66 protein-coding genes, 1 pseudogene and 1 riboswitch (1 of these 68 only partly in view) are annotated in these 55,974 nt (G+C 43.2%); of the genes and pseudogenes, 52 read left to right on the forward strand and 15 right to left on the reverse strand.

Features of this window, described 5'->3' with window-relative positions; translation table 11 throughout:
- Positions 1-197: 197 nt before the first annotated feature.
- The 3 genes from ERX55_RS07655 to ERX55_RS07665 all read left to right on the forward strand — a co-directional run bounded on the left by ERX55_RS07655 (position 198) and on the right by ERX55_RS07665 (position 2,872).
- Positions 198-974 carry an alpha/beta fold hydrolase gene (locus ERX55_RS07655; protein WP_133451986.1) on the forward strand — a complete coding sequence of 259 codons (777 nt, stop codon included), beginning with the start codon at positions 198-200 and terminating at the stop codon, positions 972-974.
- Between the two features lie 16 nt (positions 975-990).
- Positions 991-1,734, forward strand: coding sequence for a class I SAM-dependent methyltransferase (locus ERX55_RS07660; protein WP_133451987.1), 744 nt, complete (start codon positions 991-993; stop codon positions 1,732-1,734).
- A gap of 97 nt (positions 1,735-1,831) precedes the next feature.
- Positions 1,832-2,872 carry a globin family protein gene (locus ERX55_RS07665; protein ID WP_165983746.1) on the forward strand — a complete coding sequence of 347 codons (1,041 nt, stop codon included), beginning with the start codon at positions 1,832-1,834 and terminating at the stop codon, positions 2,870-2,872.
- A gap of 19 nt (positions 2,873-2,891) precedes the next feature.
- On the opposite strand, the gene ERX55_RS07670 is transcribed toward ERX55_RS07665, so the two are convergent.
- Positions 2,892-3,392 carry a helix-turn-helix domain-containing protein gene (locus ERX55_RS07670; RefSeq protein ID WP_165983747.1) on the reverse strand — a complete coding sequence of 167 codons (501 nt, stop codon included), beginning with the start codon at positions 3,390-3,392 and terminating at the stop codon, positions 2,892-2,894.
- Positions 3,393-3,580: 188 nt separating this feature from the next.
- On the opposite strand from ERX55_RS07670, the gene ERX55_RS07675 reads away from it, so the two are divergent.
- Both ERX55_RS07675 and ERX55_RS07680 read left to right on the forward strand, forming a co-directional pair.
- The gene (locus ERX55_RS07675; RefSeq protein WP_133451990.1) at positions 3,581-4,054 is read left to right on the forward strand and encodes a glutathione peroxidase; all 474 of its coding nucleotides are present in this window, start codon (positions 3,581-3,583) and stop codon (positions 4,052-4,054) included.
- Positions 4,055-4,090: 36 nt separating this feature from the next.
- The gene (locus ERX55_RS07680; RefSeq protein WP_133451991.1) at positions 4,091-4,342 is read left to right on the forward strand and encodes a hypothetical protein; all 252 of its coding nucleotides are present in this window, start codon (positions 4,091-4,093) and stop codon (positions 4,340-4,342) included.
- 35 nt (positions 4,343-4,377) lie between these two features.
- Here the strand turns inward: ERX55_RS07680 and ERX55_RS07685 are convergent, their stop codons facing one another.
- Entirely contained in the window at positions 4,378-4,659 is a 282-nt protein-coding gene (locus tag ERX55_RS07685; protein WP_133451992.1) for a hypothetical protein, read from the reverse strand.
- A gap of 151 nt (positions 4,660-4,810) precedes the next feature.
- Here ERX55_RS07685 and ERX55_RS07690 point away from each other — a divergent pair, with 151 nt between their 5' ends.
- The 3 genes from ERX55_RS07690 (at position 4,811) to ERX55_RS07700 (ending at position 7,833) form a co-directional block, all read left to right on the forward strand.
- Positions 4,811-5,815 carry an aldose epimerase family protein gene (locus tag ERX55_RS07690; RefSeq protein ID WP_133451993.1) on the forward strand — a complete coding sequence of 335 codons (1,005 nt, stop codon included), beginning with the start codon at positions 4,811-4,813 and terminating at the stop codon, positions 5,813-5,815.
- A 66-nt stretch (positions 5,816-5,881) separates the two neighbouring features.
- Positions 5,882-6,889, forward strand: a complete 1,008-nt coding sequence (locus tag ERX55_RS07695; RefSeq protein ID WP_133451994.1) for a hypothetical protein — start codon at positions 5,882-5,884, stop codon at positions 6,887-6,889.
- Positions 6,890-6,903: 14 nt separating this feature from the next.
- Positions 6,904-7,833 carry a TcaA NTF2-like domain-containing protein gene (locus tag ERX55_RS07700; RefSeq protein ID WP_133451995.1) on the forward strand — a complete coding sequence of 310 codons (930 nt, stop codon included), beginning with the start codon at positions 6,904-6,906 and terminating at the stop codon, positions 7,831-7,833.
- A 32-nt stretch (positions 7,834-7,865) separates the two neighbouring features.
- Here the strand turns inward: ERX55_RS07700 and ERX55_RS07705 are convergent, their stop codons facing one another.
- From ERX55_RS07705 to ERX55_RS07715, 3 genes are read right to left on the reverse strand one after another with little or no spacing between them, the layout of a single operon-like run.
- The gene (locus ERX55_RS07705) at positions 7,866-8,057 is read right to left on the reverse strand and encodes a hypothetical protein (RefSeq protein ID WP_133451996.1); all 192 of its coding nucleotides are present in this window, start codon (positions 8,055-8,057) and stop codon (positions 7,866-7,868) included.
- Entirely contained in the window at positions 8,057-8,251 is a 195-nt protein-coding gene (locus tag ERX55_RS07710) for a hypothetical protein (protein WP_133451997.1), read from the reverse strand. The genes ERX55_RS07705 and ERX55_RS07710 overlap by 1 nt, the downstream gene beginning before the upstream one ends.
- Entirely contained in the window at positions 8,251-8,430 is a 180-nt protein-coding gene (locus tag ERX55_RS07715) for a hypothetical protein (protein ID WP_133451998.1), read from the reverse strand. The genes ERX55_RS07710 and ERX55_RS07715 overlap by 1 nt, the downstream gene beginning before the upstream one ends.
- A gap of 190 nt (positions 8,431-8,620) precedes the next feature.
- Between ERX55_RS07715 and ERX55_RS07720 the strand changes: the two genes are divergently transcribed.
- Positions 8,621-9,676, forward strand: a complete 1,056-nt coding sequence (locus tag ERX55_RS07720; RefSeq protein WP_133451999.1) for a LysM peptidoglycan-binding domain-containing protein — start codon at positions 8,621-8,623, stop codon at positions 9,674-9,676.
- Between the two features lie 36 nt (positions 9,677-9,712).
- On the opposite strand, the gene ERX55_RS07725 is transcribed toward ERX55_RS07720, so the two are convergent.
- Positions 9,713-10,324 carry a thermonuclease family protein gene (locus tag ERX55_RS07725; RefSeq protein WP_165983748.1) on the reverse strand — a complete coding sequence of 204 codons (612 nt, stop codon included), beginning with the start codon at positions 10,322-10,324 and terminating at the stop codon, positions 9,713-9,715.
- Positions 10,325-10,390: 66 nt separating this feature from the next.
- Here ERX55_RS07725 and ERX55_RS07730 point away from each other — a divergent pair, with 66 nt between their 5' ends.
- Entirely contained in the window at positions 10,391-11,332 is a 942-nt protein-coding gene (locus ERX55_RS07730) for a YeiH family protein (RefSeq protein WP_133452001.1), read from the forward strand.
- 98 nt (positions 11,333-11,430) lie between these two features.
- On the forward strand, positions 11,431-12,801 hold the full coding sequence (locus tag ERX55_RS07735; RefSeq protein WP_133452002.1) for a hypothetical protein: 1,371 nt from the start codon (positions 11,431-11,433) through the stop codon (positions 12,799-12,801).
- A gap of 340 nt (positions 12,802-13,141) precedes the next feature.
- On the opposite strand, the pseudogene ERX55_RS11685 reads toward ERX55_RS07735, so the two are convergent.
- Positions 13,142-14,245, reverse strand: a pseudogene (locus ERX55_RS11685) (IS30 family transposase).
- Positions 14,246-14,473: 228 nt separating this feature from the next.
- On the opposite strand from ERX55_RS11685, the gene ERX55_RS07750 reads away from it, so the two are divergent.
- Together ERX55_RS07750 and nhaC are read left to right on the forward strand one after the other, a co-directional pair.
- Positions 14,474-14,845 (forward strand): transcriptional regulator, SarA/Rot family, encoded by a 372-nt coding sequence (locus ERX55_RS07750; RefSeq protein ID WP_133452005.1) that lies wholly within the window; start codon positions 14,474-14,476, stop codon positions 14,843-14,845.
- Between the two features lie 98 nt (positions 14,846-14,943).
- A complete protein-coding gene (gene nhaC, locus ERX55_RS07755; RefSeq protein ID WP_133452006.1) occupies positions 14,944-16,365 on the forward strand; it encodes a Na+/H+ antiporter NhaC in 1,422 nt (473 codons plus the stop codon).
- Positions 16,366-16,386: 21 nt separating this feature from the next.
- On the opposite strand, the gene ERX55_RS11450 is transcribed toward nhaC, so the two are convergent.
- Positions 16,387-16,545, reverse strand: a complete 159-nt coding sequence (locus ERX55_RS11450; RefSeq protein WP_165983750.1) for a hypothetical protein — start codon at positions 16,543-16,545, stop codon at positions 16,387-16,389.
- A gap of 102 nt (positions 16,546-16,647) precedes the next feature.
- Between ERX55_RS11450 and ERX55_RS07760 the strand changes: the two genes are divergently transcribed.
- Positions 16,648-17,580, forward strand: a complete 933-nt coding sequence (locus ERX55_RS07760) for an LCP family glycopolymer transferase (protein WP_133452007.1) — start codon at positions 16,648-16,650, stop codon at positions 17,578-17,580.
- 27 nt (positions 17,581-17,607) lie between these two features.
- Here ERX55_RS07760 and ERX55_RS07765 read toward each other — a convergent pair whose 3' ends face one another.
- A complete protein-coding gene (locus ERX55_RS07765) occupies positions 17,608-18,288 on the reverse strand; it encodes a DUF3169 family protein (protein WP_133452008.1) in 681 nt (226 codons plus the stop codon).
- Positions 18,289-18,368: 80 nt separating this feature from the next.
- Between ERX55_RS07765 and ERX55_RS07770 the strand changes: the two genes are divergently transcribed.
- The 5 genes from ERX55_RS07770 to ERX55_RS07790 all read left to right on the forward strand — a co-directional run bounded on the left by ERX55_RS07770 (position 18,369) and on the right by ERX55_RS07790 (position 22,431).
- Entirely contained in the window at positions 18,369-18,833 is a 465-nt protein-coding gene (locus ERX55_RS07770) for a Dps family protein (RefSeq protein WP_133452009.1), read from the forward strand.
- Between the two features lie 95 nt (positions 18,834-18,928).
- The gene (gene deoC, locus ERX55_RS07775) at positions 18,929-19,591 is read left to right on the forward strand and encodes a deoxyribose-phosphate aldolase (RefSeq protein ID WP_133452010.1); all 663 of its coding nucleotides are present in this window, start codon (positions 18,929-18,931) and stop codon (positions 19,589-19,591) included.
- A 15-nt stretch (positions 19,592-19,606) separates the two neighbouring features.
- Positions 19,607-20,908 (forward strand): pyrimidine-nucleoside phosphorylase, encoded by a 1,302-nt coding sequence (locus tag ERX55_RS07780; protein WP_133452011.1) that lies wholly within the window; start codon positions 19,607-19,609, stop codon positions 20,906-20,908.
- A gap of 10 nt (positions 20,909-20,918) precedes the next feature.
- Entirely contained in the window at positions 20,919-22,091 is a 1,173-nt protein-coding gene (deoB, locus tag ERX55_RS07785; RefSeq protein WP_133452012.1) for a phosphopentomutase, read from the forward strand.
- Positions 22,084-22,431, forward strand: a complete 348-nt coding sequence (locus tag ERX55_RS07790) for a DoxX family protein (protein ID WP_133452013.1) — start codon at positions 22,084-22,086, stop codon at positions 22,429-22,431. Before deoB ends, ERX55_RS07790 begins: the two co-directional genes overlap by 8 nt.
- Positions 22,432-22,469: 38 nt before the next feature.
- Here ERX55_RS07790 and ERX55_RS07795 read toward each other — a convergent pair whose 3' ends face one another.
- Positions 22,470-22,742, reverse strand: coding sequence for a hypothetical protein (locus tag ERX55_RS07795; RefSeq protein ID WP_165983751.1), 273 nt, complete (start codon positions 22,740-22,742; stop codon positions 22,470-22,472).
- Positions 22,743-22,870: 128 nt separating this feature from the next.
- Between ERX55_RS07795 and ERX55_RS07800 the strand changes: the two genes are divergently transcribed.
- Complete coding sequence (locus tag ERX55_RS07800) at positions 22,871-23,431, forward strand: hypothetical protein (protein WP_133452015.1); 561 nt, start codon at positions 22,871-22,873, stop codon at positions 23,429-23,431.
- 36 nt (positions 23,432-23,467) lie between these two features.
- On the opposite strand, the gene ERX55_RS07805 is transcribed toward ERX55_RS07800, so the two are convergent.
- The 3 genes from ERX55_RS07805 to ERX55_RS11660 are packed head-to-tail and all read right to left on the reverse strand — an operon-like array spanning position 23,468 to position 26,628.
- Positions 23,468-23,941 (reverse strand): S-ribosylhomocysteine lyase, encoded by a 474-nt coding sequence (locus ERX55_RS07805; RefSeq protein ID WP_133452016.1) that lies wholly within the window; start codon positions 23,939-23,941, stop codon positions 23,468-23,470.
- Between the two features lie 12 nt (positions 23,942-23,953).
- Positions 23,954-25,108: a bifunctional cystathionine gamma-lyase/homocysteine desulfhydrase gene (locus tag ERX55_RS07810; RefSeq protein WP_133452017.1), complete on the reverse strand. Its 1,155-nt coding sequence runs from the start codon at positions 25,106-25,108 to the stop codon at positions 23,954-23,956.
- Positions 25,108-26,628 carry a pyridoxal-phosphate dependent enzyme gene (locus ERX55_RS11660; RefSeq protein ID WP_133452018.1) on the reverse strand — a complete coding sequence of 507 codons (1,521 nt, stop codon included), beginning with the start codon at positions 26,626-26,628 and terminating at the stop codon, positions 25,108-25,110. The genes ERX55_RS07810 and ERX55_RS11660 overlap by 1 nt, the downstream gene beginning before the upstream one ends.
- A 157-nt stretch (positions 26,629-26,785) precedes the next feature.
- Between ERX55_RS11660 and ERX55_RS07820 the strand changes: the two genes are divergently transcribed.
- From ERX55_RS07820 to ldmS, 5 genes are all read left to right on the forward strand, one after another.
- Positions 26,786-27,316, forward strand: coding sequence for a GrpB family protein (locus tag ERX55_RS07820; RefSeq protein ID WP_133452019.1), 531 nt, complete (start codon positions 26,786-26,788; stop codon positions 27,314-27,316).
- 74 nt (positions 27,317-27,390) lie between these two features.
- Positions 27,391-28,053, forward strand: a complete 663-nt coding sequence (locus tag ERX55_RS07825) for a response regulator transcription factor (protein WP_133452020.1) — start codon at positions 27,391-27,393, stop codon at positions 28,051-28,053.
- Positions 28,050-29,711 carry a sensor histidine kinase gene (locus ERX55_RS07830; RefSeq protein WP_133452021.1) on the forward strand — a complete coding sequence of 554 codons (1,662 nt, stop codon included), beginning with the start codon at positions 28,050-28,052 and terminating at the stop codon, positions 29,709-29,711. Before ERX55_RS07825 ends, ERX55_RS07830 begins: the two co-directional genes overlap by 4 nt.
- Before the next feature lie 43 nt (positions 29,712-29,754).
- A riboswitch (SAM riboswitch) is annotated at positions 29,755-29,851 on the forward strand.
- A gap of 66 nt (positions 29,852-29,917) precedes the next feature.
- The gene (locus tag ERX55_RS07835) at positions 29,918-31,087 is read left to right on the forward strand and encodes a M20 family metallopeptidase (RefSeq protein ID WP_133452022.1); all 1,170 of its coding nucleotides are present in this window, start codon (positions 29,918-29,920) and stop codon (positions 31,085-31,087) included.
- Between the two features lie 3 nt (positions 31,088-31,090).
- Positions 31,091-32,269, forward strand: coding sequence for an L-aspartate--L-methionine ligase LdmS (gene ldmS, locus ERX55_RS07840; RefSeq protein WP_133452023.1), 1,179 nt, complete (start codon positions 31,091-31,093; stop codon positions 32,267-32,269).
- Positions 32,270-32,298: 29 nt separating this feature from the next.
- Here ldmS and coaW read toward each other — a convergent pair whose 3' ends face one another.
- Positions 32,299-33,111 carry a type II pantothenate kinase gene (coaW, locus tag ERX55_RS07845; RefSeq protein WP_133452024.1) on the reverse strand — a complete coding sequence of 271 codons (813 nt, stop codon included), beginning with the start codon at positions 33,109-33,111 and terminating at the stop codon, positions 32,299-32,301.
- A 140-nt stretch (positions 33,112-33,251) separates the two neighbouring features.
- On the opposite strand from coaW, the gene ERX55_RS07850 reads away from it, so the two are divergent.
- The 3 genes from ERX55_RS07850 to ERX55_RS07860 all read left to right on the forward strand — a co-directional run bounded on the left by ERX55_RS07850 (position 33,252) and on the right by ERX55_RS07860 (position 36,430).
- The gene (locus ERX55_RS07850; protein WP_133452025.1) at positions 33,252-34,055 is read left to right on the forward strand and encodes a GNAT family N-acetyltransferase; all 804 of its coding nucleotides are present in this window, start codon (positions 33,252-33,254) and stop codon (positions 34,053-34,055) included.
- Positions 34,056-34,146: 91 nt separating this feature from the next.
- Positions 34,147-34,692: a DNA-directed RNA polymerase subunit delta gene (rpoE, locus tag ERX55_RS07855; protein ID WP_133452026.1), complete on the forward strand. Its 546-nt coding sequence runs from the start codon at positions 34,147-34,149 to the stop codon at positions 34,690-34,692.
- Between the two features lie 142 nt (positions 34,693-34,834).
- Positions 34,835-36,430: a CTP synthase gene (locus tag ERX55_RS07860; protein ID WP_133452027.1), complete on the forward strand. Its 1,596-nt coding sequence runs from the start codon at positions 34,835-34,837 to the stop codon at positions 36,428-36,430.
- A gap of 36 nt (positions 36,431-36,466) precedes the next feature.
- On the opposite strand, the gene ERX55_RS07865 is transcribed toward ERX55_RS07860, so the two are convergent.
- Positions 36,467-36,967 (reverse strand): DUF2529 family protein, encoded by a 501-nt coding sequence (locus tag ERX55_RS07865; protein ID WP_133452028.1) that lies wholly within the window; start codon positions 36,965-36,967, stop codon positions 36,467-36,469.
- Positions 36,968-37,057: 90 nt separating this feature from the next.
- On the opposite strand from ERX55_RS07865, the gene ERX55_RS07870 reads away from it, so the two are divergent.
- The 24 genes from ERX55_RS07870 to atpG form a co-directional block, all read left to right on the forward strand.
- Entirely contained in the window at positions 37,058-37,399 is a 342-nt protein-coding gene (locus ERX55_RS07870; RefSeq protein WP_243721481.1) for a response regulator, read from the forward strand.
- A gap of 76 nt (positions 37,400-37,475) precedes the next feature.
- On the forward strand, positions 37,476-38,333 hold the full coding sequence (fdaB, locus tag ERX55_RS07875; protein ID WP_133452030.1) for a class IIb fructose-bisphosphate aldolase FdaB: 858 nt from the start codon (positions 37,476-37,478) through the stop codon (positions 38,331-38,333).
- A gap of 175 nt (positions 38,334-38,508) precedes the next feature.
- Positions 38,509-39,765, forward strand: a complete 1,257-nt coding sequence (locus ERX55_RS07880; RefSeq protein ID WP_133452031.1) for a UDP-N-acetylglucosamine 1-carboxyvinyltransferase — start codon at positions 38,509-38,511, stop codon at positions 39,763-39,765.
- 96 nt (positions 39,766-39,861) lie between these two features.
- Complete coding sequence (locus ERX55_RS07885; RefSeq protein WP_133452032.1) at positions 39,862-40,194, forward strand: winged helix-turn-helix transcriptional regulator; 333 nt, start codon at positions 39,862-39,864, stop codon at positions 40,192-40,194.
- 112 nt (positions 40,195-40,306) lie between these two features.
- Positions 40,307-41,284: a class II fructose-bisphosphatase gene (glpX, locus tag ERX55_RS07890; RefSeq protein WP_133452033.1), complete on the forward strand. Its 978-nt coding sequence runs from the start codon at positions 40,307-40,309 to the stop codon at positions 41,282-41,284.
- Positions 41,285-41,430: 146 nt separating this feature from the next.
- Complete coding sequence (gene rho, locus ERX55_RS07895; protein ID WP_133452034.1) at positions 41,431-42,747, forward strand: transcription termination factor Rho; 1,317 nt, start codon at positions 41,431-41,433, stop codon at positions 42,745-42,747.
- Between the two features lie 103 nt (positions 42,748-42,850).
- Positions 42,851-43,108: a type B 50S ribosomal protein L31 gene (locus ERX55_RS07900; RefSeq protein ID WP_133418455.1), complete on the forward strand. Its 258-nt coding sequence runs from the start codon at positions 42,851-42,853 to the stop codon at positions 43,106-43,108.
- Between the two features lie 133 nt (positions 43,109-43,241).
- On the forward strand, positions 43,242-43,829 hold the full coding sequence (locus ERX55_RS07905; RefSeq protein ID WP_133452035.1) for a thymidine kinase: 588 nt from the start codon (positions 43,242-43,244) through the stop codon (positions 43,827-43,829).
- Between the two features lies 1 nt (position 43,830).
- Positions 43,831-44,907, forward strand: a complete 1,077-nt coding sequence (gene prfA / locus ERX55_RS07910) for a peptide chain release factor 1 (protein WP_133452036.1) — start codon at positions 43,831-43,833, stop codon at positions 44,905-44,907.
- Complete coding sequence (gene prmC, locus ERX55_RS07915) at positions 44,897-45,730, forward strand: peptide chain release factor N(5)-glutamine methyltransferase (RefSeq protein ID WP_133452037.1); 834 nt, start codon at positions 44,897-44,899, stop codon at positions 45,728-45,730. Before prfA ends, prmC begins: the two co-directional genes overlap by 11 nt.
- An 87-nt stretch (positions 45,731-45,817) precedes the next feature.
- Positions 45,818-46,828, forward strand: a complete 1,011-nt coding sequence (locus ERX55_RS07920; RefSeq protein ID WP_133452038.1) for an L-threonylcarbamoyladenylate synthase — start codon at positions 45,818-45,820, stop codon at positions 46,826-46,828.
- A gap of 7 nt (positions 46,829-46,835) precedes the next feature.
- Entirely contained in the window at positions 46,836-47,261 is a 426-nt protein-coding gene (locus tag ERX55_RS07925) for a low molecular weight protein arginine phosphatase (protein WP_133452039.1), read from the forward strand.
- A 65-nt stretch (positions 47,262-47,326) separates the two neighbouring features.
- The gene (gene rpiB / locus ERX55_RS07930; protein ID WP_133452040.1) at positions 47,327-47,779 is read left to right on the forward strand and encodes a ribose 5-phosphate isomerase B; all 453 of its coding nucleotides are present in this window, start codon (positions 47,327-47,329) and stop codon (positions 47,777-47,779) included.
- Complete coding sequence (locus tag ERX55_RS07935) at positions 47,766-48,296, forward strand: TIGR01440 family protein (protein WP_133452041.1); 531 nt, start codon at positions 47,766-47,768, stop codon at positions 48,294-48,296. The genes rpiB and ERX55_RS07935 overlap by 14 nt, the downstream gene beginning before the upstream one ends.
- 12 nt (positions 48,297-48,308) lie before the next feature.
- Positions 48,309-49,538: a serine hydroxymethyltransferase gene (locus ERX55_RS07940; RefSeq protein ID WP_133452042.1), complete on the forward strand. Its 1,230-nt coding sequence runs from the start codon at positions 48,309-48,311 to the stop codon at positions 49,536-49,538.
- A 15-nt stretch (positions 49,539-49,553) separates the two neighbouring features.
- Positions 49,554-50,183, forward strand: coding sequence for a uracil phosphoribosyltransferase (gene upp / locus ERX55_RS07945; protein WP_133452043.1), 630 nt, complete (start codon positions 49,554-49,556; stop codon positions 50,181-50,183).
- Positions 50,184-50,198: 15 nt separating this feature from the next.
- Entirely contained in the window at positions 50,199-51,338 is a 1,140-nt protein-coding gene (gene wecB / locus ERX55_RS07950) for a non-hydrolyzing UDP-N-acetylglucosamine 2-epimerase (RefSeq protein ID WP_133452044.1), read from the forward strand.
- A 178-nt stretch (positions 51,339-51,516) separates the two neighbouring features.
- On the forward strand, positions 51,517-51,870 hold the full coding sequence (locus ERX55_RS07955; protein ID WP_133452045.1) for an ATP synthase subunit I: 354 nt from the start codon (positions 51,517-51,519) through the stop codon (positions 51,868-51,870).
- A gap of 24 nt (positions 51,871-51,894) precedes the next feature.
- A complete protein-coding gene (gene atpB / locus ERX55_RS07960) occupies positions 51,895-52,617 on the forward strand; it encodes a F0F1 ATP synthase subunit A (RefSeq protein ID WP_133452046.1) in 723 nt (240 codons plus the stop codon).
- A 44-nt stretch (positions 52,618-52,661) separates the two neighbouring features.
- Positions 52,662-52,874 (forward strand): F0F1 ATP synthase subunit C, encoded by a 213-nt coding sequence (atpE, locus tag ERX55_RS07965; protein WP_041636195.1) that lies wholly within the window; start codon positions 52,662-52,664, stop codon positions 52,872-52,874.
- Between the two features lie 67 nt (positions 52,875-52,941).
- Entirely contained in the window at positions 52,942-53,478 is a 537-nt protein-coding gene (locus ERX55_RS07970; protein ID WP_133452047.1) for a F0F1 ATP synthase subunit B, read from the forward strand.
- Entirely contained in the window at positions 53,478-54,008 is a 531-nt protein-coding gene (locus ERX55_RS07975) for a F0F1 ATP synthase subunit delta (RefSeq protein ID WP_243721482.1), read from the forward strand. The genes ERX55_RS07970 and ERX55_RS07975 overlap by 1 nt, the downstream gene beginning before the upstream one ends.
- 19 nt (positions 54,009-54,027) lie before the next feature.
- The gene (gene atpA / locus ERX55_RS07980; protein ID WP_133452049.1) at positions 54,028-55,536 is read left to right on the forward strand and encodes a F0F1 ATP synthase subunit alpha; all 1,509 of its coding nucleotides are present in this window, start codon (positions 54,028-54,030) and stop codon (positions 55,534-55,536) included.
- Positions 55,537-55,570: 34 nt separating this feature from the next.
- Positions 55,571-55,974, forward strand: the start of a protein-coding gene (gene atpG, locus ERX55_RS07985) for an ATP synthase F1 subunit gamma (RefSeq protein WP_133452050.1). The gene runs 457 nt beyond the window's last position; 404 of the gene's 861 nt are visible here — the first part of the coding sequence; it begins with the start codon at positions 55,571-55,573; the stop codon falls past the right edge of the window.

Genomic DNA, 55,974 nt, shown 5'->3' on the forward strand with positions numbered 1-55,974 from the left:
TGGTGACTACATTATATAAGAGAGCTTCTTTTTTTGCACTTAAAAACGGAAATTCCTCAATGGAATTTCCGTTTTTCTTTCGAGTCATTATATAAATCGTAGATTTAGTTATTTATGTCCCAGACTCTTTTTATTTTATCTATAATTCTTTACAACCTTAAAAATCGGGTAATACACTAGAAAGGAGGAGCTTGATTATGAGTGAATTTAAATCGATGGACGGTACAATGATTAATTATGAAACAACAGGCTCCGGGGACCCCCTTATTATGATCCATGGGTTAAATGGTAACCTGAAGATGTTTGAAGGAATTAAAGAAGCTCTCGGAGAAAATTATCGCGTTATTACATATGATGTCAGAGGCCATGGCCATTCTGATCGGCCTCAAGATTATGCACTGGATGATCATATCGATGATTGTTTGGAGCTTTTCACACATTTAGATATCAAGAAGGCGCATATTTTAGGCTATTCAATGGGCGCCTATATTGCGCTCGGCTTAGTGACGCGTTATCCGCGAAAAGTAGATAAGCTGATTTTAGTAGGCGCGAAATCGAATGCGGCCGTCAGTTCGTTCGCACGTCTCATGATGGAACATCGCAGTGAAATCAAAAATAAATCTAAAAAAGAAGCGCTCGAAATTCTGAATGATTACATGTTTTATAATAAAGAAAAAGTGAAGGCCTGGCAGAATGCGGTTAATCAATATAGTACGTTGGATGCAAATGAAGAAGCCGTCGCTTCCAGAAGCATCAGCGGTTTTGATTATCGTAAAGAATTACATAAGGTGCCCAATACAACACTCTTGATCACCGGTGAATACGACCGGCTGAATCCGTCAGAAGAGAGTGAACTGATTGCGCGTTATATACCGAACAGTCAACTCGTGAAATTCAAGTATTCTGGTCATGCTCCTCTCGCAGAGGAACCTGAGCGATTTGTCGAGGAAGTACAATCATTTTTGAAACAATAGAATAGAGGGATGATTGATGGCTCATAACTTTTATGATGACAGATTTTTCTTTGAGCAATACAGTCAGATACCACGTTCATTAAAAGGATTGGACGCGGCAGGCGAATGGGCAACATTCCGTGATATGCTGCCATCGCTTGAGAATACGAATGTCCTGGATCTGGGCTGCGGTTATGGCTGGCACTGTGAATATGCAGTGGCGCAGCATGCAGCAAAGGTGGTAGGTATAGATATATCAGAGAAAATGCTGCAGAGAGCGCGGCAGCAGCCCCATGCTGATCAGATTACTTTTATAAAAGGCTCGGTAGATGACCTTGAAGAGATGGGCTTTGAATCGCATGAGTTTGATGTAGTGATGAGTTCATTAGCCTTTCATTATCTGCCTGACTTTGAAACGGTCGTAGAACAAGTAAAAGAAGTTCTGACTTTCAACGGGACTTTTATTTTTAGTATTGAACATCCTATCTACACCGCTCATCATTCACAGGATTGGGTTTATGATGCAGCAGGGAAGCCGGCTCACTGGCCGGTGGATGATTATCAGTATGAAGGTGAAAGACAGGTCGAATTTCTGGAAACGAGAGTGACCAAGTATCACCGGACACTCAGTCATTATCTGAATGTCCTGATAGATCATCACTTTGTTATCGATGGGCTTGCAGAGCCAGTACCTTCTGAAAAAATGCTTGAAGAAAGTCCTCATATGAAAGAGGAACTGAGAAGACCGATGATGTTAATTATATCTGCCAGAAGAAAATAACTTCGACTGATGTCGAAGTTATTTTCAGATGACCTATACAGATGTAAGAGGAGTCCGCTATAATACACATAAGTGAAAAAGATTGTTGAGGTGTATTATGAGCAAGTTTAGTTTGAAGCACATGACAGAAGAGGAAATCAAGCATTATGAGCAGCCGCTTGCTTTTTATCTTCAGCATGAAAAAATAGAGACATTAAAAAACATCTGCAAATACTATCAGATTAAAGGCTATTCCAATAAAAAGAAGGACGAGCAGATTGACTTAATTGTTTCCCATGTATTTAAGGATTTTACGGCAGCTGACCGTATGTTTGAGAACATGTCTGTAGAAGACTATAATGTGTTGAACCATTTACTGATTGCAGATACATTCTCTACAGAAGCAGAGAGGGAAATGCCTGCGCAGAACTTCATGTTTGTTAAGGAAGGCCGGGTATTTATTCCGGCGGATATCAAAGAATATTTACGGCGCTATGTGGTTGAAAAAAGTCAGTCACAGCAGCAAAGTGATGAAGTCAAGCTGCTTGTCAGTGCCGTTAACTTGTACGGTTATTTCTCGCTTGCTCATTATAGATTGCTCGCTGAACGCTTTACGGGGAGTCAGCAGACAGAAGAACAACTGGCTGAAGAACTGCAGGGGATTGCTACCGTAAAGGATGGCTTTGTGCTGAACCCGTTAATTGAAGCAGCCCATTTCAGCGGTATGGGCATAGAATCTAAACGCCAGTATTATATACCAGATACCTGGGAACAGTTCCAGCATTACTTTGCGTTCGAATACTATGAAGATTCACCTGAAATTCAGGCACTCTTGCGCTTCCTTGATTCTTATATCATCGATACCGAACAGCAGAAAGATGTTCAGGATACCATTATCGTGATGATGAAAATGATTGATAATCCGGCGAATTTAACGGCTATTCTGCAGGATATGATTGACCAGAACGTGTTGAGGGCGCTCGACATGAACCAGGCCTCCGTGCTGATGCTGAATGCTTATCAGACCGTTCGTAACTGGCATCTTGGTGGCTATAAGATGATAGAGATGAAACAACCCGTGCCACGCGTGATCAACAAACGTGTAGAGAAAAAAAGCAAAAAAAAGAAAAAGAAAAATATTAGCCGAATTAAAAAATAAGCTGCCAGTGGCAGCTTATTTAAGTTTCATTGACGACAAGGAACGTGACGATCTCCTGAGTATGATTATACCAGTAATGTGGCTCAGTTGCTTTATACATATAGGATTGATGAGGGGACAGATTATAGCTTTCATCTCCGACAACGAGTGTCAATGTCCCCTCGAGGCAATAAACAAATTCCGTCCCTTTATGGGAAATATGTTTTGAAATCTGAGAATTAGGCTGAATCGTAATCTTTAAGGGTTTGAAAATACTGTTGACATGATTACTGAGATCACGATAGTCAAAATTGTTTTGATTGACGACTGCAGTCTCTGTCAGTTCATTATAATCGAAGAAAGCACTTGGGTGGACGCCTAAAACATCCGCTATATTACGCAATGATCCCATAGTCGCGCTGCACTTATCTCTCTCCAGCTGAGATAAAAAAGGAATAGAGAGTTCTGTTTTTTCTGCGATTTGTTTTAAAGTCATCTTCTTTAATAAACGTATTTCTCGTATTTTCTGTCCGATACTCAATCTTGACACCTCTCACCATTCTGATTATTCAAATTATAGCATTTATCAGGAGAATTAAATATACGTTTAAAATATATATTTGATGTTTTTAGACATAAAGATAGAGAGGTTTCAATCTTGGGCAATATTATAGGAAGTGCTTCTAGTTCTTGCTATAATAGACTTAACAACCTAAAGGAGCAATTACTATGACAATCTATGATTACAAGGTACAACTGAGCAGTGGTGAGACGTATGAACTGAATCGCTATAAAGGTCAAGTTATTCTTGTCGTTAATACAGCAAGTAAATGTGGATTTACCAAGCAATTTGATGGTTTAGAAAAATTATACCAATCCTATAAAGACCAAGGTTTTGTTGTCTTAGGTTTTCCTTGCAATCAGTTTGGAAATCAGGAACCAGATACGGCTGAAGAGGCTACAAGTGCATGTCGTCTGAACTATGGCGTCACTTTCCCGATGCATGAGAAGGTTGATGTTAACGGAGAAAATGCAGATCCATTATTCACACATCTTAAGAAAGAAACAAGCGGTCTTTTAGGCAGTGCAGTCAAATGGAACTTCACTAAATTCCTTATTGACCGTGAAGGGAATGTAGTTGAACGATTCAGTCCACAAAAAGAACCTGAAAAAATAGCGAAAGATATTGAGAAATATCTTTAGAGTACATCATTCCAATCAGGGATGAAGGAGTAATAAATGGAAAAAAACAAAATAGATGTTAAATGGAGCACACTGTATCGCCTGCTGAATTTCTGGGTGATTATTTTAGTCATTCTGCAGTTTACGATAGAAAGAGATGTATCACTCTTTATTATCTTGACGCTTGCTGCACTTTTAATTACAGGACTGCTTGATAGCCTGGATCATCAACGTTTCAGACAGAATCAAGGACGTCATCTATTTGATGCGGTGATTTTAGTGCTCTATACATTTCTGACTTATATTTAAAAAGAACTTTACCTGTGCGACAGGTAAAGTTCTTTTTAATGTTCATCTATCTGACGATCAATATTCATGACATAATCAGACTGCATATGAATGGAATCCATTTGCTCAGCTGCATTATACACAGTAATAAAATGCAGAACCTTGAGCAGAGTATGCTCGTTATTCAGACTATCCAGTATTTTATCAAAACCAGCTGAGCGGCAGCGGATTCTCATAAATGAAGGCGCATTTCGGTAGTCTTTGTTTTTAAAAATACTGCATGTCCATCTCTGACCAAAACGATCGAAAATTTCATATTTGCGTTCAATTGAATCCATAGGCAGCCCCCTTTATACTTTTAGGTAAAATAATTATTAGAATGAAATATATTATTTAATTATTTTGTGCGGTCATGACAAGCCATATTTAACGTGTGTAATGATGGCTTAGAGGGTAATGTAAAGTTAATTAAAAGATGGGGTGATAAGAATGGAAATTAAAAAAGAAGTATTCGGTCATTTAAACGGCCGGACAGTCAACCGTTACATCATCAAGACGGATGATATGCGTTTTTCTTTTATTGATTACGGTGCAGCCCTTCAGAAAATTGTAATGCCTGACCGTCAGGGGCATCTGGATAATGTTATTATCGGCTTCGATGTCCTGGAAGATTATATTAACAATAGCACTTATGCAGGATTATGTATAGGCCGAGTTGGTGGCAGAATAGCGAATGCTTCATTCAGATTAGCTGACCAGTTGTATCATCTTGAGAAAAATATGGGGAATCATCATATGCATGGCGGTGCGAATGGTTTAAGTCATCATATATTCGAAACGGAGATCATCGAAAATCATAACAAGAAAGAGATTGCGCTGAAGATGACGACAGAACTGAAATCAGAAGACGACCATTATCCGGGCAATATGAAAGTCCAGATTACGCATACTATCAAAAGCGATAATAGCTGGACGATTCACTATTTTGCAGTGACCGATCAGGAAACGCTCTTCAACCCCACTAATCACACATATTTTAATCTAAACGGCGGGGCGGCAGATGTCACGGATCACTTACTTGCGCTAGAGAGCGCGAGTCACCTCCAGACAGACGATGACCAGATTCCGACAGGTGAATTAATAGCCGTGCAAGATAACATGGATTATAGGCAGCTTAAGCCAGTCCGGCTAGGGCTTGATACGGCTTACCGTTTAACTGGAGACCCTTGCAAGAAACGCATCAAACTTCTTCATGAGGCGTCCGGACGTCAGATTAAGGTTCAGACAGATGCACCCTATGTCGTTGTATATTCAGCAGAAGGAATGGATTTTACTGATAGTACGGGACATCATTTTGGCAGCGGCGCAGGTATCGCGCTTGAAACGCAATCGATGCCGGATGCGATTCACCATCCTGAATTAGATGATATCAGGTTGAAAGAAACGGAAACTTTCCAGACGGCGACGATCTATCATTTCAGTGTACATTCTTAATATTCACCTTTGTGTTCTGTGCGTACGCACTTTATAATAAAGAAAAAGAGATTTAGGATGATGAATGTGGATTATAGAGAAGCACTGCTTAATTTAAATGATAGTGATTTGAAATATATTTACGAACAACTTTTTCAGGAAAGTGCAGCAGAACTTCATCAGATTGAGTTAATAGAGTCTATCCGAAAAGAAGTCTTCACCTCAGAATATCTGAACCGGATTCTGCTGTTGATGCCATCAGATGAGTATGCACTGTTAATGCATGCAGTTGAAGAGAAGCACGAATTTGTCCCTGTTCCCGCTGAGCGTGTCTTCTTTGCGCTGCAATCCCTTCTGATGTTTGAAACAAAACAAGGTATGGTGCTGCCATTTGATCTGAGAGATGAGATCAATCAGCTGAATAAACGTGACCTTGATGAGAAACGTCAGCAGCTTGAGCAGGATCTGGATTTTATAACAGGCGTGTTATTTTTGTATGGCTACGTTCACAGACAGCATGTGGAACAGCTATATAGACAATATTTCGATGAAGAGCTGACAGAAGAGCGTCTTAATCATATGCTGGAACTGTTAGGTATAGAGCAGGTAGAGGATATGATGATTCTGCCGGTCATCAGAGAAGGCTTTGTCGGACAGAAATTACCAGACTATCATGCGGAACATTACTATACACCGAAGACTTTTGAGGAACTCAAACTGTATGCAGGCAGTCATCATCACCAGCACGAAGAATCACTTAATCACTTCCTCGAATTCATTCAGACTCATGCATCTCAGGATGGCAAAGAATCGACAGAGCTGATTGATACTATCCGTTTTCTGATGGTCGCAAGCAACGATGCGAACTTGACCATGGAAGAACTGATTAATCTGTTTGCCAAGGATTTATCTGAACCTGAATTCAAGATGTTCGAACAGTTGTTCATCACCGCTTTAGAAGAGACACGACTGTGGGTTTATGGCGGCAAAAAATTATCAGAAATCAGACAGGAGATTGAAGAACAGGAACAAGCTGAAGAAGAGGAAAAGGAAAAAAAGGTTATTAATCTGGATGTCTTCCGTAAAGACACATAAAAGGATGAGCTGATATGAAAAAACTCTTAAGTGCAAGTTTAATGGCGTTACTCCTTGCAGGCTGTGCAGCAAATGATGACACTAAGCAGGCAACAGAAAAAACGACTGACCATGTGACAACAGAACAAGCCGGCACTGAAAAAGAATCAACTGACCAAATGACAACAGAGCAACCTGCAACAGAGCAACCAGAGACTGATCAGCCGAAGACGGATGCACCTCAAACAGAATCTCCGGCAACAGAGAAGGCAAAAGCAGAGACAGAAGACCCGCAGACAGACACACCGAGCACGGAAAATGCAGAGAAACACAATGATTCCTCTGGAGAAAACGTACCTGTCACACAGGAACTTGCACGAACCGTTAATTATTCAGCGCTTGCCAAACGACAAGTCACAAACTACATGAACCAGATGCCTTCTGCATTTAACAGCCGCGATTTATCGGCGTTAAATACTTATATCAAACAAGATTCTGAAGCAGCCCGTTACTTAAGAAATAAACTGCCGGCTGGTTATTTTGACAACTATCAAATCGCTCGTTTCACGATTGATCAAGTTAAAAATGAAGGATTAAAACAGCATGTTGTCACAACACGCGTGATGACTTCAAATGCCACAGGCGGACAGTGGAAGAAAGTCGTGACGGTTTATGATTTAGTCTATAATCCCGCTACAAAATCAATGCAGATCTATGACTTTAATGATCAGGTCATCTATTCAGTGGATAATGCCCAGGATAAAGCACTCAAGGCTATCAGTGACAAATATAGAATTGCAGCAGAACAGGAAGCGGGGAGCGCGGTTCGTTTTGAAAAAGCAGATCCTGCAGTGGAACAGGATGTCAGTGGTACGTATTACCGTTTTAAAGCAGTCGATGCGCAGAACCGCCTCGTTCATTCATATAAATACTATCAAAAATCAGGACAGATGGTAGTTGAATAAAAAGCGTTCGCTCAAGTTTGAGCGAACGCTTTTTATTCTCCTCGACCGTCTGATTCTTGAGCAGGATGATTGAGCTGTTCTTTCTGGATATCTGATAAAGTATCGTCTTTCTTATCTACTCCGTCGATACTGGCATCGTAATTTTTCGCTTTAGTATCTGGTTGCTGTGTTTCTTTTTTATCTACACCATCTATACTGCTATCATATTGTTTATTCTCAGTCATTATAAAGTCCTCCTTTGAACTTGTGCTTTCACTGTTAAACGTATCAGTTCTTGTTGCTGCTGTATAATGAGCTTCTGCTGTCTTGCCATTCGAGCAAGAAAACCGACGATGCTGAGCAGAAGAACGATGATGACTAGGAAGGGCGACATCAGCAGAAAAAGACTCAAACCGCTGATGTGCAGCCAGTCAGCCATTACTTGTCATCTTCTTCTATCATCTTCTTATCAGTCGGTGGATTTTGATCCAGTTCCTGAACCCCTGCATCTGGCGCCACATTTAATGAATCGTTAACTAAAGCCGCATCATCCTGTGCGCCTTGCTGGTCTAAGTATTCTTTCTCTGTATCCAGAACATCATATTGTTCGTCAGCCATTCATCCCACTCCTCTTTGAAATTAAAAGTTATTAGCTTTTACCCTTCTTTGTTTTGAAGAAACCTGCTTTTATTAAATTTGTTTGACAATGTATCCATAAAATCAGTAAACATGAAAGAAAACTGTAACATCCAAAGTAATTTGCATATGTCATAATGAAACTATTAAAAGAAAGTGGAGGAATCAATCGATGAGAAAGAAGGTTTACGCATTAACGGCTACTGCAGGTGCTTGTGCACTTTATTCATATACAGCAGATGCTAGTGAATATACAGTGAAAGCAAATGATTCATTATGGACAATCGCAACTCAGTATAATACATCTGTAGCAGAACTAAAAAGTCTGAATAACTTAACGTCCAACTTAATATTTGTTAATCAGAAACTGCAGGTGCCAGACGGCTCTTCTTATACTCGTCCTACGACAACTGCGCGTGCTGTTCAGACGACTCAAACTACTTCAGCAACTGTTCATACTGTACAGGCAGGTGAAAGTTTATCAGTCATTGCAGCTAAATATGGGACTTCTTATTCTAAGATCATGAGTCTGAATAACCTGAACTCTTATTTAATTTTTCCTGGTCAGAGACTTAAAGTGACAGGAACAGTGACCACTCAAGTTACGCCGGCGCCAGCAACCACTGTAACTACACCTGTGGTCTCTTCAGCACCTCCTGGCAAGTATACGGTGCAGGCAGGAGATAGCTTATGGCTGATTGCGAATAAGTTCAATGTCTCTATTTCAGATATTCAGCGCTGGAACAATCTGAGCTCATACCTCATCTTGCCGAATCAGCAGCTTGTTGTGTCAGGTAATGCCAGTTCAACTGTGACAACAACGAAGCCACAGACAACAACAACTTATACAACATCAACTACAGTGCAGCATGCACCAACTACGGGACCTGTCTTCAACCATCGTAATCTGTATGATTATGGTCAATGTACTTGGCATGTCTTCAATCGTCGTGCTGCTATTGGTAAAGGAATTTCTACATACTGGTGGAATGCGAATAACTGGGCAAATGGTGCGCGTCAGGACGGTTATGTGGTTAGTTATACTCCGACTGTTGGTTCTATTGCACAATCATCAGAAGGTCCATTAGGACACGTGGCATTTGTTGAACGTGTTAATCCTGACGGTAGTATCCTTGTGTCGGAAATGAACTATTATACCCCACCGACAATCGTCGGTTACCGCACAATAAGCCTTGCTGAACGTAGCCGCTACGTCTTCATCCAATAGTAAAAAGCATTGTTTCGTCAAGAAACAATGCTTTTTTTATAGACCCAATTTTTTGAGAAGCATATTCAGCAGCTCATCGATAAGATCGTAGAGAAACTGTCGCAGTTCTTCTATTACATCAGTTTCCTGCTGACGTTCTTGTTCTGTGGCATTGAAGCCTTCACCGTCTTCATTGACGAATCCATCCATAGACCATATTTTGAGTTTTTTGCTTTTGGCCTGTCGCTCCGCTTCCTGCAGTTCAGTTAAATGGTCTTTCTGCTGGTAGATATAACCGACACGCGCATAGCCTTCACGCACAAGCATTTCATTGACCATCTTATCGCCGCAATACAGGTAGACAAGCTCACGTTTATAACGGTCATAACGACCTTTAGAATCATGCTCAATACTCAGGTCACAGCGTGAGACGAGCGATTTCGTATAATCTGCTGCCTCCAGACTATAAGGCTGGACAGGTGTATTCGGTTTCTTGGATTCAGGGGTATCAACCAGTAAGAGACGTACTGTTTTCTTATGACCATGCTGTTTAACGGATAATGTATCACCATCTATCACCCGGTCAAGTGTGACGGGAATACGCTCAGCTGCTTGAACAGGATGGGCGCCCAATAGAGTCAGCAGACAAATAATAATGAAATGTTTCACGTCTTCCTCCTTAATTAGATATTTTTATATTATAGCATTATGTTAGAATAACAGCGAGGTGACGTTATGAAATGGCGTGGGATTTTGCTCTGTACCGGTATTGCAGTGATGGCGACTTTGGCCGGGCAGTTGATACCGCTGATCGGTGCAGCAGTGTTCAGTATTATCATGGGAATATGTGTCAGACCCTTTATACAAATGGATAAAATAAATACAGGCGTGAAATTCTGTTCGAAGAAAGTGCTGCAGGCCTCTATCGTATTGATGGGGCTGACGCTTAACTTTAAAGTAGTGGCGTCACATGGATGGTCTTCCCTGCCGCTCAGCCTGTCTACTATAGCAGCGGCGCTTATCGCAGGTTTAATTTTGGGTAAAATGCTGCAGGTGAAGAGCAAGCTGAGAACGCTGATTGCGGTCGGTACAGCGATATGCGGTGGATCTGCAATTGCGGCGGTGAGCCCGGTTATTGAAGCGGAAGACGAAGAAATCGCCTATGCTATTTCAACTATTTTTCTCTTTAATATTCTGGCAGTCTTTCTTTTTCCTGCCATAGGTCATATGCTGACTATGTCACAGGAAACGTTTGGCTACTTTGCAGGTTCGGCTATCAATGATACAAGCAGTGTAGTGGCTGCCGCCTATACATATGGTCCGGAAGCGGGTTCGACTGCGACAATCGTCAAGCTACTGAGGGCATTAATGATAGTGCCGCTTTGTCTCGGTATCGTCTTCATAAACCGTAAGAGTGTCTCTGTAAGACGCATCTTTCCATGGTTCATCCTTTATTTCATTATCGCAAGTATGATTGCGACAGTAGTACCGATACCGGTTGCTTTGTCTGCAGCCATTAAGCAGTTGTCCTTGTTTCTGATTGCAATCGCAATGAGCGCAATCGGACTATCAGTAGATCTGAAACAGTTTAGAAAGCTGGGTTATCAACCTGTGTTATTAGGTGCAGTACTTTGGTTTATTGTCACAGCTGTCAGTCTTATGATACTTTCTAAGTAGGTGAAATTAATGAAAAAACTCATATTGACCACATTACTCGCATTTATCGCGGTGTTCTTTCAGAAAAATAAGGCAGAATAACTAAGGGGGTACGCAGAATGAATTATTTCTGGTTGAACTGCGGATATAACCGCTTTAACCATTTTGAAAATCTAGTAGGACAAGTTTCAATATTTGACTCATCTGTTCACTTCAATCCATCAGAAGGCTACGCTGCATTCAAGCGGGTGCAAGTGGGGGATAAAGTCATCTTTTATCAAGTGCAGAATAAAATCGGCCTGTTGGGTGCGGGTACAGTAGTGAAATTCGAGGAGCCGCGAAGAGGACAGATTAAAATTCATTTTAAGTTCGAGGAGAATCTGCTGCCGCTCGCAAAAGATTATCTTGAGCGTAATGAGCAGCTGAAGCTCTCACTCTTTAGAATGAAAGAGCAACTTCTCAATCAGATTAATAAAGAAGATTATGACTTGATCATGGGATTAGGACGCGGCGAAGAGAAGATTGACCGCTACTTCCTGATGAGAGAGATGGATGATTTCCAGCCTGACGAGAAATATACGATTTTCACTAAGACGGTCAATGGAATTGAACGCAACGGTTTCAAACACTACAAGGAAATGCAGCGCGGCGATAAAATCATCATCTATCGAACGGCACCGGAGCGTGGAATTTATGGCACAGCAGTTGTTGAAGAAGCCATGCATAAAAAACCGGTCATGATGGGGCGGACTGATACAACAGCTATCACGATTAAATATACGGGAGATATCAAGCACCGGACCATTTATGATCTTGACCGCGAACCGATGCTACGCGCACAATATTTCGTGGGAGAAGACTGGAACGAATCGGTGACAGAGCTGACGAAGATTCAGTATGAGGCGATGCTCAATCCTTCTGAGCAGGAAGAAGCGCCGGCGATCACTTCGTATGCAGAACAACTGGCAAAAGCAGCACCGAAGAAAGCGGACAGCATCGTCACTTATACAGCTGGAGAAAAGCAGAAGGAACCGAAGATAACTCCTAAAATGATGCATATTTTTATCACGGATCACTATACACCTAAAGTGCTTGAAGTCGCTGAATTAGAGGCGTCAACGCCCCACGTTGTTGCGGACGACAGCTGGACACAAGGAATGTTATACGGACAGTACGTTAAAGAGGGTGAAGATACCGTGATAAAAGAAGGTGTCATCACACGTGCACTACAGAATCAGTCGTCGCTCATCATTGAAGATATCGAACAGCTTGATCCACGTTATTTAAAGCCGTTGCTGCATGCAGTAGCGGGACGGACGATTGAGCTGGGTCTCGGCACAATGACAATCGGCAGAGAAGACGCCACTTATCATGTCACTGATCGTTTCAAACTTGTAGGACTGACTGCTTTGACGATTGAGCAGATAGAGCAGCATTTTCCGAAGGAGATGCATCAGTATATCAAGGTCTATCAATTGAGAAATAAGTAAATAATATTGATAAAGAATCCTTATTAGTGTAGTGCACGCCGAAAGCTAGACATTAGGTCTAGCTTTCGGGGTGTTTTAATTTGGCCCAATAAAATTTGGAGTTCAAGCTTAAAGTAAGCTATGAATAAGTTATAGTAATGATGATTCTATTACATACTGGATAATGTAATATTAATAATATTCAATGTGCACAAGCAAGGCTCCTAGGCTGATTAAATAAGTGGAAATTAACTAAATCCCTCCAAATAAAATGCTATGAAGACTATCTTTTATATGACTTTAATGTCACGGTCAGGAATCACACGCAAATTGAAATTACAAGTTAGCCACTCTGACAAATCTAGTTCATATAGAATCCTAGGGATTCACTGAGTATGTTCTCTTTAATTAATTCCTTCAGGAATACTTCGAGGGCTGACCGGCCGTTTAATATTTTCCTTGGATAGTTGTTCATTCATTCCTGAATCTTATGGACAAGATGATCAGTCACTGTTGAAATAGGCTTACCTTTAGATATATGACGGCGGATAAACCTGTGCTGATTTTCTTTTGTACCTCGTTCCCAGGAAGAATAAGGGTGTGTGAAGTACACATCAGTGATTCCCTTAAGACATTCAGAAAGTCCGCTGAATTCAGAGCCGTTGTCTGAAGTGATGGATTTAAATACTCTAGGAAAGGAAGCTCCGATTTCTTCAATCAGCTCACTTGCTGCTTTATCAACGTGTTGTCTTTGCTTGCCATCAATCTTCATGACGATTTCGTAACGGCTCTTGCTTTCAACCAGAATAAGAAGCACTTGGTCCTTCTCTGTCTTTTGACCGATCACTGTATCTATCTCTCAGTGACCGAAGGTAGTATGTGCATCAACGACTTCAGGACGGAATTCAATAGATTCGCCCAGCACTTTCCTGTTGATCCTGGTAAAGCCTTTCGGCTTTCTGGGTTTAAGTCTGAGCTTCATCAGGAGATTGATATTCCTTGTCCTTATCAGTTTCTGATCGATCCAGTTGTAGAGCGTCTTCACACAGGGTATCAATTCCTCAGCGAATTGTCTGGACGCTTTAGCCTTCATAATGACAGCGGCAGGTGATAAACCCTGATGTATCATCAGTTCATCTGCCCATTCAACAAAAGGATTGCCTGTGATGGCAAGAGGACGTCGTCCTGATCTGATACGATTTTCATAATATCTGTCCAGTGCCAGATCGGGTGAGTAGACTGATTGATAGTAGGTATAGGTCTTATTGTTCTGTACCTGCTGATTCTTCCTCGTGTAAGAACCCCGTTTTACCTCATTATTGATAGTCTGTGGCGCTCTGCCGAGTTTTCTAGCGTTCTGCCTGTTGGAGTAGTTCTCATTAAGCAGAGACTGGATAATGATTCGTTCATCTCTGGAAAGCTGTTTGCCCTTTGGCGTTTTCGTTATACCATTGATATGCGTCATGCGAATTCAATCCTTTATTGTTTATGTGAGAACTACAATATTAACATGGATTCATTATAGCGTATTTTTTTATGGAATCATTTGATTTATTTCCTCCTCAGGTGGCTCACTTGATTATAAAACCTGCCATTAAAAAAACATTCGCCTTAAATACATTTTTAGTTTAAAATATATGAGTAACACTTATATATGTCTTTGTTCAATGATATATGAAAGTAGGGAAGTCTTTTGACGGTAAAAGAGTCGACACAGATTGCATTTGATTTTTTTGAGGGAGTTAATAAAACGAGGGAAATATTAAATGAATTTCTTTCTAACTATAATTTGAATTTATACGATATTGAACTTCTTCTTATCGTCTATAAACATCGTAAAATACAGCTTAGAACGATTGTCAATGATGAGTTGATTAAAGCTAATCAAATTAATAAGTCGGTTAGGAACCTATATAATCTTAAACTTATAGATAAGAAACGTTTGCCCAAAGATGAACGTACAGTACAACTTTTAATCAGAGAGTCGAGCCGAGAGCAAGTAGAACGTGTGATTGAGCAGTTCAGTGATAAAGTAAAAAAAATTAATTTAGGTTACAATCTTTAATATAGGCACTTAGTATTAAAGTGTTATTTTTAGTATAGTAATTCCTGATACACTCCATTAAAATGTAATTGAAAGCGATTACATAAAGGGGTGTTTTAATGGAGAACAAGCAAAGAAGAGAAATCACTATTGGGTGGGCGTTACTTCCACTTCTCTTCATGATTGTCAGTATGTTCGGTGCAGTTTATTTCCTAGAACTTGCACCGCATATACCGCTCATGATAGGTACAACTATTGCGGCACTTGTTGCCTATTATCATGGTTTTAGCTGGGAAGAAGTTGAAGAGATGATGTATAAAGGGATTAAATTGGCTTTACCTGCAATTATCATCATTATTTTGGTCGGTCTGGTTATTGGGGCCTGGATTGGTGGCGGCGTTGTGGCAACAATGATTTATTACGGTCTTAAGGTTATTTCGCCTTCTATGTTTCTGATGACCATCTGTATTATCTGCGGTATCGTCGCTCTAGCTATCGGATCATCTTGGTCAACGATGGCGACAGTCGGTGTAGCAGGTATGGGAATTGGACTAAGTATTGATATTCCGCCAGGCATGATTGCCGGTGCTGTTATTTCAGGTTCTTATTTTGGGGATAAGATGAGTCCGTTATCTGATACAACAAACCTAGCTGCAGGTCTGACGGGGACGGATTTATTTGATCATATTAAACATATGTTTTATACAACGATTCCAGGACTGGTTATTGCGCTGATTGCCTATTACTTTATTGGACGACAGTTCAGTGGTGCTCATCTGGATGTGGAAAAAATTAATTCAATTAATACGGGTATGGAAAATCAATTTGTCTTATCACCGTGGCTGTTACTTATTCCGATAATTGTTATTATTTTAGTCGCAGTCAAAGTTCCGGCTGTGCCTGCTTTAGTGGTAGGGATACTGTTAGGATTTGGGGCCCAGGTTCTTGTTCAGGGAGATTCGATTCTACAGGCGGCTACGACTTTGCAGTCTGGATACGTCATTGATTCTCAAGATAAATTCTTAACTGGGCTATTCAATAAAGGTGGACTTGAATCGATGTTCTTCACGATATCGATGACTATTGTGGCCATGACGTTCGGCGGCATTTTGGAATACAGCGGCATGCTGACAGTCATCATTAATATTATTCTTAGATTCGCCCGGAACACAGGCAGTTTAGTAGCAGCTACAGTAGCAAGTTGTTTTGCGACAAATGTGACATGTTCAGAACAGTACATCAGTATTGTAGTACCAAGCCGAATGTATATTAAAGCTTATATTGATAGAGGGTTGCATCCTAAAAACTTGTCTCGCGCACTGGAAGATGGTGGGACGCTGACAAGTGTCTTTGTCCCATGGAATACTTGCGGGGTCTTTATACTCACAACATTAGGTGTACAAGCTTATGAGTATGGACCATACGCAGTACTGAATTACGTCATTCCATTTATTTCGATTTTCTTCGGTTTTATCGGATTTAAAATAGTGAAGATGACAGATACAGAAAAAGTTTACTATAGTGAAAAATCTTTAGGATAGATACGGTTCGCCGTATCTTTTTTATTTGAAATCTTGTAATTGCCGGGATTCCATCCCGCAGTCCAGGCAAATATAGATGCCCTGCTGATCGACTATCCGTTTATGAGGACATTCCTCTTTTTTTACCATAGAAGTAGCTTGCGTTAAATGTGCAATTTCATCTGAAGTCATATGTTCCATAATAGTCACTCCTTTTCACTAATTATACCCGTTCTATAAATTTTCATTGTATTATGATACAGTATAAATGAAAAAGTTGTGGAAATTAGAAGAGGTGGATAAATGAAGAAAAAAGGGTGTTTCAGCTGGCTGGTGGGCATTGCGCTTGTCGTGCTTTTAGTTGCGGGGGGCTTATTAGGGTATGCGTATTTTAAGGTGAAAGGGACGGCGGATTCAATTCATGAACCGATTGCGGGGCGTGAGAAATCTGAGTTAAGGAATAAAGCTGTCGATATTGAAAATAAAGATGCGGTATCAGTGGCGTTATTTGGTGTAGATTCGAACGCTACACGTCTGGCTGAAGGAGATCACGGTCGTACAGATACTATTATTCTTCTCAGTATTAATCCTGATAACAAGAAGACCGTTATGGTCTCCATCCCTCGTGATACATATAGCGAGATAGTCGGACATAATACAAGGGAGAAAATCGCGCATGCTTATGCATATGGCGGTGCCAAAATGGCAGTTGATTCTATTGAAAAATTGATGAATGTACCTATTGATTACTATGCAGCTGTCAATATGGATGGTCTGCAGGAATTAATTGATACAGTGGGTGGGGTGGATGTAGTCAGCAATGCAACATTCACAGCGCACGGTCAGAATTTCGTCAAAGGTCAGTCCGTTCATCTGGACGGAGAGAAGGCAATGGTCTTCATCAGAAGCCGTAAAGAAGATGGTGCTGGGAATGATTTCGGACGGCAGGAACGTCAGCAGATTGTTATCCAAGGTTTAGCACATAAGTTACTCTCCGCAGAATCTGTAACTAATTTTGATGGCATCTTAAAAACAGCTTCGAAAAACGTCATCACTGATATGACATTCTCTGATTTAACTTCACTGCAATCAGGTTATTCTAAGACGTTAAACAATGTAGAGAAATATCAGCTTGAAGGTACAGGACAGATTATGGACGATGGCCTCTGGTATTTCCTTGCCGATGAGAATAAAAAGCAGCAGATTTCAGATGTTTATAAAGAGAATCTTAAATAAAGAAGGGACTCATATCGAGTCCCTTCTTTATATTATTTTACGCACGGTCAGCTGGTAGATAATATTAATAGCAACGGCACATAAAAGAATGATGATTATGGCGAAGTGCTGCGGCTGTCCTGTTTCAAGACCGTATAAAGTAAGAAGCAGCATGGAAGCAGGCAACAGGATATTCGTCAATTTGAATGCGTTATAAAGACCGGTAAAAATCACAATCATTTCTTCTTTATTCAATGTTTCGATTAATTTGTCATCAAATTCACTGTCAAAGTTATTCGGCAGCTCACGCTCCGGATAAAGTTTATTGATCAGGCCGTAGCCATAATAGCGCAGGAGGCTGATAAGGATGAATACAACGATGCTGACAATGCTGAGCCATAATGACACTTGATTGAGTGCAACCATGAGAAGTGAGGCAAGTGCCACATAGAATGAGATAATCATGGCAATGTTCATCAATGAGAACTTCTTGAATGACTGACGGTCCTGTTCGTTATGTTCAAGCGTTGGGTCATTATCCACCTTATATGCAGCAACACTGTAAAGATAACCGATGAGCCCGGCTATGACCGCCATCACAATGAGAGCGATGACAAATGTATCAGAGTGCAGCGCATCATTAGCCGGAATTTTCCAGAAATGCATCGTAAAAATCAGAATAGCTGCACTGATGACGCAGATGATAGGGAAAAATAGTTTTCTTGTCATAGAATACTCCTTTTTTTATGTATTATACCCAATAAAAACGGGTAAAGTTATAATAACGATAAATATGGAGGATGATAAACATGGCTAAAGCTAAGAAAGCTCAGACACAAGATAATCAAGTAGTGGCAGCATTGAATCAGCAAGTGGCTGACTGGACTGTTCTTTATACTAAGATTCATAATTACCACTGGTATGTGAAAGGTCCTAACTTTTTCGCGCTTCATACCAAATTCGAAGAGCTTTATACACAAGCAGGCACTTATATCGATGAGCTGGCAGAACGCATTCTAGCTATTGGCGGTAACCCTGTCGCAACCTTAAAGGAATCTCTGGAATTATCTGTCGTCAAAGAAGCGAAGAAGGATTTAACAGCTGAAGATATGGTTGCTGATTTGTCCAAAGACTTTGACAAACTGATTGAGCAGTTGAAAGAAGGTCAGGAGACGGCTGAAGCTGCAGGTGATGAAATGACTGCGGACATGTTCCTCAGCATGATTACGGAACTTGAAAAACATAACTGGATGTTTAAATCTTATCTAGGTTAACAATAGATTGCATGCGGCTTAGCCGCATGCTTTTTTTTGTTTAAAGCTGATGAAATGCTATAATGAAATTAACTAATATATAGGAGGAATTTAACATGGAATTAGCGAAATACATCGATCACACTTTATTGAAGGCGGATGCAACAACTGATCAAATCAATAAACTTGTCGCAGAAGCAAAGGAATACAACTTTATGAGTGTATGTGTCAATCCCACACATGTTAAACATTGTGCTGAACAGCTGAAAGGGACGGATGTATTAGTCTGTACAGTCATCGGTTTCCCTTTAGGCGCGACAACTTCAGCAGTGAAAGCATTTGAAACGAAGGATGCCATCGAAAATGGTGCAGGCGAAGTAGACATGGTTATTAATATCGGCGCCCTGAAGGATGGGAATGATGATTTAGTCTATGAAGATATCAAAGCTGTAGTGGACGCTGCGGCAGGTGTGACAACAAAAGTGATTATTGAGACAAGTCTTCTAACAGACGACGAAAAACAACGTGCATCTGAACTTGCAAAAAAAGCAGGAGCGACATTCGTCAAAACTTCTACAGGATTTTCTACTGGCGGCGCAACGGTTGCAGATGTCAGATTAATGCGTGAAACAGTGGGTCCTGATATGGGTGTCAAAGCTTCTGGTGGTGTACGTTCTTTAGAAGATGTGAACGGTATGATTGAAGCAGGTGCAACACGTATTGGTGCAAGTGCGGGTGTCGATATTCTGAATGGGCAGCAGTCCAGTCAAGACTACTAAAAGGGGGATTCAGTCATGAGAATGGTTGATATTATTGCGAAAAAACGTGATGGCGGTAAATTGACGACTGAAGAAATCGACTTCTTTATTAAGGGCTATACCGCAGGTGACATTCCTGATTACCAGGCCTCCAGTCTTGCAATGGCCATTTACTTCCAGGACATGGATGACCAGGAACGTGCGGATTTAACGATGGCTATGGTTGAAAGTGGTGATCAGATCAACTTGAGCAAGATAGAAGGTATCAAAGTCGATAAGCACTCAACGGGTGGTGTCGGTGATACGACAACGCTTGTACTCGCACCATTAGTCGCAGCGCTGGATATTCCTGTTGCGAAGATGAGCGGCCGTGGACTTGGTCACACAGGCGGCACAATCGATAAGCTGGAAGCAGTTGAAGGCTTCCATGTTGAAATCTCTGATGAAGAGTTCGTCCGTCTCGTCAATGAAGATAAGATTGCAGTTATCGGGCAAACAGGCAATCTGACACCAGCCGATAAAAAACTCTACGCACTCCGTGATGTAACAGGTACAGTCAACAGCATCCCACTTATTGCTTCCAGCATCATGAGCAAGAAGATAGCAGCGGGTTCTGATGCCATCGTTCTTGATGTTAAGACAGGTGCAGGCGCATTCATGAAAACAGATGAAGCTGCCGAAAAGTTAGCACACGCCATGGTTAAAATCGGTAATAATGTCGGTCGTCGTACGATGGCGATTATCTCTGATATGAGCCAGCCGCTTGGTTATGGGATTGGTAATGCGCTTGAAGTCAAGGAAGCAATTGAAACATTGAAAGGACAAGGTCCGGACGATCTTAATGAACTTGTACTGACATTAGGCAGTCAGATGGTTGTGTTAGGGGGCGGTGCAGAGACACTTGATGAAGCGCGTGCCAAACTGCAGGAAGTCATTGATAACGGTAAGGCGCTTGAGAAGTTCCGTACTTTCCTTGAAAATCAGGGCGGTAATGGCGATGTGGTAGACGATGTGTCATTATTGCCGCAAGCAGCCTATGAAATCGAAGTACCAGCGAAGCAATCAGGTTTTGTCAGCAGAATAGTGGCGGATGAAATAGGGATTGCCTCCATGCTTCTTGGCGCAGGACGTGCAACTAAAGAAGATACAATTGATCTGGCTGTCGGTCTCATGCTCCGGAAAAAAGTCGGTGACAAAGTAGAAGAAGGCGAATCACTCGTAACTATCTACTCAAACCGTGAAGATGTTGAAGACGTTAAAGAGAAAATCTATGCGAATATTGAGATTGCTGAACAGGCTGAAGCACCGAAGCTGATTCATACAATCATCACAGAATAGGAGGAATCACATGTTTAAACGTATCCACTTAATCGTTATGGATTCCGTAGGTATCGGGGAAGCACCGGATGCCGATAAATTCGGCGATACAGGCAGCCATACATTATCTCATACACTTGAAGGATTTGAAGGTGAACTGCCGAATCTCGAGAAACTGGGACTGGGTAATATTGCCGAGCTTCCTGTTGTCAAACCAGTAAATGAACCGGCTGCTTTCTACACGAAACTCAGCGAGGCATCTGTCGGCAAAGATACGATGACGGGACACTGGGAGATTATGGGTCTGAATATCGATCAACCATTCAAAGTCTACCCGGACGGATTTCCTGATGAATTAGTACAGGAAATCGAAAAGCTGTCCGGCCGTAAAGTTGTCGCGAATAAACCGGCATCTGGTACAGCTATCATCGATGAGTATGGTGAACATCAGATGAAGACAGGCGACTTAATCGTCTATACATCTGCTGATCCCGTGCTGCAGATTGCAGCGCATGAAGAAATCATTCCGCTTGAAGAGCTGTACGATATTTGTGAGAAAGTACGGGAACTGACAAAAGATCCTAAATACTTGATCGGTCGTATCATCGCCCGTCCATATGTAGGTGAGCCGGGCAATTTTACCCGTACGTCCAATCGTCATGACTATGCGCTTAAACCATTTGACCGCACTGTGATGAATGAGCTGAAAGATGCCGGCAAAGATGTGATTGCCATCGGTAAAATCAATGATATTTACGATGGTGAAGGGGTGACTGAAGCAATTCGGACGAAAGACAATATGGATGGCATGGATCAGCTGATGAAGGTGGTCAGAAAAGACTTTGAAGGACTCAGTTTCCTTAATCTAGTTGATTTCGATGCACTTTTCGGTCATCGTCGTAATAAAGAGGGCTATGCCAATGCCATTAAGGAATTCGACGAGCGATTAGGCGAGCTGCTGCCTCAACTTCGTCAGGATGATCTACTGATTATCACTGCTGATCATGGTAATGACCCAACAGCACCGGGAACAGACCATACACGTGAATATGTTCCACTCCTGATGTACAGTCCGCAGTTCAAGAAAGGACATGAACTGGAGGGCCATACAACATTTGCCTCAATTGGAGCAACGGTTGCTGATAATTTTGGGGTCGCATTACCGAAGTTCGGCCAAAGTTACCTAGGTGAACTGCATGATTAGACGCTTAATCTATGGACTAGCCTATACGACAGCAGGGGTTCTGCATTTTGTGCATGAGCCATCATTCACTAAAATAGTGCCGCCGAAGATTCCCTTAAAAAAGGAGATTGTTTATCTAACAGGTGTGATGGAAATTTTCTTCGGTCTAGGAATGATCTTAAGAAAGCCGGGGTCATTATTTAAAGCCATCCTCAAACTGTTCCTCATTGCCGTCTTCCCGGCCAATGTATATATGGCGATGAAGAAGATAGGCATAGGAGATAAGCAGCTTTCTCCGGCCGCACTTTGGGGGCGACTGCCTCTGCAGTGGCTGTTAATCAAAGAAATGGATAAACTATAAACGCAAAAAGTAGAAGACTGATTTTCAGCTTCTACTTTTTATTTTTCCAACTGCATCTGGATGGCACGTAAGGTATAGAGCCAGTCTGCTATCACCTCATAGTTGCTCTTCTTAAAGGCGTAGCAGTAATCAAGAAAGGCGATTGCGTCATCCAGCGGCGAAGATTCATCTGACAGATAAGATTTTAATGATTGCTTATAGTCACGAATTGAAGCGCTGCTGATCATCTGTTTATAGCTGTTATAAAGCTCCACAGCTTCGTCCTTACCATATTTTTTCATTAAAGTCATTCGCTCATTCTGATTGAACATATCATCAACTCCATTGCCACAATCATAGCATCTGATTATTAAACGCATATGAAGGTTTTGTAAATGAATGTATGAATGGATGGAGAAGAAAGGGGTATAGTAAAAGAAAAATGAAAAGAGGAATCATAATGGGCTGTCCTTATCACTATGAACCTAAGAAGAAATCTAATCTACCGCTGGTTGCAGGACTTGCAATCGGTGCTGTATCTGTTGGCTACGCATTATTAAAAAATAAATCACAACAAAAAGGAACAGATGATGTGAAGATATTCAACAAAACAATAGGTCATGAATTCTATATGCCACACTTTATGATTAAAAATGTACGACTGGATGCAGCTGAGACCGCTTTAACTGTCCATGTGGATTATCATATCAATCAAGTCTTGATCGATTACCTGATTAACAATCGTCCGCATTACTATTTCAAACTCATATTACCTGAGAAATATCAGTTACTCTTCCAGGAATCTGCTAGAGTCATTAAAGGGGAAGAGGTAACAGCTGGAAGTGACCGCGCAGACTATACAGTGACCTTCCAGTTTGAAGCAAAACCGGAAACAACTATTGAGGAAATCGAAGCGATTGATGTAGCGGATAAAATACAGATGACCATTCTTGATGACAAAGACAATGTGCTGAATGACTTCCCTGATGTCTATAATGCAGCGAATATAATCAGATATTAAAAAAACAGCCTCTGAATTTTCAGAGGCTGTTCCTATTTATTCGGCATCGTTCTGGTAGATCACTTTCCACTCTTCTTTTTTCGCGAGCATTTCTTCTGCTAACTGCTGCGCACCTTCTAATGAGTGGCTGGCTGCCCAGCCGCACTGTACTTCGTTGCAGGCAGGTACTTCTGTCGCATTTTTGACATCATTCAATGTTTTCTCAAGGATAGCGAGTACATCATCATAATTATCATGGTTGATTAAGCTTAAGTAGAAGCCTGTCTGACAGCCCATCGGTGAAATATCAACAACTTTATCCGTATGATTACGGATATTTTCAGCCATTAAGTGCTCCAGAGAGTGGAGTGCCGGCATTTCCATGTGATCTTTATTCGGTTGTTTGAAGCGGATGTCATATTTGTGGATGACATCCCCGTTCTGGCCTTCTTTGATGCCTGCTAAACGGACAAAAGGTGCTACAACTTTTGTATGATCCAGGTTGAAACTTTCTACGTTCATTTTTTGCATGAGATTCTCTCCTTATTTGATGGATTCGATGGCTTTGAAGCCATTCTGCAAGTCTTCAAGTAAATCTGCACTATCTTCAATACCCACTGAGATACGAACTAAGCCATCTGTAATCCCTAGTTCTAGACGTCGCTCACGTGGGATAGAAGCATGTGTCATCTGACTCGGAACAGAAATCAGGCTTTCAACCGCGCCAAGTGATTCAGCAAGTGTAAAGTATTTCAGTGACTTCACAAGGGCTTCAGCACGTTCTTTAGAACCGACATCAAATGAAATCATGCCGCCAAAACCAGATGACTGGCGTTTCTGTGCTTCCAGTTGTTTCCCTTCAAGTAAGCTTGGATGGAAGACTTTAGTCACTGTATCGTTATTCACTAAATAGTCAACCAGCTGCATTGTCGTTTTTTCAGTCTGTTCCATTCGCAGTGCCAGGGTCTTAATGCCGCGGACAAGAAGGAAGCTGTCCTGTGGTCCTAAGATGCCGCCGACAGAGTTCTGGATGAAACCTAAGTCCTCGGCAATCTGATCGTCTTTAGTGACGAGTAAACCTGCAACCACATCACTGTGACCACCGATATATTTAGTTGCGGAGTGGAGAACGATATCTGCCCCTAGATCAAGTGGATTCTGGAAGTAAGGTGTCATGAACGTATTATCAACAACTGAGATTAAGTTGTTCTCTTTGGCGATTGCTGCCATCTCTGCGATATCAGTGACATTCAGCAGAGGATTTGTCGGGGTTTCAATATACAGCATTTTTGTTCTGTCTGTAATCGCAGCTTTAACGGCTTCTGCGTCAGTTGTATCAACAAAAGTAGATTCGATACCAATGCGGTCAAACACCTTAGTGAAGACACGGTATGTACCCCCGTAAACGTCTGAACCGACAACAATATGATCGCCTGCATTGAGCAGCATGATAGCAGTAGAAACAGCTGCCATGCCTGAGCCGAAAGCAAAACCGTGCGTCCCGTGTTCAATATCAGCGATTAACGTTTCAAGTGCTGTACGTGTCGGGTTTTTTGTACGTGAGTATTCGTAGCCCTGGCGGAGATTACCGATACCATCTTGTTTATAGGTGCTTGTCTGATAGATAGGGGTGTTGACTGAACCTGTAAATTCATCGACCGTTTTGCCGCCGTGAATCATCATTGTTTTTTTCTGCATTATAATTCTCCTTTTGTTTTAAAGATTTGCTGTGAAATATAGCGATCACTTGCGTCAGGGAAGATGACGACAATGTTGCCTTTTACGTATTCTGCCTGATTAAGAGCGGCGACCATTGCTGCACCGGATGAGCTGCCGACAAGTAAGCCTTCTTTTTGTGCGAGGTCTTTGACCATCTGGAAAGCCTCATCATCAGAAATGGTTTCGATGGCGTCAATCAAGTCATGTTTCAGGAAGTCCGGCCACACTTCTACCCCGATGCCTTCAGTTCGATGTGAACCGCTTGGCCCGCCATTCAAGATGGAGCCTTCTGGTTCAACGATAACGGTACGCGTATAAGGCTTCAGGCGTTCAGCAAGTCCTGTGAAAGTACCGGCACTCCCAGCTCCTGCGACCATCATATCAATTGTCCCTAGTTCATCAATCAGTTCGTTGTAAAGGCCTGAGTAACTTGCCGGATTGTCTTCTGTTTCAAACTGGTTGGCATAATAAGCCCCCGTTTTTTCAGCATATGCTTGAGCTTGTCTTCTTGCTTCTACCATACCAAGAGCGGAATCTGTATGCACGATATCTGCTCCGAGTGCACGCATGATCTCCTGCTTCTCGACACTGAATTTCTCAGGAACGAAGACTTTTAATTTTAAGCCGTACTGCTGGCAGGCAAGGGCAAGCCCGATACCTGTGTTGCCGGCTGTAGCTTCGACGACTTCATCTGCTGCCTCTCCGCGTCGTACAGCTGACTCAATGATGTTCTGGCCGAGACGATCTTTAACAGAGCCGCCTAAATTGTACATTTCGAGTTTAGCGAATAATCGGACGCCTGGCGGTAACTGAAAGTTTGTCAGTTCAACGAGGGGGGTCTGCCCGATCAGGTCAGCAGGTTTCTTGTAGTGCTTTTTTCTGAGGACTTGCAGATAGGCGAACTTATTGAGCTGAGTGGCTGAGTAAGTGAAGCCCAGCTTATTGGCGATATTTTTCATGACATCTTTAAATGGATAGTATTCACGGTTCAAGTCTGCGACGAGATTATCATAGCCGAGATCGGCGTAATAGCGAATCATATCCTGCTTCTCTTCCGGACTGTTGAACACCGTATCCAAGATAATAATCTGTCCGTTATCAGTCAAGGTCTCTGCATAGTTCTTGATAGCACGTTCTTTTTCTTCATTCGTCAGGTGATGGAAGGCGAAAGAACTGATGATGGTATCTGCTTGCTGCGTCTTGTAATTAAGGAAATCACCGTGCTCAAATGTCAGACCAGTCTTCGCCTGGCCGATAGCAGCCATCTCTTCACTTGGCTCAACAGCTGTGACGTCCAAGCCTTTAGCCAGCAGCAGTAAAGTTAAGTTGCCTGTACCCGGACCGAACTCAATCGTTTTACCTCTTGCTTGTTTAGCTGCTTCACTAAGCATAAAAGGGTAGTTCGTAAATACATCTCTATATTCAGGGTCATGACCTTCTACTGCATGATCATACTTGTCCGCCCATTGTTCAAAAATATCCATAAAAGCTGGTGACATTTAGTTCACTCCTATAGTGTATTAAACCTATCAATTAAGTCGGAATTAATAGTATCATGAAGTCACACTGATTACAATGAAATGCTTTGTGAAAAAGCGAACAAAATATTATAATAACGGAAAGCTGAACATGCATGAACAATGAGGGAGGGAATGAATGATGAGAAGAGTGGAAGTGATGCCCTATGATAGTATCTGGCAGCATCTATATTTAGAAGAAAAAAAGAGACTAGAAGCCATTTTTAAGAATCAGCTGATGGCGATTCATCATATCGGTTCAACAGCGGTGCCTGGTCTGGCTGCAAAGCCGGTCATCGATATCATGATTGTAGTAGAGGATATTGAGCAGATGGATAAGTTAAATAATCAACTGATTGCCATCGGTTATGAGACGAAAGGTGGAAATGGCATCACAGGACGCCGCTACTTCCAAAAAGGTGGGGATATGCGTAGCCATCATCTCCATGTCTATGCTGAAGGAGACATGAATATTAAACGTCATCTTGCTTTCAGGGATTATCTCCGGGCTTTTAGTGGAGAAGCAGAGCGATACGGTCATTTGAAATCAGAACTCGCGAAGCTCTATCCTTCTGATATCACCTCTTATATCAATGGCAAAGATATCTTTGTCCAGGTAATGGAGATGAAGGCCGTGGATTGGTATGATAGGCATTACCCTTTATCTTAAAGTTTCCTTAAAATTGTGAGTAAGCCTTGAAGAGTAGGCGCTTACATGCTATAAAGACGTAAAGGAGTGGTTGGATGGTCAGTATATTGATTGTAGAAGATGAAGTGGAGATTGCTGAGATGATCAAGTTTATTCTGCAGCGGGAAGGTTATGAGACTATTGATCTCGTGCATACGCTTCAGGATGCCTATAAGCAGTCTCTGCATTACGATGCTTATATACTGGATATCAATCTACCGGACGGGAAAGGGTACAACCTGGCAGAGCGCATCCGTCATCAGTCAGATGCACCGATTTTATATGTATCGGCGAATGTCACAGATGAAGATAAACTCACCGGTTTTGCCACCGGTGCAGATGATTATATCACCAAACCATTTAATCCGTTGATTCTTGCTGCAAGGGTGAAAGCGAATGTCGATCGTTATCTGAGAGCGAAGCAGCCGATTGATTTCTTTTTCGACGAACGCACGGCTGAGCTGACAGTGAAGGATAAAGTCTATCATTTATCAGGAAAACAGTATCTTCTCATGCAGTATTTATTTGAGAACCAGAATAAAGTCCTGACGAAAGAAGAGATCTACGAGGCGGTCTGGGACAATCGGTTCATCGATGAAAATACAGTGATGGTCCATATAAGGAAATTACGTGAAAAAATTGAAGAGGTACCAAGCGACCCCGTCAGACTTCTGACTGTCAGAAGCGTCGGTTACATCTTGAAAGTGGCACACAAGTGAAGACAACTGCACGCAAATTCACCTGGAAATTCATTGGCTACTTTTCATTGTTCTATGTGCTGATCAATTTACTTCTGCTTCTATTGATTGTGATTTTAATGATACGTTCGTCCAATAATATGAATAGCGGCACATTACAGGCGCAGACGACGGAAACGATCCAAAGTCTGATTGACGTCAGTGATGAGAAAAATATTACGATTCATCAAAAGCTCTCTGAAGCGCTGAAAGAGCAGGACAGTATACTTTTGATACGTAATAGTCACGGCGATATCATCAAGTCCTTCAATAATCATGAAAAAATCCATACGCTTAGCTGGTACTATCTGCAAGGGGTCACGACGTGGTCACTGACTGAGCGGTATCAGGCAGTGCTCATCAATCGGCAGCCCTTGGTTAAAGCGGCAGAGTTATTTGATTTAGAAGAGACTGTGGCGCTTCATCGCTATATGGATGAACATAATCTGTCGCTTTTCAAGCAGAATATGGAAAAAGATCAACTGGTCAAAATCTACGGTAATTTTAAAACCGAAGATGTGGAAGAGAACTGGTTCAAAGATCTGAATAATGATAATTTCAATAAGTATGTGCTGCAGGAAACAATGCATGATGATGACTATTACTTATTTGTAGCAGAAAATCAGAACGCCCGGGACAAACGAATTATTCTGGCAGAGAACGGCATTTTTATGGATAAAGATCTCATGGCCTTTGCTTTGAACTTCCTGCTCTGGTATCTCATTTATTCATCGCTTATCTTCGGGCTGATACTGGCACACGCCTATTATGTGAGCCGGAATTTTGCACGGCCGCTTATTCATTTTGTTGACTGGCTGAGTCAGTTGAGCAGAGGCATCTACCGCGTCCCTGATAATCATCATATCTATAGACGGGACCGCATGCGTAGAAAATACCGGATGTATACGTCTGTAGATGAATCCATCCGCGAATTGACTGAGAAGCTGGATAATGACCGGACTTACCAGAATCGCATTTCAACGCTCCGTGATGAATGGGTGTCAGGTATCACACATGACTTTAAGACGCCGCTCAGTTCGATCTATGGCTACAGTAAACTCTTGAACAGTGATCTTGAAATCAGTTGCGAGGACCGTAAGAAGTTTGCTGAAATTATTGAAGACAAGGCGCTTTATATCGATTCGCTGTTAAAAGACCTGAATATGACCTACCAGCTGAAGAACCATCATCTTGAGTTTAATAAAGAAACGGTCAATGTAGGTGAATATATTCAGCAGTTTATTGATTCCTTCGATCATCCGAACCTGTATGCGGTCAACCGGCTGAACCAGACTGTTAAACTTGATAAAGAGCGGATGAATCGGGTGCTGATGAATATCGTGTCTAATGCCTTCACTTATAACGAGGATATCGAAGTGTGGATCAATTCATTCGCTGATGACCCTGACATTGTCATCGAAATCGGCGACAATGGTAAAGGTATCCCGCAAGAAGAGCTTCCTTATATTTTCAATCGTTATTATAGAGGGACCAATACGACTACTAATAACGAAGGTTCAGGTCTCGGCCTCGCCGTTGCTAAGCAGATTGTTGAAAATCATCAAGGACAGATCAGCGTCCATAGCTCAATAGCAGGCACAAAATTCCAGATCAGGCTGCCACGCGAATTAAATGATTGACTAAACAATCAGAAAATTATATAGTAATCATTAAATAATTCCATACTTATCAAGAAGGATCGAGGGATAGGCCCGATGACATCCAGCAACCTACCGTTTGGCAAGGTGCTAAGTCCTCCAGCATAGCTGACAGATAAGATTGCAGAGACATTCCTTATCGTGGAATGTCTCTTTTGTTAAGTGTACGGAAATAAAGGAGTCTTTTGATGGAACAATATGAAAAGCGTATTTTAGAATATATTAATCAGCATAAAGAAAGTATAATTGAACTGAGTCATGCAATACATGCAAGACCTGAACTCGGCAATGAAGAGTTCTTCGCATCAGCGGAATTATCCAATCTTCTTCAGGACAATGATTTTCAACTGGAACGGGATATTGCAGGTCATGCGACAGGTTTCATTGCGACATACAAGAGTGAAAAACCAGGTCCTACTATTGCTTTTCTCGCGGAATACGATGCATTGCCGGAACTCGGTCATGCATGTGGCCATAATATTATCGGGACAAGTAGTGTGCTTGCTGCCCTTAGTCTGCAGACAGTGATTGATGAGATAGGGGGTACTATCAAAGTATTCGGATCACCTGCAGAAGAAGGGGGCGTCAATGGTAGCGCGAAGGCAAGCTATGTCAAAGCGGGACTCTTTGACGATAGTGATGTCGCACTGATGATTCATCCGGGACATGAATCATACCGCACCGTCCCTACACTCGCAGTTGATGTCTTTGAAGTGGAATTCTTCGGCAAGAGTGCACATGCTTCTGAAAGTGCGTTCAACGGCATCAATGCGCTCGATATGATGATCAGTTTCTTCAACGGTATCGCTCAGCTGAGACAGCATATCAAACCACGTGATAAGGTCCATGGTGTTATTCTGGATGGCGGTGCAAGTGCGAACATCATCCCGGATTACACGAAAGCTCGGCTCTATACCCGGGCCTTATCACGCAAACAGCTGAATAGTCTGACTGATAAAGTAGAAGAAATCGCACACGGTGCTGCTCGCATGGCAGGCGGAACGGCTAAACTGAACCGTATTCAGAATGGTGTCGATGAATTCATCTTAAATGACCGTCTCGATGATTTATTTGAACGCCATGCGAAGAAACACAATGAACCGATTGAACATGATGATTTTGGTTTCGGTTCAACTGATACGGGTAATGTGAGTCATGTCATACCGACCATTCATCCTCATTTAAAAATGGGGCCTTCTACACTGGTGGGACACACACCGGAATTCAGGGAAGCAGCAGCAAGTCCGGGCGGTGACCATGCGCTCCTGCAGGGTGCACGTATCATGGCGACAATGGCTGTTGAACTGATTACTAAGCCTGAAGTATTAAATCAAATTAAGCAACTACATAAGGAGTAACGAATGACTAACTTTTTATCTAAGCGCCCGCTGACCATGCATCAGCTTTATGGCGATCATGTTGTATTTACATCTCGTCCTTCATACGAGAAAAATCCTTGGCTCACCACTGAAGAACATCAGGCCAATATGCTGACGGCAAGAGAGTTACTGATTGCTGATATACCGGTGATTCTGCACGAAGCAACGATTGGTGACAAGACGAGAACGTTGATGACAGCAGCAGGCATTGAGCTGCCGTCCAACTATCGTACGTTCAAAGATGCAGATAGTTATCATCAGCGCCTGAGAGAGGCAGAAGAAGCGGGGGAAAAGATTTTCTTTCAATATACACATAACGAAGAGTACGTTAAACCGTCGACCTATTATGTGAATAAAGAACTATTTGTAGCGCTTAATAATAAAATGAAGCTTGCCGACTGGACGAAAGGTAAATTCCTGCCGAAGCGTGATGTGATTCATGTCAGCAAGCTTGAAGCAACATTGAAAGATTGGCACTATCCATACGTCATCAAGCCGGGCGATGATCATCCGACTGCGGGGGGCTATGGTGTCATGATCTGTTATAATGATCAAGACCGTGAGAAAGCATTCAGCCGTATACAGGAAGCGGAAACGGATTCCGACTTCATTGTTGAAGACTACATCAAGACGGAACAGAACTATTGTGTGCAGTACGCTTATAGTGAGGCAACAGGGATTCAGTATATCGGCGCTTCTATCCAGGACACCAATGAATATGGCAAATACCGGGGTAATACAACAGCCCATCATGTACCGGATCAGGTGATTGCTGCTGGGCGTGAAATCATGGAGAATGGCGTTGCTGCAGGCTACCGTGGTATTGCAGGATTCGATCTCCTCGTCGATGATAAAGGTGCGGTGTATGCGATTGATCTGAATTTCAGACAGAACGGTTCGACTTCTATGCTGATTATGGATGAGTTGTTGGAAGGTGATTATGAGAAGTTCTTCGGTGCCTATGCGAACGTGTCAAATGAAGCATTTTATGCACGGATTCTGGAAGAAGTAACAGCAGGACGTCTATTCCCGCTTGCTTATTACGATGGTGATTATTATGAAGGACAGTCAGTACCGTCAAGATTTGTCGGCATCTGGCACGGTGACAAGCAAGATGTAGAGAAACATGACCAATCTTTTGTAGAGTTTAACCGACCATAAAAGACAGACCGCTGATTCAGCGGTCTGTCTTATTTTTCTTCCATTAATCTTAATGTGCCAAGCGCGCCTGAATATTCCCCGTTCTCAATGAAGAAAGGTTTAAATCCACGCAGAACAGTATAGTTCATCACGACCTTCTGCAGGAGTTCGTTGTGCAGGAATGATGAACCGATGTAGACCACATATTCAGCGCCGAATTCTCTGGCAGCATGAATGGAAACAGTGGTCACAGTTTCACCGACGACCCCGATAGCGGCTGCCAGTTTATCGGCAGCAGTATACTGGACAGTATCTTTTGTATGCAGCACACGGCCGAAGTTTGCGGCAGTCAGTTCACCTGGAATAGGCGTCTTGTCGCCTTTGTAGATATGTTTGACTTTGAGGTCAATATCATCCCGGTCCCCTTGGGCAGCCAGTGCAGTCAACGTCTCATAATCCGCTTCACCTGTCAGCAGGAAGCCCAGGCCTTGAATCATGCCGCCGCCAGCCCCTGTACCACCGGCACGCACCTGTACTTCACCTTTGACGTGATGGATGGAAGTTCCTGTTCCGACATTGGTGAAAATATAATTTTCAAGCGGGTGGTTAAGCTGTTGCAGAAATGTCTGTATCCCCTTGAACGTGGCATCAAATTCGATACTCTGAAAAGCGTTCTGTGGAATCAGGCTCTGGAGGTACGTCGCTTTCCCGCCTGTCAGTGCAACTTCGGCATCCGGATATTCTTTAAGGAGTTCTGCGACTTTCTCGACTTCTGTTGATAAATATTTGGAGAATGCACGCTCTCCATTTTCTTCTTTGACGATTTTAATCAGTGTACCGCCAGCATCTATACCGAATTTCATTTTAAAACCTCTTCTTTTTTGGTTACTATGATACAGCTTACGGCGTGTCTTGTAAATTATGTTCATGATTTAGAATGATGCAGTGCAGTCAAAAATGGGTATAATTTAAAAAAGGTGAATATCGCTGGAGGTTATGGACTATGGAATTCAATGGATCACAGATTGATATCGTGCAGTATAGCGCAGATTACAGAGAACAGTTAGAGGCTTTCGAACTGGAGGAGCGTCAGATGATTTACTCTTCTCTCCCGATTCAAGTGCTGGAAGAAGGACTGATGGATCACAATAGAAGGCCATGTGTAGTGTTAAATAAAGAAAACCAGGTGGTGGGCTTCTTTGTCCTGCATCAGTATTATCAGCATGAAGGCTATGAGACGCCGATTAATGCGGTCTATGTCAGAAGCTTGTCGATTAATGCCAAATATCAGGGACATGGCTATGGTACTGAAATTATGATGAATATCCCTGAATATGTACAGCAGGTCTTCCCGGATTTCGAACATCTTTATTTAGTGGTTGATGCAGAGAATCAGGCAGCATGGAATCTCTATGAGCGGGCAGGTTTCCTCCACTTAGCGACCAATCCTGAAGGCCCGATCGGTAAGGAGCGCCTCTACTATCTTGACCTATCAGGACAATATGCCTCTAAACTGAGATTAATCCAACAGGATGACAAGGTCATGCTGGATAAAGACGGCACGGATGTAGGGCAGATCAAGCTATCAGTGGACGGTAAGGCGGTACGCATCGAAGCGTTCACATCTGCTGATGATGAAGTGAGAGAAAGTGCCCTCAGACAACTGGCTACTTATGTCAGGAAACATTACCCTGAAGCAGATCGCATATTAGTAGAAACGGATCAGCCGGGTCCTTATCTGAATGTCAACTTCGTACAGGATGATTTACAGGTGCCTGACCAGCTGATGAAGCTGATTAGGTATTAAAGAGAAATATTTACTGGTAAATCATGATTATTCTTGTTATGATTTAGGATGAATAAAAATCGACTGCCTGACGTGAAAGGACGAATTAATAATGAAAATCAGTGAATATACCAAAGAAATGATGAACGAACATTCTTTCATCGATATGGCTTATCTTTATCTTTCAGAAAAAGGAAAAGATCAAGGCTTATATGACATCATTGACGAATTCAAGAAAATTGGTGGCTATAAAGACGAAGAAATTGAAACACGGGTGGTTCAGTTTTATACAGATTTGAATACAGATGGTCGTTTCCTCTCTACGGGTGAGAATATCTGGGGGCTTCGTGACTGGTATTCAGTCGACGATATTGAAGAAAAAATCGCACCGACTGTTCAGAAGTTTGAAGTACTGGATGATGACGATGAAGATGATGCGAATATCGCACTCCTCGGTGAAGAAGAAATCGATGATGAACTCGATATGGTGGTAGAAGACGGCAGCGACGAAGAGAATCTTGAAGACCCTGAAGATGAAGATGTTGAAGACGAACTCAATCAAGCGGGTCTGGTCGTTGAAGAAGATGAATTTGAAGAAGATGATGATTTTGAAGAAGAGGAAGAAGAGGAAGAAGAGGAAGAAGAGGAAGAGCTCTAATTTCTGTTTGATGATTGACTTATCTTCTAAAAATGATTATTATTTTACTTGGGCTCCTTTAAATAGGACAACGTATAAAACTTACGCTCCCTTTGCGCTTGCAAAAGGAGCGTTTTTTATTTTTTAATTTCAGGAGGTTGTTATGACTAAATTTATCTTTGTAACAGGTGGCGTCGTCTCTTCACTTGGTAAAGGCATTACTGCTGCGAGCTTGGGGCGTTTACTTAAAAACCGTGGACTTAATGTAACTATTCAGAAGTTTGACCCTTATTTGAACGTCGATCCAGGTACGATGAGTCCTTATCAGCACGGGGAAGTGTTCGTCACGGATGACGGTGCTGAAACAGATCTTGACTTAGGTCACTATGAACGTTTTATCGATATCAACTTGAATCAGTATTCAAACGTCACAGCGGGGAAAGTTTATTCTCATGTTCTGAAAAAAGAACGTCGCGGAGATTATTTAGGCGGCACTGTTCAGGTTATCCCGCATATCACGAATGAAATCAAGGCGCGCCTTCTTAAAGCGGGCGAGAGCACGCATGCAGATGTGGTCATCACAGAAATCGGCGGGACAACAGGGGACATTGAATCATTACCATTCCTTGAATCTATCCGTCAGATCAAAAGTGATCTGGGCCGTGAGAACGTCATGTACATCCACTGTACATTGCTGCCGTACATCAAGGCTGCAGGTGAAATGAAAACAAAACCTACTCAGCATAGTGTGAAAGAGCTGCGTGGTCTTGGTATTCAGCCTGATATGATTGTCGTGCGTACAGAATATGAAATGACCCAGGATCTGCGTGACAAGATTGCGCTGTTCTGTGATATCGATAAAAACTCAGTGATTGAATGCCGCGATGCAGATACTCTTTACCAGATTCCGTTAGCACTGAAAGAACAGAAGATGGATGACATCGTTGTCAAACGCCTGGGCTTACAGGCGGACGAGGAAGCAGAACTGACAGAATGGACACAGCTCCTTGATACAGTCCGTAATCTGGAAGGCAAAACAAGAATCGCCCTTGTCGGTAAATATGTCGCATTGCAGGATGCCTACCTTTCCGTTGTAGAAGCTCTTAAACATGCAGGCTACCAGTTCGGTAAAGAGGTTGAAATCAAATGGCTGAACTCTGAGGAACTGAATGTCTCTAACTTCAAGGAAGAATTAAAGGATGTTGATGGCATCTTAGTTCCGGGTGGTTTCGGTGAACGTGGAATTGAAGGGAAGATTCTTGCGACACAGTACGCGCGTGAAAATAATATTCCATTCTTCGGTATCTGTTTAGGGATGCAGCTTGCGACGGTTGAGTTTGCACGTAATGTGGTCGGGCTGAAAGATGCTCACTCATCAGAACTGGATCCAAATACCCCTTATCCAGTCATCTCATTGTTACCTGACCAGAAAGATGTAGTTGATTTAGGTGGTACGCTCCGTCTCGGCTTATATCCTTGTCAGCTGACTGACGGGACGAAAGCGCACGCGGCTTATGGCGAAGCTCTGGTAGAAGAACGCCATCGTCACCGTTACGAGTTTAATAATGAATTCCGTGGTCGCCTTGAGGAAAAAGGTCTCGTATTCTCAGGTACTTCACCTGACGGACGTTTAGTCGAGATTATCGAAATTCCTGAGCATAAATGGTTCGTTGCCTGCCAGTTCCATCCGGAATTCTTATCTCGTCCGACGCGTCCACAGCCGTTATTCAGAGATTTCATTGAAGCGACGATCAAATAATAAGAAAGAGTGCTATCTCTATAGATAGCACTCTTTTTATGCGTTTTCGTCATCTATCATTTCCTTGATAGTGGCATAGAGTATGTAGTAAATATAGTTCATTGCCATCATATGAGGCGTGATGATACGACTGAAGTCTTCTGTAGGCACTAGGGCGCGCGGTGTCGAAAGATCGATGAAATTCATGCTGCTGATGCGCTCGTCTTGATTGCAGATAAGAACATAGTCGATATCCTGCTGGTCAAGATCTGCGATGTATTCGATGACTGCATCGTCGTAAACGTCAGCCATGAGTAAGACACGGTCTGTTTTATCGATGACTGATTCTGTGATCAGTTTTTCTGAATCGGGCAGTGGCTCGGCACTGCTGGTCGCAAATTCCTCGAAATACTTCAGGTCCCCGAACCCTTTCACGTACACTTTACCTTCACCTAGAATCGCTTGGGCAAGTAAACGTGCTGCGATGTCAATCTCTGTCTCCTGGTTATTGATCTTCTGAAAGACCCCATTCAGCTGTGTGTTGAAAATCTTAATCATGATGAATCCTTCCTTTTCCTGAATAATATCGCGCATATATAGTACAATCTTAGTATAAAAAGGAGGACGATTACAATCATGAGGATTCTGGTGATTGATGATGAAGCCAATATTCGCCTGCTGCTGAAAGAAATATTTTCATTAAGCGGATATGCTGTGGAAGAAGCTGAAAATGGCTGTGTGGCACTCAAGATGGTAAAGGAGAAGCAGTACGACCTGATACTGATGGATAAACGAATGCCGGTGATGAACGGAGAAGAGGCACTCAGTGAAATCAAGAAGCTGACAGATACACCGGTCTACGTCGTTTCTGCCTTTCAGTCAGCTGAAGAAATTGACAGACTCTATCAGTTAGGTGCGGCGGGTATATTGACGAAGCCGTTTGTCATGAAAGATGTGCTCGAGATTGCTGAGCAATTTGCAGATGCTTAATATTATGCAATCATTTCTGGACTTTGCTATACTTAGTTTATAAAAGTTGTGCTTAGCACATAAGGAGGATATTTTCATGCCATTAGTTTCTATGAAAGAAATGTTAATCCAAGCAAAAGAAGGCGGTTATGCGGTAGGTCAGTATAACTTAAACAACCTTGAGTTCACTCAAGCTATTTTAGGTGCTTCTCAAGAAGAAAATGCGCCAGTCATTCTTGGAGTATCAGAAGGCGCAGGAAAATATATGGGCGGTTTCTATACAGTGGTGAAAATGGTTGAAGGTTTAATGAAAGACATGAACATCACAGTTCCTGTAGCGATTCATTTAGACCACGGTTCTAGCTTCGAAAAATGTAAAGAAGCAATCGACGCTGGTTTCACATCAGTGATGATCGATGCATCTCACCACCCATTTGAAGAGAACGTAGAAATCACTAAAAAAGTAGTTGAATATGCACATTCTAAAGGTGTTTCTGTTGAGGCTGAACTTGGCCGCGTAGGTGGACAGGAAGATGATGTTGTATCTGACGGCGTAGTTTATGCAGATGCGAAGGAATGTCAGGAACTTGTTGAAAAAACAGGTATCGACTGTTTAGCACCAGCTCTTGGTTCTGTTCACGGTCCTTATAAAGGTGAACCTAACTTAGGCTTTAAAGAGATGGAAGAAATCGGCCAGGCAACTGGATTACCTCTTGTCTTACATGGTGGTACAGGCATCCCGACTAAAGATATCACACGTTCGATTTCTTTAGGTACAGCTAAAATCAATGTCAATACAGAAAACCAGATCGCTTCTGCGAAAGCAGTACGTGACACATTAAACAATGATGCGAATGTTTACGATCCACGTAAATATCTTGGACCAGCTCGTGAAGCTATCAAAGAAACTGTAAAAGGTAAAATTCGTGAGTTCGGCACTTCAAACAAAGCTTAATTTATTATTGAAACATAAAGCACACTTCTTGAATGAAGTGTGCTTTTCTTGACTTTTTAACACATTTTGCATTATATTTAAAATCGCAAATCTTATAGCTATTGATATATAAATATAACGAACTATCAAACAGATGATTAAAATATAAATGTGAAATGTGAAAAGGAGTACATATATGTCTGAAGAGGTAATCAAGATAAGAGGTGGCAGACTACTGAATGGGAGAGTCCAGATCAGTGGTGCAAAAAACAGTGCAGTAGCACTTATCCCTGCAACATTGATGGCAGATGACATCGTTAAGCTGGACGGGCTTCCCGATATTTCCGATGTGGTGACGTTAATGAGTCTGCTGGGCGACTTAAATATTAAAACAGAGCTTGATGGCGCCACATTGACTGTGGATTCATCAGAAGCAGTAAACCTGCCGCTCCCTAATCATAAAGTACAATCTCTCAGGGCATCTTATTATATGATGGGTGCGATGCTCGCTAGGTTCAAGAAATGTACCATTGGTTTACCAGGCGGCTGTCCTCTTGGACCACGTCCGATTGATCAGCATATTAAAGGCTTCGAAGCATTAGGTGCAACTGTGACAAGTGACGAAGGTGGCATGCATCTGCATGCGGAAAATCTGCGCGGTGCAACTATTTTCATGGATGTTGTTTCAGTAGGGGCGACCATCAATATTATGCTTGCCGCTTCTATGGCAGAAGGGAAGACCGTGATTGAAAATGCGGCGAAAGAGCCGGAGATTGTAGATGTGGCGACTTTGCTGAATAATATGGGCGCGAAAATACGGGGTGCAGGTACAGATACGCTGAAAATCGAAGGTGTCGAGATGCTGCACGGTACGAGTCATACCATTATTCCTGACCGGATTGAAGCGGGGACCTATATGTGTGCCGCTGCTGCGATGGGTGAGGAAGTCATCATCGAGAATATCATTCCGCTGCATATGGACCCATTAACAGCTAAGCTGAAGGAAATGGGTGTCAATATTGAGATTGGTGAGGATAGTGCCATTATCCGACGTTCAGAATCTCTTAAACCGCTTAATATTACAACGAATGTTTATCCAGGGTTTGCGACAGACTTACAGCAGCCTTTTACACCGCTCCTTTTCATGGCGAATGCTGCTAGTACAGTGACAGATACTATTTATCCTGCGCGTTTTAAGCATGTCGATGAACTGAGACGGATGTCGGCAGAAATCAGTGAGGAATCTGGTACTGCTTATATCAAGCCATCTAAACTGACAGGAGCGGAAGTTGCAGCAAGTGACTTACGCGCTGGTGCATGCCTGGTCATTGCAGGTCTTACTGCTGAAGGTGTGACTACGGTCTATAATGTTAAACATATCGACCGGGGTTACAGTGGAATCGTTGAAAAATTAAAAGCGCTGGGTGCAGATATTTGGCGTGAACAAATCTAGTCAATGAAAACACCTCATGATGAGGTTTTTTTATATATTTATTATATTTGATATATTTTTTATACTTTGGTATGATAGAAGTAAGAGGTGAGGAAGATGGAAATTTGTCCTTATTTAGAAGAGACATTTAAAATCCTCGGTAGAAGCTGGAACGGGTTATTGATCAACTATCTTTCAAGATGTGACAATCGTAGTGCACATTTCTCAGATATTAAACGAGATCTGAAATCTATCACACCCCGCGCTCTGAGTCTGAAACTCGGGGAGCTTGCAGACTGGGGACTTATTGAGAAGAAGGTAACGACGACAACGCCGCTTTCAATTGAATATGTGCTGACGCCGAAAGGTTATGCACTGAGCCAGGCGATGATTCCAATAGAAGAATGGGCTCAGAAGAATCTTGAGCTGAACCATGAAGATCCTGCCTAGCAGGATTTTTTTGGTTTTTAAGAATTGAATCTTGATGAAAAGAATATACCATTAACCTGAATGTGCTATACTATTTGTGGATGTAAACCTGATAGATAAAGGAGAATGGAATATGGAACGTAGTTTATCGATGGAATTAGTTCGTGTGACTGAAGCAGCGGCACTGCAGAGTGCAAAATGGGTAGGTAAAGGATTGAAGAACGAAGCAGATGATGCAGCAACAACTGCGATGCGTACAGTATTTGATACCATCCCGATGGACGGTGTCGTTGTCATCGGTGAAGGTGAGATGGACGAGGCGCCGATGTTATATATCGGTGAGGAACTCGGGACTAAAGAAGGTCCAGCCATCGATATCGCAGTCGATCCCTTGGAAGGGACGACGCTTGTTGCTGAAGGTAGCTGGAACGCGATGACTGTCCTTGCTGTCGGTGACCGCGGGACACTCCTTCATGCGCCGGACATGTATATGGAGAAGATTGCGGTGGGGCCTGAATGTAAGGGTGTGGTTGACATCACGAAGAGTGTCAGCGAAAACTTGCATGCGGTCGCAAAAGCGAAAAATAAAGATATTTCTGAAGTAACAGCGACACTTCTCAACCGCGAACGTCATCAAGGCATCATCAAGGAAATCCGCGAGACAGGTGCACGTATCAAGCTCATTGAGCACGGCGACGTAGCAGGGGCTATCAACACCGCATTTGATTTCACAGGTGTTGATATTTTATTCGGTTCAGGGGGTGCACCGGAAGGCGTGATCGCGGCTGTAGGTATTAAAGCGCTTGGCGGCGACTTCCAGGGCATTCTGTTACCTGAAGATGCTGAGCAGGAAGAACGATGCCGCAAGATGGGTATCGAACCGAATACAGTGCTTCAGCTGGATGATATGGTTAAAGGTGATGATGCTATCTTTGCAGCGTCTGCAGTCACTGACGGCGAACTGATGAAAGGTGTTCAGTTCAAAGGTGGATTTGCAACGACGCACTCACTTGTCATGCGTGCTAAATCAGGCACGGTGCGCTTTATTCAAGGGCGTCACAGTCTTGAGAAAAAACCGGGTCTTACCATCAACGAGTCAGATACAATCTAATAGAACAGTCAGCATGCGTGGCATGCTGATTTTTCTTTTGGCATGATTCATTTTATGATAAACTATGAAAGCTCATCGCAAAAGCTCCGCATTATGCCCTCTCATCTATCATCAGAGAAACGAATATATTAAATAGAAGGTGTCATATGACTGAAAAACAACGAACAAGCCCGCAGTATGAATCTTTTGATGCGCTTTATAAGAACAGTACGACCAAAGAACTGACCGCACGCGCAAAAGAACTGGGACTTGTGAACTATAGTAAACTGAATAAAAAAGAGCTGGTTCTGGCTGTCATGGAAAAACAGATGGAACAGGACGGCAATTATTATATGGAAGGCGTACTGGATGACATTCAGTTGGACGGCTACGGCTTCTTAAGAACGGTCAACTATTCAAAAGGCGAAAAAGATATCTATATTTCAGCCAGTCAGATCCGTCGCTTTGAGATCAAACGGGGCGATAAAGTAACGGGGAAAGTACGTAAGCCTAAAGAGAATGAGAAGTATTATGGCCTGCTGCAGGTGGATTTTGTTAACGATCAGAATGCTGAAGAAGTGAAGAAGCGGCCTCATTTCCAAGCATTGACGCCTCTTTATCCGGATAGACGCATCAAGCTTGAAACGACGAAGACAGCTTATTCAACGCGTATTATGGATCTTGTGACGCCTATTGGTTTTGGCCAGCGGGGCATGATTGTCGCACCGCCGAAAGCGGGAAAGACGTCTCTCCTGAAAGAAATAGCGAATGCCATCTGCACGAATCATCCGGATGCGAAGCTTTTTATTTTACTGGTGGGTGAGCGACCGGAAGAAGTGACTGATCTTGAGCGTTCTGTTGAACAGGCGGAAGTTGTTCATTCGACGTTCGATGAGCCGCCTGAACATCATGTTAAAGTGGCGGAACTCTTGCTTGAACGCGCAAAACGCCTCGTTGAGCTCGGTGAAGATGTCATCATCCTGATGGATTCCATCACAAGACTGGCTCGTGCCTACAATCTGGTGATTCCGCCGAGCGGACGCACACTATCAGGAGGTCTCGATCCAGCGAGCCTGCATAAGCCGAAAGCCTTCTTCGGTGCGGCGCGTAACATTGAAGCGGGCGGCAGCCTGACGATTCTTGCGACAGCACTTGTGGATACAGGTTCGCGTATGGATGACATGATTTACGAGGAGTTCAAGGGGACCGGCAATATGGAACTGACACTTGACCGTAAGTTAGCTGAAAAACGGGTCTATCCGGCAATAGATATCCGCCGGAGCTCGACACGTAAAGAAGAACTGCTGCTGGATAAAAAAGAACTTGATATGGTCTGGCAGCTGCGCAACTTATTCACTGAAGCACCTGACTTCACCGAACGCTTCTTAAGACGCCTGAAACAGAGCGATAATAATGCTGATTTCTTCAAGCAGTTAGGTGAGCGCATGGCTGAGAGTGCAAAGAGCGGCAAACCGATTATTTAATGGTTGCATTCTGAGGAGAGAGCCTATATAATATGTAAGTATTGACGTGTATAACACGAATAACTCTGTTCCAGATGGTTCAGGGCAAAGGAGCTGAAAAATAATGAAACAAGGCATTCATCCAGAATACCGTAAAGTAATCTTCTTAGATTCTACTACAGACTTTAAATTCTTAAGCGGTTCTACTCGTTCTTCAAACGAAACGATGACATGGGAAGACGGTAACGAATATCCGGTTATCCGTTTAGATATCTCTTCAGATTCTCACCCATTCTACACTGGCCGTCAGAAATTCGCATCTGCGGATGGTCGTGTTGAGCGTTTCAACAAGAAATTCGGATTCAAATCAAGCAACGAATAATAGCTTACGAGTTCCACATTCAACTGAATGCTGGAACTTTTTTTGTATCAACAAAATCGGCTTCTACTATACGTTTATAAGGTCCGTTTTATGATATAATGAAGCGATTATGTGTTAAAAGGTGGCAGGTCAAATGTATGAAAGTTATCACGCAGGCTGGGTAGAATGTATTGCCGGCAGTATGTTCAGTGGCAAAAGTGAAGAGTTAATCAGACGCATCAGACGCGGTCTATATGCCAAGCAGAAAGTCATGGTCTTTAAACCGCAGATTGATAACCGTTACAGCGATGATGAAGTCGTCTCTCATAACGGTACAAAAGTAGAGGCATTCAATGTGTCGGGTTCAGCAGCTATACTGGACCACGTGACGAGTGATATCGATATCGTGGCGATAGATGAAGTCCAGTTTTTTGATAAAGGTGTCGTTGACATTGCGACGGAACTCGCCAACCGGGGACATCGCGTCATCGTTGCAGGTCTGGATATGGATTTTAAGGGGGTGCCTTTTGATCCGGTGCCGGAACTGATGGCTATCAGTGAGCACGTCACTAAGCTGCAGGCGGTCTGTGCGGTATGTGGTTCGCCCGCATCACGGACGCAGCGCCTGATAGATGGTCAGCCGGCGCGTAGCGATGACCCGCTTATTCTGATTGGTGCAAATGAAAGTTACGAACCAAGATGCCGAGCGCATCATGTTGTAAGAAGTACGAAGGAGGAATAATATGTTAGATCAGTTAGAAATCGTAGAAGATCGTTATGAACAACTGAATGAGTTACTGAGTGATCCAGATGTGGTATCGGATCCGGCTAAATTGCGTCAGTATTCAAAAGAGCAGGCAGATTTATCAAAGACAGTAGAAGTCTACCGGAATTATAAGGAAGTCAAGCAGCAGCTGGAAGAAGCCCTCGAAATGATGGCGGATGCTGAAGATGCCGAAGAAGAAGCGATGATTAAAGAAGAAATCGCAGAACTGAAGCCACAGATTCCGGCACTGGAAGAAGAACTGAAACTGCTGTTGATACCAAAGGACCCGAACGATGATAAGAACGTTGTAATGGAGATCCGCGGTGCAGCGGGCGGAGACGAGGCAGCTATTTTTGCCGGCGACTTATTCCGTATGTATTCTAAGTTCGCTGAAGATCAAGGCTGGAAGATTGAGATTATGGAAGCGAGCGAAGCGGATCATGGGGGCTACAAAGAGATTATCTTTATGATCAACGGCACCGGCGCCTTCAGTAAGCTGAAATTCGAGAACGGCGCGCATCGTGTGCAGCGTATCCCAGCTACTGAAAGTGGCGGACGGATTCACACCTCAACGGCAACGGTAGCCGTGCTGCCTGAAGTAGAAGATGTTGAAATTGATATCAAGCAGGAAGATCTAAGAATTGAGACTTACCGTTCAAGCGGCTCAGGTGGTCAGCACGTCAACACGACTGATTCTGCCGTACGTATCACGCACATTCCGACCGGCATTGTAGCCACTTCATCAGAAAAATCACAGATTCAGAACCGTGAGAAGGCATTGAAGCTTCTGAAAACACGTGTCTATGATATGATGCTGCAGGAAGAACAAGCAAAATATGCGGAGCAGCGTAAATCTGCCGTCGGTTCAGGTGACCGTTCAGAACGTATCCGTACCTATAACTATCCTCAGAACCGTGTGACAGATCATCGTATCGGTCTGACGATTCAGAAGCTCGACCAGATTGTGGAAGGTAAAGTCCTGGAAATCATCGAGGCACTGACAGTCGCTGAACAGACATCTAAGCTTGAAGAGTTGAACGAAGGTGTCCTTTAAGCCGAGTGAGCTGTTAGTCCCTGCGCGTCAGCTTCTGGTCGCGCAGAATATTCCTGTGAACGGCGCTGAGTGGCTGCTGATGGATTTATTCAACTTATCCAAGATGGATATCATGATGGATCAGCCGCTGCTGACTCATGAGATGCAGCAACTCTATGCCGCTAAAGTTGAGCAGCTGGCCGCCGGGGTGCCTCTTGCGCATCTGACAGGCTTTCAGATGTTCTATGGTCGTTCATTCCAGGTGAATGACCAAGTGTTGATTCCACGCCCGGAGACAGAGGAACTCGTCGAACGAACACTTAAACATAAAGGCAGTGTTGTGGCTGATATCGGGACGGGCAGCGGCTGCATTGCTATAACACTTGCACTGGAGTCTGATTACGAAGTTTACGCAGTGGATATCAGTCATGCAGCGCTAGAAGTAGCGAAGCGCAACGCAGAATTATTAGGTGCATCTGTCCGATTTTTGCAGGGCGATCTGCTCGAACCTATTAAGACACAAGGGATTTTGCTGGATATACTGGTCTCCAATCCCCCTTACATTGCTGAAAGTGAAAAAGAGTGGATGTCTGATTCTGTACTGGATTTCGACCCGCATCTGGCGCTGTTCGCTGAAGATGAGGGACTGGCCCTCTACAAAAGGATGCTGGAGGATTTACCTGCCGTGATGAAGGCGGAGGGCTATGTACTGTTTGAAATCGGCCATGCACAGGGGCGTGCCTTGAAAGAGTATGTCAATCAGCTTTATCCGCACATCGAAGTTCACATAGAAAAAGATATTAATCAGCTGGACCGCATCATCTGGTTCAAATGGTGTCAATAAGTTATGCACAAAACGTAAAAGTTATCCACAATTTGTGCATAACTTTTTATTTTATATTAAACTATTGATAATGGAGGCGATAATGAGATGGAAACGTATGTTTGGGATGTGCGTAACTATGTGCATGACTTATCCACATATCCACAGATAGAAGAAATCAGAGCAGGATTTGAAGACAATGAACTTATTGCAATACCGACTGAAACGGTTTACGGACTTGCTGCCAATGCTAGAAATGCGGCGGCTGTAGCCAAGGTGTATCTCGCTAAAGGCAGACCGAGTGACAACCCGCTGATCGTCCATATTCATTCGCAGGAGCAGCTGGATTTTGTGAGAGAGATTCATCCGGCAGCCCAGCAATTGATGAACCATTTCTGGCCGGGACCTATTTCATTTATACTGCCCCTCAAAAAGGACAGTCTGGCTGAACAGGTGACTGCAGGTAAAGACACAGTGGCTGTCAGGATGCCGGAAGATAGCATCGCACAGCAGCTGCTGAAGATCGTCGGACTGCCTCTTGCAGCCCCGAGTGCCAATTTGAGTGGCCGTCCTTCGCCGACCAATTATGAACATGTCTATGAAGACTTGAATGGACGTATCCATGGCATTGTCCGCGGCGATGATAGTCATATCGGCATTGAGAGTACGGTGCTTGACTGTTCGAGCTACCCATTTAGAATTGCGCGGCCGGGTGCTATTACAGCTTCCATGCTGGAAGGTGTGGTAGCGGGATGTGTGACAGAAGCTGACTATACGAGTGATGAAGCGCCGATTGCCCCAGGTATGAAATATCGTCACTATGCGCCGAACAGTCCGATTCAGTTGATAGAAGGTGGAATATCAGCACCTCTTCACGCTGATGCTCATACAGCGGTTGTGGGGCCGGAAAGCATTCGTACGCTTGTGACAGGTGGTACGTTCTATCCGCTCTGTCAGGATGAACAGGATATTACAGGGGCATCGGCACATCTCTATGATGTTCTGAGATCAATTGATCACAATCAGGCAATATCCCGAATTATTCTTAGCGGTTTTAAACGTGATGAAGCGAGTCAGGCGCTGATGAATAGAATAGATAAGGCGTCAGCCGGAAAGTAGGAAGAAGATGAAGATTGTTTTTGTCTGTACAGGTAATACGTGCCGCAGCCCGCTCGCCGAGAGTCTCGCTCAGGCAGCTATACCGGCACATCACTTTGGATCGAGAGGACTTGCTGCCTTCCCTGGCGCACCCGTGTCAACGTATTCAGCTGAACTTATTGAGCGGCATCATCTGCCGGCAGTCGGTCCGGCAACGCCTTTCTCTGATGAGGATGCTGAGGCAGATTTGATTCTGACGATGTCGCAGCAGCATAAAGACAGTATCCGCTCTCTCTATCCTTTGGCGAATGTCTACACGCTTGCAGAATATGCATCAGGCAGCCCGGCTGATATTGTCGATCCATACGGGGGGCATTTTGCACATTATGAACAAGTCTTTACAGAATTGAGAGCGCATATTGACAATTTAGCTAAAAAACTGCCACCTGTTTAATAAACACTCGAGGAAAAAATACAAATAAGCTATAATGAACCTATTCGAGTAAGGGAGGTCTGAAAATGAAAGTTGCAATTGCAAGTGACCATGGTGGCTATCAGCACAAAGAAGCCATCAAGAACCATCTTGATGAATTAGGGATTGGATATAAGGATTTTGGTACTCATTCACCGGATTCTGTTGATTATCCGGATTATGCACGTCCGGTCAGTGAAGCAGTGACGTCTGGTGAATATGACAGAGGGATTCTGATCTGTGGCACAGGTATCGGGATGTCTATCGCAGCGAACAAAGTGAAAGGTATCCGCTGTGCACTTGTACATGATGTCTTCACAGCACAAGTCACGAGACAGCATAATGACTCAAATGTGCTCGCAATGGGCCAGCGCGTCATCGGGGAAGGGCTTGCACTTTTAATCGTTGAGACATGGCTGAAAGGTGAGTTTGAAGGCGGACGTCATCAGGCAAGAATCGATAAGATTAAAGTACTGGAAGATGCTTATGACAGACATTAAAACATTGCTTGCGGAACTGGCAGCGATTGACTTCTTCAAAGAAGGCGAGGTCTGCGTCATCGGCTGTTCCACGTCAGAAGTCATCGGCGAGAAAATCGGTACCCATAGTTCGGATGAAGTTGCAGAGGCTTTCTTTGAGGCGTTCATGGCGGTTGCTGAGAGAACAGGTGTCCACTTCGTCTTTCAGGGCTGCGAGCATATCAACCGGGCGCTCACTATGGAGAAGGGACTGGCTGACAAGCTGGGGCTGCAGACTGTAACAGTAGTGCCTGTCAGAAAAGCGGGCGGCAGTATGAGTGCATACGCATATCGCCATTTCACAGAACCTGTCGTCGTTGAACATATTCAGGCGGATTGCGGTATTGATATCGGCCAGACTTTAATCGGTATGCATATCAAGCATGTGCAGATTCCAGTGCGGGTCAAAACCCAAAAAGTCGGCGAGGCAGTGGTGACGATCGCCACTCATCGTCCGAAGCTGATTGGCGGTCCAAGAGCACAGTATGAATTAAACTAAGGGGGATTCATCATGATCAAGAAACAGGATGCAGAGCTTTATCAGGCAATTGAAAAAGAACGAGCAAGGCAGAACAGCAACATCGAGTTGATCGCATCGGAGAACTTTGTATCTGAAGCGGTGATGGAAGCACAAGGTTCTGTGCTGACTAACAAATATGCTGAAGGCTATCCGGGAAAACGCTATTACGGCGGCTGTGAATTCGTGGATATCGCAGAAAATCTGGCGAGAGACCGTGCTAAGGCGTTGTTTGGAGCAGATCATGTGAATGTTCAACCGCATTCAGGTTCTCAGGCCAATATGGCGGTTTACCGTGTGGCACTGGAAGCAGGGGATACAGTGCTGGGCATGGATCTCTCTCATGGCGGTCACTTGACACATGGCTCTAAAGTCAATTTCAGCGGTATCGATTACAAGTTCGTTGCTTATGAAGTGGCTAAGGAAACAGAAATGATCGATTACGATGAAGTACATCGACTGGCACAGGAACATCGGCCAAAACTGATTGTAGCAGGCGCATCTTCATACTCACGTCAAATTGATTTTGCCCGCTTCAAGGAAATCGCTGATGAAGTCGGTGCCAAGCTGATGGTAGATATGGCGCACATAGCGGGTCTTGTCGCAGTTGGCCTTCATCCAAGTCCGGTGCCGCATGCTGATTTTGTGACGACAACCACCCATAAGACGCTCCGCGGACCGCGTGGCGGGATGATTCTCTGCAAAGAAGAATATGCCAAAGCGATCGATAAAGCGATCTTCCCGGGCATTCAAGGCGGACCGCTCATGCACGTCATCGCTGCTAAGGCCGTTGCATTCGGTGAAGCCCTGCAGCCTGAGTTTAAGGAATATCAGGAACAGGTCCTGAAAAACGCTGCTGCTCTAAGCGAAGCTTTAACAGAAAAAGGGCTGCGTATCGTCTCAGGCGGTACTGATAATCATGTATTTGCAGTAGATGTCACGACTTTCAATCTGACAGGAAAAATCGCTGAAAAGGCACTTGATGAAGTCGGTATCACCACAAATAAAAATACGATTCCTTTTGATGAGAACAGCCCATTTGTGACAAGCGGTATTCGTATCGGCACTCCCGCAGTGACGACACGCGGCTTCAAAGAAGAGGAAATGAAAGAAATTGCAGAGATTATCGCAGATGTTCTGCATAATCATGAAGATGAGGAAACACTGGAACGAGCGAAAGAACGTGTCAGCACACTCGTTGCAAGATTCCCTTTATATCAATAAAAGAGAGGTGCAGTAATGGGCAAAGTACATGTATTTGACCACCCATTGATCCAACACAAATTAAGTTATATTCGCGATGAGCAAACAGGTACAAAGGAATTCCGAGAGCTTGTCGATGAAGTGGGTATGCTGATGGCTTATGAAGTCACACGTGACCTTGAACTGCAGGATGTCGAGATTCAGACACCTGTCACTCAGATGACAGCTAAGCGTTTAGCAGGCAAGAAGATTGCAGTCGTTCCTATCCTGAGAGCAGGACTGGGTATGACTGATGGCGTGCTGAAATTGATTCCGGCGGCACGTGTCGGACATATCGGCCTCTACCGCGACCCGGAGACACTGAAACCGGTTGAGTATTTTGCGAAATTACCGCAAGACATAGAAGAACGTGATTTCATTGTCGTCGATCCGATGCTCGCAACAGGCGGCTCTGCTATTGAAGCGATCAACTCACTTAAAAAGCGTGGCGCACTCAAAATCCGTTTTATGTGCTTAATTGCAGCGCCGGAAGGTGTAGAATTATTAAAAGAAGCGCATCCTGACGTTGATATCTATATTGCCGGCCTCGATGAGAAGCTGAATGATCATGGATATATCGTGCCGGGACTTGGCGATGCAGGCGACCGTTTATTCGGTACAAAATAAGGAGAGAAGACAAACATGAAGAAGATTATGACCGTATTTGGGACGAGGCCGGAAGCTATCAAGATGGCACCTCTCGTTTTACAGTTGAAGAAAGAAGAAGGACTGGAGCCGATTGTTGTTGTGACGGCGCAGCATAGAGAAATGCTTGATCAGGTGCTGGAAATCTTTGATATCACACCTGACTATGATCTTAACATCATGAAGGCAGGTCAGACACTGACGGAAGTGACGGGCCGTGTACTGACAGGCCTTGAAGGCGTCATTAAAGAAGCGAAGCCGGATATGATTCTTGTTCACGGTGATACGACGACGACGTTTGCAGGTGGACTTGCGGCCTTCTATAATGAAGTCGCTATCGGCCATGTAGAGGCAGGTCTTCGAACATTCAATAAATATTCTCCGTTTCCGGAAGAAATGAACAGACAGATGACAGGGGTTCTGGCGGACCTGCATTTTGCGCCGACAGATGAAGCAGCTGAAAATCTGCGCCGTGAGAATAAACCGGATGATGCTATTGTTGTAACAGGCAATACAGCAATTGATGCATTATCCACCACTGTCCAGGATGATTACCACAGCGAAATCATCGATGCATATGCCGATAAGAAAATCATTCTGCTGACAGCTCATCGTCGTGAAAATATTGGTGAGCCGATGCATAATATCTTCAAAGCCATCAAGCGGATCATCGATGAACATGAAGATGTGACAGTTGTCTACCCGATGCATAAAAATCCAAAAGTACGTGAAATCGCTGCGCAGTATCTGGCTGATCATGAGCGCATCAAGCTGATTGAACCGCTCGATGTAATTGATTTCCATAACTTTGCGGCGAGAAGTCATTTCATTCTGACAGATTCAGGCGGTGTACAGGAAGAAGCACCGTCGCTCGGCAAACCGGTCATCGTCCTTCGTGACACAACAGAACGTCCGGAAGGTGTCAAGGCAGGGACACTTAAGCTGGCAGGTATTGAAGAGGAAGACATCTACCGCTTAACGAAAGAACTGCTGACAGACGACTCAGTCTATAATGCGATGAGTCAGGCCAGCAATCCATACGGTGATGGTCACACTTCTGAAAGAATCTGTGCGCATATTAAACATTATTTCGGCTTGACAGAGGAGAAGCCAGCGCCATTCAAGGTTATAGATTAATAAAAAGAGACAGCAGCGGTAATGCGAAAATAAAACGATTAAATGTGTCCGAAATGTGAACATTGTGTTAAACTTTATTTTCTGAGTTTTTGGCATGGCATTGACACACATTTAGGGCTATATTATCATAAACCTTGGAATGTAACGGTTTTCATTGCGTTCGAAGGAGACATATTTTATGTCAAGTTTCAAAATCTTTTTTAAGCGTTATCTGCAGTTTTTTCTCTATCTAATCCTCGTGCTTCTTGTCATCTATTTTTTTACAGGAAGTAGTTTCGCGTTAGGATTAATCATCGGTACGGTTGCTTCAGCAATCAGTGCTTTTGTATGGCATCACTATCTGTATCGCGCGATCAATAGTGAGTCGCTGTACATCTCTAGCGGTATGGGCATTCGTTTTCTCATTGCAACAATGGCCTGCCTCTTCTGGGTGAGATTTCCTGAAGCGATCAGCATCTACGGCATCGCGCTTGGCCTCACTTTAACGTATGTTATGATTCTCATACATACATTTATCAGTCTGAAACAATAATAAATAATAGGAAGAGGTGAACAAATGGAACACGCATCACCACTCTATATCTGGAACTTCATGGGGCACGATATCATCTTTAATCTCAGCTCGATTATGATGCTCTTGGTTACAGCTGCCATCGTTCTTCTGATTGCGATTCTTTGCACTCGCAATTTAAGTCACAGACCATCGGGTGCACAAAACTTTATTGAATGGATATTCGACTTCACACGCGGTATCATCAATAGCAATATGGACTGGGGAAGAGGGGCACGCTTTCACTTTTTAGCGGTCACTTTATTACTCTTCATTTTTGTTGCTAACATGCTCGGTTTACCATTTTCGATTGTGACGGGACATACTTTATGGTGGAAATCGCCGACAGCAGACGCGACTGTCACGCTGACGCTTTCAACTTTAATGGTTGTGCTGACACACTACTATGGTATTAAAATGCGCGGTGCAGGCAATTATTTCAAGAGTTTTGCTCAGCCAGTCTGGTTTATGGTACCTTTCAAGATCATCGAGGAGTTTTCATCTACGCTGACACTCGGTCTTCGTCTTTACGGTAACATCTTTGCCGGTGAGGTTTTACTCGGCTTACTTGCAGGTATCGGCGGTGCTGGAATGCTCGGCTGGTTCGGTGCAGCAATCCCGCTTATCATCTGGCAAGGTTTCTCAATTTTCGTAGGCGCTATCCAGGCTTACATCTTCGTAATGTTATCAATGGTTTACATGTCACATAAAGTGTCTGAAGATCATTAATATAAAATAAAAAACAATTATATTTCTTTAGGAGGAAATTATTAATGAATTTATTAGCAGCAGCAATCGCAATTGGTTTAGCAGCACTTGGCGCAGGTATCGGTAACGGTCTTATTGTTTCTCGTACAGTTGAAGGGGTTGCACGTCAACCTGAAGCACGTGGTCCATTAATGACAATCATGTTCATCGGTGTAGGTTTAGTCGAAGCCCTTCCTATCATCGCAGTAGTAGTAGCATTCATGGTCATGAACCGCTAATTATAATCTATAACTCGTTAAGGCGAAGTCTTTATGATTTCGCCATTCATTTATGACTTTAACTGTGATGAAAGGAGCGTTAATATTGAATTTCTTTATTTTAGGAGCAACTGAACATGCTGGCGGCGTTGAATGGGGAACTGTCTTCGCAACACTTCTGACATTCATCATTTTACTCGCACTGTTACGCAAATTCGCATGGGGTCCGCTGAAAAATATCATGGATGAGCGTCAGCAGGCGATTAATTCTGATATCGACAACGCAGCGGCTCAGAACGAAGAAGCAAGACGTTATGCTGAAGAAAATAGAGCTTTACTTACACGTACCCAAGGAGAAGTACAATCAATCCTTGAAAACGCAAAAGTACAGGCAAAGCGTGAGCATGAAGAGGTTCTTCATACTGCGAATGCAAGAGCCAACAAATTATTAGAAGATGCACAAGCTGAAATCGAGAACGAAAAGAAACGTGCAATTGCGGACATCAATGACCGTGTTGCAGAACTTTCTGTTCTGATTGCATCTAAAGTCATCAACAAAGAAATCAATGAACAGGATCAAAAACAACTTGTGAGCCAGTTTATTCAAGAGGCAGGCGATAAATAATGGTTATCGCGAAGAAATATGCCGAAAGTCTATTCGAAGTCGGTCACGAGCAAGGGGTAGCGGACAGCATCAAGAAAGATCTGGACACTTTAAAGACAGTCGTATCAGCAGACCAGTCTTTCCATCGTTTCGCTGAAGACCCACAAGTATCCAAACAATCTCGCATCGAATTTGTCGAAAAGACGTTCAAAGGCGTCGATCAGCCGCTGATGAATTTACTTAAAATTCTGGCTGAACGTAAACACCTGGAACTGATTCCGGCAATCAGTGCAGAATATGAGCATTTTTATAACGAAGCGAATGAACAGCAATATATGAAAGTAGAATCTGTCTATGCGCTCTCTGATGAAGAGATCAATGACATCGGCAAAGCTTTCATCAAGCGTACAGGCTATAAAAGATTACTGATTGAAAATATCATCAACACTGATTTGATTGGCGGTATCAGAGCGACAATCGGCACAACAGTTTATGATGGTTCAGTTCAGAATAGTCTTAAAGAAATCTCAAAAGCAGTTCAACAACATTAATCATTAAGGAGTGACATAGATGGCCATCAAAGCTGAAGAAATCAGTGCACTGTTAAAGTCACAGATTGCAAACTATGAATCTGGTGTGACAGTAACAGATGTCGGTACAGTAATTCAGGTCGGTGACGGTATCGCTTTAGTTCACGGTCTTAACAACGTTATGGCAGGGGAACTTGTAGAATTTCATAACGGTGTCTTAGGACTTGCGCAGAACTTAGAAGAAAACAATGTAGGTATCGTTATTTTAGGACCTTATACAGGAATTAAAGAAGGAGACGAAGTGAAACGTACAGGTCGCATCATGTCAGTACCTGTAGGTGAAGAACTGATTGGTCGTGTAGTGGATCCTCTCGGTCAGCCAATCGACGGTAAAGGCCCTCTTAACACTACTAAAACACGTCCTATCGAATCTCCTGCTACAGGCGTTATGGACCGTAAATCAGTAGACGAGCCTCTGCAGACAGGTATTAAAGCGATTGATGCACTTGTACCTATCGGTCGTGGTCAGCGTGAGTTGATCATCGGTGACCGTCAGACAGGTAAAACAACCGTTGCGATTGATACGATTCTTAACCAGAAAAATGAAGATATGATCTGTGTATACGTCGCTATCGGACAAAAAGAATCAACAGTGCGTACAGCAGTTGAAACTTTACGTCAGCACGGCGCATTAGATTACACTATCGTCGTATCAGCTTCAGCATCACAACCAGCGCCACTTCTTTACCTTGCACCTTACTCAGGTGTCGCAATGGCTGAAGAGTTCATGTTCAATGGTAAGCACGTCTTAATCGTTTATGATGATTTAACGAAGCAGGCAGCAGCTTACCGTGAGTTATCATTATTACTTCGTCGTCCGCCAGGTCGTGAAGCTTATCCTGGGGATGTCTTCTACTTACATAGTCGTTTACTTGAGCGTGCAGCTAAATTAAACGATGATTTAGGTGGCGGATCCATCACAGCGCTTCCATTCGTAGAAACGCAGGCAGGGGATATCTCAGCTTACGTTCCGACCAACGTTATCTCTATCACAGATGGTCAGATTTTCTTACAGTCAGATTTATTCTTCTCAGGTGTGCGTCCAGCGATCAACGCAGGTTTATCTGTTTCACGTGTAGGGGGTTCAGCCCAGATCAAAGCGATGAAAAAAGTAGCAGGTACACTACGTCTGGATTTAGCGTCATACCGTGAGCTTGAATCCTTCGCGCAGTTCGGTTCTGACTTAGATCCGGCCACTAAAGCGAAACTTGAGCGTGGTAAACGTACAGTAGAAGTGCTGAAACAAGACGAAAATAAACCGCTGACTGTTGAAAAACAGGTTACGATTCTTTATGCACTGACTAAAGGTCACCTTGATGACATTCCTGTACAGGACATCACTCGTTTTGAAGATGAATTCTTAGGATGGGTGGGCAATAATGCACCACACCTATACCAGGAGATTCGTGAGACTAAAGCTTTACCGGCAGACGAAAAGTTCGTTGACGCAATCAATGCTTTCAAAAAAATCTTCAAACGTTCAGTCTAATCAGAGAATGATAAGTAAATAAGGTGGTGACAAAATGAGTTCACTTAGAGAGATCAAAACACGTATTACTTCAACACAGAAAACGAGTCAGATTACAAAAGCCATGCATATGGTGTCTAACTCAAAACTGAGACGTGCTGAAGAAAATGCGAAAAGCTTCTATCCATATATGGATAAGATGCAGGAAACAATCTCAGCAATCGGTGGTAATGAGAGTTCACACCCTATGCTTGTAAAACGTCCCGTCAAGAAAACCGGCTATCTCGTCGTAACGAGTGATAAAGGTCTTGCAGGTCCTTATAATGCAAGTGTGCTGAAAAATGTGACGAATATCATCAAAGAACGTCATAACAATGATGCAAGTCAGTACGGCATTCTAGTCATCGGTCGTGTAGGTCGAGATTTCTTGAAGGCCCGTGGTTATAACATCATCAATGA

This window comes from Macrococcus bovicus (assembly GCF_004359575.1).
In the GTDB taxonomy this organism is placed as follows: Bacteria; Bacillota; Bacilli; order Staphylococcales; family Staphylococcaceae; genus Macrococcus; species Macrococcus bovicus.

Bases quoted from the DNA above. Each gene is read 5' to 3' on its own strand.
- ERX55_RS07655 (WP_133451986.1), top strand. From the start codon at position 198: ATGAGTGAATTTAAATCGATGGACGGTACAATGATTAATTATGAAACA.
- ERX55_RS07660 (WP_133451987.1), top strand. From the start codon at position 991: ATGGCTCATAACTTTTATGATGACAGATTTTTCTTTGAGCAATACAGT.
- ERX55_RS07665 (WP_165983746.1), top strand. From the start codon at position 1,832: ATGAGCAAGTTTAGTTTGAAGCACATGACAGAAGAGGAAATCAAGCAT.
- ERX55_RS07675 (WP_133451990.1), top strand. From the start codon at position 3,581: ATGACAATCTATGATTACAAGGTACAACTGAGCAGTGGTGAGACGTAT.
- ERX55_RS07680 (WP_133451991.1), top strand. From the start codon at position 4,091: ATGGAAAAAAACAAAATAGATGTTAAATGGAGCACACTGTATCGCCTG.
- ERX55_RS07685 (WP_133451992.1), bottom strand. From the start codon at position 4,659: ATGGATTCAATTGAACGCAAATATGAAATTTTCGATCGTTTTGGTCAG.
- ERX55_RS07690 (WP_133451993.1), top strand. From the start codon at position 4,811: ATGGAAATTAAAAAAGAAGTATTCGGTCATTTAAACGGCCGGACAGTC.
- ERX55_RS07700 (WP_133451995.1), top strand. From the start codon at position 6,904: ATGAAAAAACTCTTAAGTGCAAGTTTAATGGCGTTACTCCTTGCAGGC.
- ERX55_RS07705 (WP_133451996.1), bottom strand. From the start codon at position 8,057: ATGACTGAGAATAAACAATATGATAGCAGTATAGATGGTGTAGATAAA.
- ERX55_RS07710 (WP_133451997.1), bottom strand. From the start codon at position 8,251: ATGGCTGACTGGCTGCACATCAGCGGTTTGAGTCTTTTTCTGCTGATG.
- ERX55_RS07715 (WP_133451998.1), bottom strand. From the start codon at position 8,430: ATGGCTGACGAACAATATGATGTTCTGGATACAGAGAAAGAATACTTA.
- ERX55_RS07720 (WP_133451999.1), top strand. From the start codon at position 8,621: ATGAGAAAGAAGGTTTACGCATTAACGGCTACTGCAGGTGCTTGTGCA.
- ERX55_RS07730 (WP_133452001.1), top strand. From the start codon at position 10,391: ATGAAATGGCGTGGGATTTTGCTCTGTACCGGTATTGCAGTGATGGCG.
- ERX55_RS07735 (WP_133452002.1), top strand. From the start codon at position 11,431: ATGAATTATTTCTGGTTGAACTGCGGATATAACCGCTTTAACCATTTT.
- nhaC (WP_133452006.1), top strand. From the start codon at position 14,944: ATGGAGAACAAGCAAAGAAGAGAAATCACTATTGGGTGGGCGTTACTT.
- ERX55_RS11450 (WP_165983750.1), bottom strand. From the start codon at position 16,545: ATGGAACATATGACTTCAGATGAAATTGCACATTTAACGCAAGCTACT.
- ERX55_RS07760 (WP_133452007.1), top strand. From the start codon at position 16,648: ATGAAGAAAAAAGGGTGTTTCAGCTGGCTGGTGGGCATTGCGCTTGTC.
- ERX55_RS07765 (WP_133452008.1), bottom strand. From the start codon at position 18,288: ATGACAAGAAAACTATTTTTCCCTATCATCTGCGTCATCAGTGCAGCT.
- ERX55_RS07770 (WP_133452009.1), top strand. From the start codon at position 18,369: ATGGCTAAAGCTAAGAAAGCTCAGACACAAGATAATCAAGTAGTGGCA.
- deoC (WP_133452010.1), top strand. From the start codon at position 18,929: ATGGAATTAGCGAAATACATCGATCACACTTTATTGAAGGCGGATGCA.
- ERX55_RS07780 (WP_133452011.1), top strand. From the start codon at position 19,607: ATGAGAATGGTTGATATTATTGCGAAAAAACGTGATGGCGGTAAATTG.
- deoB (WP_133452012.1), top strand. From the start codon at position 20,919: ATGTTTAAACGTATCCACTTAATCGTTATGGATTCCGTAGGTATCGGG.
- ERX55_RS07790 (WP_133452013.1), top strand. From the start codon at position 22,084: ATGATTAGACGCTTAATCTATGGACTAGCCTATACGACAGCAGGGGTT.
- ERX55_RS07795 (WP_165983751.1), bottom strand. From the start codon at position 22,742: ATGTTCAATCAGAATGAGCGAATGACTTTAATGAAAAAATATGGTAAG.
- ERX55_RS07800 (WP_133452015.1), top strand. From the start codon at position 22,871: ATGGGCTGTCCTTATCACTATGAACCTAAGAAGAAATCTAATCTACCG.
- ERX55_RS07805 (WP_133452016.1), bottom strand. From the start codon at position 23,941: ATGCAAAAAATGAACGTAGAAAGTTTCAACCTGGATCATACAAAAGTT.
- ERX55_RS07810 (WP_133452017.1), bottom strand. From the start codon at position 25,108: ATGCAGAAAAAAACAATGATGATTCACGGCGGCAAAACGGTCGATGAA.
- ERX55_RS11660 (WP_133452018.1), bottom strand. From the start codon at position 26,628: ATGTCACCAGCTTTTATGGATATTTTTGAACAATGGGCGGACAAGTAT.
- ERX55_RS07820 (WP_133452019.1), top strand. From the start codon at position 26,786: ATGATGAGAAGAGTGGAAGTGATGCCCTATGATAGTATCTGGCAGCAT.
- ERX55_RS07825 (WP_133452020.1), top strand. From the start codon at position 27,391: ATGGTCAGTATATTGATTGTAGAAGATGAAGTGGAGATTGCTGAGATG.
- ERX55_RS07835 (WP_133452022.1), top strand. From the start codon at position 29,918: ATGGAACAATATGAAAAGCGTATTTTAGAATATATTAATCAGCATAAA.
- ldmS (WP_133452023.1), top strand. From the start codon at position 31,091: ATGACTAACTTTTTATCTAAGCGCCCGCTGACCATGCATCAGCTTTAT.
- coaW (WP_133452024.1), bottom strand. From the start codon at position 33,111: ATGAAATTCGGTATAGATGCTGGCGGTACACTGATTAAAATCGTCAAA.
- ERX55_RS07850 (WP_133452025.1), top strand. From the start codon at position 33,252: ATGGAATTCAATGGATCACAGATTGATATCGTGCAGTATAGCGCAGAT.
- rpoE (WP_133452026.1), top strand. From the start codon at position 34,147: ATGAAAATCAGTGAATATACCAAAGAAATGATGAACGAACATTCTTTC.
- ERX55_RS07860 (WP_133452027.1), top strand. From the start codon at position 34,835: ATGACTAAATTTATCTTTGTAACAGGTGGCGTCGTCTCTTCACTTGGT.
- ERX55_RS07865 (WP_133452028.1), bottom strand. From the start codon at position 36,967: ATGATTAAGATTTTCAACACACAGCTGAATGGGGTCTTTCAGAAGATC.
- fdaB (WP_133452030.1), top strand. From the start codon at position 37,476: ATGCCATTAGTTTCTATGAAAGAAATGTTAATCCAAGCAAAAGAAGGC.
- ERX55_RS07880 (WP_133452031.1), top strand. From the start codon at position 38,509: ATGTCTGAAGAGGTAATCAAGATAAGAGGTGGCAGACTACTGAATGGG.
- ERX55_RS07885 (WP_133452032.1), top strand. From the start codon at position 39,862: ATGGAAATTTGTCCTTATTTAGAAGAGACATTTAAAATCCTCGGTAGA.
- glpX (WP_133452033.1), top strand. From the start codon at position 40,307: ATGGAACGTAGTTTATCGATGGAATTAGTTCGTGTGACTGAAGCAGCG.
- rho (WP_133452034.1), top strand. From the start codon at position 41,431: ATGACTGAAAAACAACGAACAAGCCCGCAGTATGAATCTTTTGATGCG.
- ERX55_RS07900 (WP_133418455.1), top strand. From the start codon at position 42,851: ATGAAACAAGGCATTCATCCAGAATACCGTAAAGTAATCTTCTTAGAT.
- ERX55_RS07905 (WP_133452035.1), top strand. From the start codon at position 43,242: ATGTATGAAAGTTATCACGCAGGCTGGGTAGAATGTATTGCCGGCAGT.
- prfA (WP_133452036.1), top strand. From the start codon at position 43,831: ATGTTAGATCAGTTAGAAATCGTAGAAGATCGTTATGAACAACTGAAT.
- ERX55_RS07920 (WP_133452038.1), top strand. From the start codon at position 45,818: ATGGAAACGTATGTTTGGGATGTGCGTAACTATGTGCATGACTTATCC.
- ERX55_RS07925 (WP_133452039.1), top strand. From the start codon at position 46,836: ATGAAGATTGTTTTTGTCTGTACAGGTAATACGTGCCGCAGCCCGCTC.
- rpiB (WP_133452040.1), top strand. From the start codon at position 47,327: ATGAAAGTTGCAATTGCAAGTGACCATGGTGGCTATCAGCACAAAGAA.
- ERX55_RS07935 (WP_133452041.1), top strand. From the start codon at position 47,766: ATGACAGACATTAAAACATTGCTTGCGGAACTGGCAGCGATTGACTTC.
- ERX55_RS07940 (WP_133452042.1), top strand. From the start codon at position 48,309: ATGATCAAGAAACAGGATGCAGAGCTTTATCAGGCAATTGAAAAAGAA.
- upp (WP_133452043.1), top strand. From the start codon at position 49,554: ATGGGCAAAGTACATGTATTTGACCACCCATTGATCCAACACAAATTA.
- wecB (WP_133452044.1), top strand. From the start codon at position 50,199: ATGAAGAAGATTATGACCGTATTTGGGACGAGGCCGGAAGCTATCAAG.
- ERX55_RS07955 (WP_133452045.1), top strand. From the start codon at position 51,517: ATGTCAAGTTTCAAAATCTTTTTTAAGCGTTATCTGCAGTTTTTTCTC.
- atpB (WP_133452046.1), top strand. From the start codon at position 51,895: ATGGAACACGCATCACCACTCTATATCTGGAACTTCATGGGGCACGAT.
- atpE (WP_041636195.1), top strand. From the start codon at position 52,662: ATGAATTTATTAGCAGCAGCAATCGCAATTGGTTTAGCAGCACTTGGC.
- ERX55_RS07970 (WP_133452047.1), top strand. From the start codon at position 52,942: ATGAAAGGAGCGTTAATATTGAATTTCTTTATTTTAGGAGCAACTGAA.
- ERX55_RS07975 (WP_243721482.1), top strand. From the start codon at position 53,478: ATGGTTATCGCGAAGAAATATGCCGAAAGTCTATTCGAAGTCGGTCAC.
- atpA (WP_133452049.1), top strand. From the start codon at position 54,028: ATGGCCATCAAAGCTGAAGAAATCAGTGCACTGTTAAAGTCACAGATT.